Origin of the sequence: Streptomyces sp. NPDC053367, from assembly GCF_044545925.1 — a bacterium.
Taxonomy (GTDB): Bacteria; Actinomycetota; Actinomycetes; order Streptomycetales; family Streptomycetaceae; genus Streptomyces.
In genome coordinates this window covers 323784-380454 of record NZ_JBITYN010000005.1, presented here as the reverse complement: position 1 = coordinate 380454, position 56671 = coordinate 323784, and the positions used below count along the sequence as shown (strand labels likewise).

Annotated in this window: 55 protein-coding genes (2 of these 55 only partly in view); 42 read left to right on the top strand and 13 right to left on the bottom strand. The window is 72.4% G+C overall.

Features of this window, described 5'->3' with window-relative positions:
- A protein-coding gene (gene ychF / locus ACIGXJ_RS17130) for a redox-regulated ATPase YchF (RefSeq protein ID WP_399645580.1) crosses the window boundary here: on the top strand, positions 1-349 show its 3' portion. 740 nt of this gene lie to the left of the window's left edge; only the last 349 of its 1089 coding nucleotides appear in the window; the start codon falls outside the window, past its left edge; it ends in the stop codon at positions 347-349.
- A 108-nt stretch (positions 350-457) separates the two neighbouring features.
- Here ychF and ACIGXJ_RS17125 read toward each other — a convergent pair whose 3' ends face one another.
- The 5 genes from ACIGXJ_RS17125 to ACIGXJ_RS17105 form a co-directional block, all read right to left on the bottom strand.
- Positions 458-994, bottom strand: coding sequence for a hypothetical protein (locus tag ACIGXJ_RS17125; RefSeq protein ID WP_399645577.1), 537 nt, complete (start codon positions 992-994; stop codon positions 458-460).
- A gap of 70 nt (positions 995-1064) precedes the next feature.
- Positions 1065-1601, bottom strand: coding sequence for a hypothetical protein (locus tag ACIGXJ_RS17120; RefSeq protein ID WP_399645574.1), 537 nt, complete (start codon positions 1599-1601; stop codon positions 1065-1067).
- 180 nt (positions 1602-1781) lie between these two features.
- Positions 1782-1934, bottom strand: a complete 153-nt coding sequence (locus ACIGXJ_RS17115) for a hypothetical protein (protein WP_399645571.1) — start codon at positions 1932-1934, stop codon at positions 1782-1784.
- A 3-nt stretch (positions 1935-1937) separates the two neighbouring features.
- Positions 1938-2288 (bottom strand): hypothetical protein, encoded by a 351-nt coding sequence (locus tag ACIGXJ_RS17110; protein ID WP_399646010.1) that lies wholly within the window; start codon positions 2286-2288, stop codon positions 1938-1940.
- 505 nt (positions 2289-2793) lie between these two features.
- Positions 2794-3414 (bottom strand): TetR/AcrR family transcriptional regulator, encoded by a 621-nt coding sequence (locus ACIGXJ_RS17105; protein WP_399645568.1) that lies wholly within the window; start codon positions 3412-3414, stop codon positions 2794-2796.
- A 60-nt stretch (positions 3415-3474) separates the two neighbouring features.
- On the opposite strand from ACIGXJ_RS17105, the gene ACIGXJ_RS17100 reads away from it, so the two are divergent.
- The 5 genes from ACIGXJ_RS17100 to ACIGXJ_RS17080 all read left to right on the top strand — a co-directional run bounded on the left by ACIGXJ_RS17100 (position 3475) and on the right by ACIGXJ_RS17080 (position 9553).
- Positions 3475-4245 (top strand): SGNH/GDSL hydrolase family protein, encoded by a 771-nt coding sequence (locus ACIGXJ_RS17100; RefSeq protein ID WP_399645565.1) that lies wholly within the window; start codon positions 3475-3477, stop codon positions 4243-4245.
- A 106-nt stretch (positions 4246-4351) separates the two neighbouring features.
- Positions 4352-6178: an acyl-CoA dehydrogenase gene (locus tag ACIGXJ_RS17095; protein WP_399645563.1), complete on the top strand. Its 1827-nt coding sequence runs from the start codon at positions 4352-4354 to the stop codon at positions 6176-6178.
- Positions 6179-6438: 260 nt separating this feature from the next.
- A complete protein-coding gene (locus ACIGXJ_RS17090) occupies positions 6439-7317 on the top strand; it encodes a 4'-phosphopantetheinyl transferase family protein (protein ID WP_399645560.1) in 879 nt (292 codons plus the stop codon).
- 511 nt (positions 7318-7828) lie between these two features.
- Positions 7829-8557, top strand: coding sequence for a hypothetical protein (locus tag ACIGXJ_RS17085; RefSeq protein WP_399645558.1), 729 nt, complete (start codon positions 7829-7831; stop codon positions 8555-8557).
- A gap of 156 nt (positions 8558-8713) precedes the next feature.
- Positions 8714-9553 carry a transcriptional regulator gene (locus ACIGXJ_RS17080; RefSeq protein ID WP_399645556.1) on the top strand — a complete coding sequence of 280 codons (840 nt, stop codon included), beginning with the start codon at positions 8714-8716 and terminating at the stop codon, positions 9551-9553.
- On the opposite strand, the gene ACIGXJ_RS17075 is transcribed toward ACIGXJ_RS17080, so the two are convergent.
- Positions 9544-11025 (bottom strand): cytochrome P450, encoded by a 1482-nt coding sequence (locus ACIGXJ_RS17075; RefSeq protein WP_399645553.1) that lies wholly within the window; start codon positions 11023-11025, stop codon positions 9544-9546. The genes ACIGXJ_RS17080 and ACIGXJ_RS17075 overlap by 10 nt on opposite strands.
- Before the next feature lie 247 nt (positions 11026-11272).
- Between ACIGXJ_RS17075 and ACIGXJ_RS17070 the strand changes: the two genes are divergently transcribed.
- The 25 genes from ACIGXJ_RS17070 to ACIGXJ_RS16950 all read left to right on the top strand — a co-directional run bounded on the left by ACIGXJ_RS17070 (position 11273) and on the right by ACIGXJ_RS16950 (position 34767).
- Positions 11273-12844: an acyl-CoA carboxylase subunit beta gene (locus ACIGXJ_RS17070; RefSeq protein ID WP_399645551.1), complete on the top strand. Its 1572-nt coding sequence runs from the start codon at positions 11273-11275 to the stop codon at positions 12842-12844.
- Positions 12845-13206: 362 nt separating this feature from the next.
- Positions 13207-13464 (top strand): acyl carrier protein, encoded by a 258-nt coding sequence (locus tag ACIGXJ_RS17065; protein WP_399645548.1) that lies wholly within the window; start codon positions 13207-13209, stop codon positions 13462-13464.
- A gap of 69 nt (positions 13465-13533) precedes the next feature.
- Positions 13534-14775 (top strand): beta-ketoacyl-[acyl-carrier-protein] synthase family protein, encoded by a 1242-nt coding sequence (locus ACIGXJ_RS17060; RefSeq protein WP_399645546.1) that lies wholly within the window; start codon positions 13534-13536, stop codon positions 14773-14775.
- A complete protein-coding gene (locus ACIGXJ_RS17055) occupies positions 14772-15944 on the top strand; it encodes a beta-ketoacyl synthase N-terminal-like domain-containing protein (protein ID WP_399645543.1) in 1173 nt (390 codons plus the stop codon). The genes ACIGXJ_RS17060 and ACIGXJ_RS17055 overlap by 4 nt, the downstream gene beginning before the upstream one ends.
- 17 nt (positions 15945-15961) lie before the next feature.
- Entirely contained in the window at positions 15962-16984 is a 1023-nt protein-coding gene (locus tag ACIGXJ_RS17050; protein WP_399645540.1) for a beta-ketoacyl synthase N-terminal-like domain-containing protein, read from the top strand.
- Positions 16981-17847 carry an alpha/beta fold hydrolase gene (locus tag ACIGXJ_RS17045; protein WP_399645538.1) on the top strand — a complete coding sequence of 289 codons (867 nt, stop codon included), beginning with the start codon at positions 16981-16983 and terminating at the stop codon, positions 17845-17847. Before ACIGXJ_RS17050 ends, ACIGXJ_RS17045 begins: the two co-directional genes overlap by 4 nt.
- Positions 17847-18866, top strand: coding sequence for a thioesterase family protein (locus ACIGXJ_RS17040; protein ID WP_399645535.1), 1020 nt, complete (start codon positions 17847-17849; stop codon positions 18864-18866). Before ACIGXJ_RS17045 ends, ACIGXJ_RS17040 begins: the two co-directional genes overlap by 1 nt.
- 38 nt (positions 18867-18904) lie before the next feature.
- On the top strand, positions 18905-20089 hold the full coding sequence (locus tag ACIGXJ_RS17035) for a beta-ketoacyl-[acyl-carrier-protein] synthase family protein (RefSeq protein WP_399645533.1): 1185 nt from the start codon (positions 18905-18907) through the stop codon (positions 20087-20089).
- Entirely contained in the window at positions 20086-21132 is a 1047-nt protein-coding gene (locus ACIGXJ_RS17030; protein ID WP_399645530.1) for a beta-ketoacyl synthase N-terminal-like domain-containing protein, read from the top strand. Before ACIGXJ_RS17035 ends, ACIGXJ_RS17030 begins: the two co-directional genes overlap by 4 nt.
- Before the next feature lie 67 nt (positions 21133-21199).
- Positions 21200-21994 (top strand): SDR family oxidoreductase, encoded by a 795-nt coding sequence (locus ACIGXJ_RS17025; protein ID WP_399645528.1) that lies wholly within the window; start codon positions 21200-21202, stop codon positions 21992-21994.
- On the top strand, positions 21994-22923 hold the full coding sequence (locus tag ACIGXJ_RS17020; protein WP_399645525.1) for an alpha/beta hydrolase: 930 nt from the start codon (positions 21994-21996) through the stop codon (positions 22921-22923). Before ACIGXJ_RS17025 ends, ACIGXJ_RS17020 begins: the two co-directional genes overlap by 1 nt.
- Positions 22916-23263: a DsrE family protein gene (locus ACIGXJ_RS17015; protein WP_399645522.1), complete on the top strand. Its 348-nt coding sequence runs from the start codon at positions 22916-22918 to the stop codon at positions 23261-23263. Before ACIGXJ_RS17020 ends, ACIGXJ_RS17015 begins: the two co-directional genes overlap by 8 nt.
- Position 23264: 1 nt before the next feature.
- Positions 23265-23672, top strand: coding sequence for a hypothetical protein (locus ACIGXJ_RS17010; RefSeq protein WP_399645520.1), 408 nt, complete (start codon positions 23265-23267; stop codon positions 23670-23672).
- 2 nt (positions 23673-23674) lie between these two features.
- Positions 23675-24070, top strand: coding sequence for a hypothetical protein (locus ACIGXJ_RS17005; protein ID WP_399645518.1), 396 nt, complete (start codon positions 23675-23677; stop codon positions 24068-24070).
- A 65-nt stretch (positions 24071-24135) separates the two neighbouring features.
- A complete protein-coding gene (locus tag ACIGXJ_RS17000; protein ID WP_399645516.1) occupies positions 24136-25239 on the top strand; it encodes a beta-ketoacyl synthase N-terminal-like domain-containing protein in 1104 nt (367 codons plus the stop codon).
- A 43-nt stretch (positions 25240-25282) separates the two neighbouring features.
- Positions 25283-26272, top strand: coding sequence for an ACP S-malonyltransferase (locus tag ACIGXJ_RS16995; protein ID WP_399645513.1), 990 nt, complete (start codon positions 25283-25285; stop codon positions 26270-26272).
- A 226-nt stretch (positions 26273-26498) separates the two neighbouring features.
- Positions 26499-26759, top strand: a complete 261-nt coding sequence (locus ACIGXJ_RS16990; RefSeq protein ID WP_399645510.1) for an acyl carrier protein — start codon at positions 26499-26501, stop codon at positions 26757-26759.
- Positions 26760-26770: 11 nt separating this feature from the next.
- The gene (locus ACIGXJ_RS16985; protein ID WP_399645508.1) at positions 26771-27148 is read left to right on the top strand and encodes a 3-hydroxyacyl-ACP dehydratase FabZ family protein; all 378 of its coding nucleotides are present in this window, start codon (positions 26771-26773) and stop codon (positions 27146-27148) included.
- Positions 27145-27651: a 3-hydroxyacyl-ACP dehydratase FabZ family protein gene (locus tag ACIGXJ_RS16980; protein ID WP_399645505.1), complete on the top strand. Its 507-nt coding sequence runs from the start codon at positions 27145-27147 to the stop codon at positions 27649-27651. The genes ACIGXJ_RS16985 and ACIGXJ_RS16980 overlap by 4 nt, the downstream gene beginning before the upstream one ends.
- 11 nt (positions 27652-27662) lie before the next feature.
- Positions 27663-28403: a 3-oxoacyl-[acyl-carrier-protein] reductase gene (fabG, locus tag ACIGXJ_RS16975; protein WP_399645502.1), complete on the top strand. Its 741-nt coding sequence runs from the start codon at positions 27663-27665 to the stop codon at positions 28401-28403.
- Complete coding sequence (locus ACIGXJ_RS16970; protein ID WP_399645500.1) at positions 28396-29136, top strand: 2-hydroxychromene-2-carboxylate isomerase; 741 nt, start codon at positions 28396-28398, stop codon at positions 29134-29136. Before fabG ends, ACIGXJ_RS16970 begins: the two co-directional genes overlap by 8 nt.
- 73 nt (positions 29137-29209) lie before the next feature.
- Complete coding sequence (locus ACIGXJ_RS16965; RefSeq protein ID WP_399645498.1) at positions 29210-30196, top strand: alpha/beta hydrolase; 987 nt, start codon at positions 29210-29212, stop codon at positions 30194-30196.
- A 7-nt stretch (positions 30197-30203) separates the two neighbouring features.
- Positions 30204-30734 (top strand): hypothetical protein, encoded by a 531-nt coding sequence (locus ACIGXJ_RS16960; RefSeq protein WP_399645496.1) that lies wholly within the window; start codon positions 30204-30206, stop codon positions 30732-30734.
- Positions 30735-30886: 152 nt separating this feature from the next.
- On the top strand, positions 30887-32476 hold the full coding sequence (locus ACIGXJ_RS16955; RefSeq protein WP_399645494.1) for a DHA2 family efflux MFS transporter permease subunit: 1590 nt from the start codon (positions 30887-30889) through the stop codon (positions 32474-32476).
- A gap of 119 nt (positions 32477-32595) precedes the next feature.
- Positions 32596-34767: a DEAD/DEAH box helicase gene (locus ACIGXJ_RS16950; RefSeq protein ID WP_399645491.1), complete on the top strand. Its 2172-nt coding sequence runs from the start codon at positions 32596-32598 to the stop codon at positions 34765-34767.
- Between the two features lie 6 nt (positions 34768-34773).
- Here the strand turns inward: ACIGXJ_RS16950 and ACIGXJ_RS16945 are convergent, their stop codons facing one another.
- Positions 34774-35685 carry a LysR family transcriptional regulator gene (locus ACIGXJ_RS16945; RefSeq protein ID WP_399645488.1) on the bottom strand — a complete coding sequence of 304 codons (912 nt, stop codon included), beginning with the start codon at positions 35683-35685 and terminating at the stop codon, positions 34774-34776.
- 157 nt (positions 35686-35842) lie between these two features.
- Here ACIGXJ_RS16945 and ACIGXJ_RS16940 point away from each other — a divergent pair, with 157 nt between their 5' ends.
- The gene (locus tag ACIGXJ_RS16940; protein ID WP_399645485.1) at positions 35843-36673 is read left to right on the top strand and encodes an SDR family NAD(P)-dependent oxidoreductase; all 831 of its coding nucleotides are present in this window, start codon (positions 35843-35845) and stop codon (positions 36671-36673) included.
- A 7-nt stretch (positions 36674-36680) separates the two neighbouring features.
- Here the strand turns inward: ACIGXJ_RS16940 and ACIGXJ_RS16935 are convergent, their stop codons facing one another.
- The gene (locus ACIGXJ_RS16935) at positions 36681-37655 is read right to left on the bottom strand and encodes an SMP-30/gluconolactonase/LRE family protein (protein ID WP_399645482.1); all 975 of its coding nucleotides are present in this window, start codon (positions 37653-37655) and stop codon (positions 36681-36683) included.
- A 111-nt stretch (positions 37656-37766) separates the two neighbouring features.
- Here ACIGXJ_RS16935 and ACIGXJ_RS16930 point away from each other — a divergent pair, with 111 nt between their 5' ends.
- The 8 genes from ACIGXJ_RS16930 (at position 37767) to ACIGXJ_RS16895 (ending at position 46916) form a co-directional block, all read left to right on the top strand.
- Positions 37767-38207 carry a MarR family winged helix-turn-helix transcriptional regulator gene (locus tag ACIGXJ_RS16930; RefSeq protein ID WP_399645479.1) on the top strand — a complete coding sequence of 147 codons (441 nt, stop codon included), beginning with the start codon at positions 37767-37769 and terminating at the stop codon, positions 38205-38207.
- A gap of 204 nt (positions 38208-38411) precedes the next feature.
- Entirely contained in the window at positions 38412-39998 is a 1587-nt protein-coding gene (locus ACIGXJ_RS16925; protein ID WP_399645476.1) for a S8 family peptidase, read from the top strand.
- 229 nt (positions 39999-40227) lie between these two features.
- A complete protein-coding gene (locus tag ACIGXJ_RS16920; RefSeq protein ID WP_399645473.1) occupies positions 40228-41457 on the top strand; it encodes a DUF4190 domain-containing protein in 1230 nt (409 codons plus the stop codon).
- Positions 41458-41610: 153 nt separating this feature from the next.
- On the top strand, positions 41611-42363 hold the full coding sequence (locus tag ACIGXJ_RS16915; protein WP_399645470.1) for a GntR family transcriptional regulator: 753 nt from the start codon (positions 41611-41613) through the stop codon (positions 42361-42363).
- A 348-nt stretch (positions 42364-42711) separates the two neighbouring features.
- On the top strand, positions 42712-42906 hold the full coding sequence (locus ACIGXJ_RS16910) for an SPOR domain-containing protein (protein ID WP_399645468.1): 195 nt from the start codon (positions 42712-42714) through the stop codon (positions 42904-42906).
- A gap of 40 nt (positions 42907-42946) precedes the next feature.
- On the top strand, positions 42947-43363 hold the full coding sequence (locus ACIGXJ_RS16905; RefSeq protein ID WP_399645465.1) for a (deoxy)nucleoside triphosphate pyrophosphohydrolase: 417 nt from the start codon (positions 42947-42949) through the stop codon (positions 43361-43363).
- Between the two features lie 234 nt (positions 43364-43597).
- Positions 43598-44026, top strand: a complete 429-nt coding sequence (locus tag ACIGXJ_RS16900; RefSeq protein ID WP_399645463.1) for an ATP-binding protein — start codon at positions 43598-43600, stop codon at positions 44024-44026.
- 280 nt (positions 44027-44306) lie between these two features.
- On the top strand, positions 44307-46916 hold the full coding sequence (locus ACIGXJ_RS16895; protein ID WP_399645460.1) for a SpoIIE family protein phosphatase: 2610 nt from the start codon (positions 44307-44309) through the stop codon (positions 46914-46916).
- Positions 46917-46960: 44 nt separating this feature from the next.
- Here the strand turns inward: ACIGXJ_RS16895 and ACIGXJ_RS16890 are convergent, their stop codons facing one another.
- From ACIGXJ_RS16890 to ACIGXJ_RS16870, 5 genes are all read right to left on the bottom strand, one after another.
- On the bottom strand, positions 46961-48526 hold the full coding sequence (locus tag ACIGXJ_RS16890) for a hypothetical protein (RefSeq protein WP_399645458.1): 1566 nt from the start codon (positions 48524-48526) through the stop codon (positions 46961-46963).
- Between the two features lie 211 nt (positions 48527-48737).
- Positions 48738-49502 carry a succinate dehydrogenase/fumarate reductase iron-sulfur subunit gene (locus tag ACIGXJ_RS16885; protein ID WP_399645456.1) on the bottom strand — a complete coding sequence of 255 codons (765 nt, stop codon included), beginning with the start codon at positions 49500-49502 and terminating at the stop codon, positions 48738-48740.
- Entirely contained in the window at positions 49499-51430 is a 1932-nt protein-coding gene (locus ACIGXJ_RS16880) for a fumarate reductase/succinate dehydrogenase flavoprotein subunit (protein WP_399645453.1), read from the bottom strand. Before ACIGXJ_RS16880 ends, ACIGXJ_RS16885 begins: the two co-directional genes overlap by 4 nt.
- Positions 51430-52266 (bottom strand): hypothetical protein, encoded by an 837-nt coding sequence (locus ACIGXJ_RS16875; RefSeq protein ID WP_399645451.1) that lies wholly within the window; start codon positions 52264-52266, stop codon positions 51430-51432. The genes ACIGXJ_RS16880 and ACIGXJ_RS16875 overlap by 1 nt, the downstream gene beginning before the upstream one ends.
- Positions 52267-52296: 30 nt before the next feature.
- The gene (locus tag ACIGXJ_RS16870) at positions 52297-52587 is read right to left on the bottom strand and encodes a hypothetical protein (RefSeq protein WP_399645449.1); all 291 of its coding nucleotides are present in this window, start codon (positions 52585-52587) and stop codon (positions 52297-52299) included.
- A gap of 307 nt (positions 52588-52894) precedes the next feature.
- Here ACIGXJ_RS16870 and ACIGXJ_RS16865 point away from each other — a divergent pair, with 307 nt between their 5' ends.
- Positions 52895-55159 (top strand): ABC transporter substrate-binding protein, encoded by a 2265-nt coding sequence (locus ACIGXJ_RS16865; RefSeq protein WP_399645446.1) that lies wholly within the window; start codon positions 52895-52897, stop codon positions 55157-55159.
- 141 nt (positions 55160-55300) lie between these two features.
- A protein-coding gene (gene typA / locus ACIGXJ_RS16860) for a translational GTPase TypA (RefSeq protein ID WP_399645443.1) crosses the window boundary here: on the top strand, positions 55301-56671 show its 5' portion. The gene runs 537 nt beyond the window's last position; 1371 of the gene's 1908 nt are visible here — the first part of the coding sequence; it begins with the start codon at positions 55301-55303; its stop codon lies beyond the right edge, outside the window.

Genomic DNA, 56671 nt, shown 5'->3' with positions numbered 1-56671 from the left:
CGAGGAGGAGGCCATGGAGCTCCTGGAGTCCGTCGGCCAGCACGAGCCCGGCCTCGCCACCCTCGCCCGCGTCGGCTTCGACACCCTGGGCCTGCAGACCTACCTGACGGCCGGCCCCAAGGAATCCCGCGCCTGGACCATCAAGAAGGGCGCCACCGCCCCCGAGGCCGCCGGTGTCATCCACACCGACTTCCAGAAGGGCTTCATCAAGGCCGAGGTCATCTCCTTCACCGACCTCGTCGAAACCGGCTCGGTCGCCGAGGCCCGCGCCAAGGGCAAGGCGCGCATGGAGGGCAAGGACTACGTCATGCAGGACGGGGACGTGGTGGAGTTCCGCTTCAACGTCTAATACGTTCGGCGAAAGGCCGTCTGACCTGCGACGGGGCGGGTTGGGCGGCCTTTGCGGTCCGCACAGAGTCCGCAGCGTGCTGACTTCGGTCAGCGCGCTGAGGAGCGGCTACGCCGCTTCGTCGACCGGTGGCTGGGCATCGGCGGACTGGTCCGCGTACGCCTTGTCGACGGCGGCCCGGGTCCGCTCCTCGGAGTCGGGCCACAGGTGGGTGTAGATGTTCAGCGTCATGGAGGCAAGCCCGAGGGCGTGCAGAAGGCGGTCGCGCTCGGCGTCGAAGTCCGGGTGGTCGGCCCGAAGGTCCGAGCCGAGCTCGCTGATCGCGAAGCCCTTCGCCAGATCGCGCCAGAAGGGCAGCACCACGATGAGTGTGATGGCCTCGACGAGGTCGGCGCCGATCAATGTGGCCTGGTCCTCTGAGTCGGCGTACAGGACGGGCCTCTCCTCGGCCCCAGCCTCCCCGCACAGGTAGTACGTGCCGCCAGCGCTGCAACCGGCTATTGGGTGCAGGGGGATCCTGGTAGGAAGGGCAAGTTCCTCGATGCAATCCCGGCGCTCGACGTCGAAATCGCCAGGCCAGGCGAGCGCGGTGGCAAAGGAAGACTCCTGCTCGATCCGGCGGAGTAGATCGTCTGATGCGGTCATGGGACGGAACGTAAGGGCCTGCGCTGGCACTGCACAAGAATGGAGGTCGCGGCGACCTGCACCTGAGCGCTCAGGCTGCTGCTTCGCCCGGGTCCTCGTCCTCCGGGGAATCATCCGCACCCGGGGCCTCGCCTTCCGGGGAATCGTCCGCATCGGACTTTGGAGAGACCCAGGTGGTGCCGGGGGGCAAATCTTCCCCTGTCTCCTCCTTGTACTGCGCCTTCTTCTCCTCGCTGGCGTTCCAGCCGGGGTGGAGATTCCGCAGGTGGTTCTTGGCGGAGTCGCGAGGACTGCTCGTCCTGTCGGAGGCGGAGGGCTGCTCCTGGTCAGCGACACCCTCGACTTCCGCGGCACCCTCAGCATCCTCAACCTCCTCGGCGCTTGCGGAACCCTCGGCATAGCTGGGGAACTCGTCTGCGTCCTCATCCATGCTGCGCGGCGCGAGGACCACAACAGCGACCATGCCCGCAGCCACGCCCGCGACTTTGACGAAGCGGATCGTCCTCGGGTGCTTCTCGGCCCAGCCCCTGCCCTTCTCGACCCAGTCCTTGGCCTTCTCGCGGAGGGAAGTGTGCTCGCCGTCATCGGGGGGCATGGAGTCAGTCACGGGCACAGATCTACCGGACCCATCCGTCGCCTGTCAGGCAATCGCCTGACATCGCCCGATGCGTTACGGCGGCGCTCGCCAGACTGAAGTACGTCTTCGCGTCTTCACGAAGGGGCGGCCTCCGTGCTGGTGGTGCCGGGCACGATGACCCTCATCGAGCTCGGCCGCTTCAGACGCGGTTTACAGCTCCAGGGCGGAGGCGATCGTGGCGGCGCAGAGAGAACCGCGCCCGCCGTTCAATACGAGGTAGCGCGGGAGGCCCGCGTACATCCTCGTCACGTAGCTCTCGACCACATGGCCGTAGCCGATCCCCTGGGGGTGCTGGGACGGCATCGGTCACCTTTCCGGGTACAGGTCGGTACGGTCGATCCAGGTGGGGGCGACGAAGATGTTGTCGCCGGCGGGGGCTTCGGAGGCTTCCAGTAGGGACCAGGTGCGGGATTCTTCGACCAGGTGCTCCCAGGGCGCGGTCCAGTCGAGTTCCCAGTCCAGGTCGGGGCCGGAGACGCCGTACGTGCGGCCGGCGTCCACCCGCCAGAACTGGGAGTAGAGGATCACTTGGGCGTGGTCGGCCAGGTCATTGATGATCTCGGCGAAGTGGGCCGAGGGCCAGCCCGGGACGTCGTCCTCAGCGGTGGCTCGTAGGCGCGCGGTGAGCGGTCGGCCATCGGAACTGGACCCCGTCATCCTCCCAGAAGCGGATGGGGCAGATCTCGTCCGAGCCGGGCATCGCGTCCAGCAGGCGGTGCCCGCAGCACGGGCAGGGGTAGGAGTCGCTCACCTGCGCAGTTTCGTTGCAGGTCCCGCCCGTGTGCCATGGATTTCTCTGCCTCGGGACCCCCGGCCAGTCCGCAGACAGTCCGCAGGACACCCGTAAACGGCCGTCGGGAGCCAACGCGCGCCAACCGGGAAACCCCAGGTCAGAGCCCTGGGTGGGGCTCCGCCGCAGGTCAGGATCTGGCCTCAGACATCCGCTTCAACGTCTGACCGACGTTCGTCACAGCGGCTCACGCCGACGTTCTGCGTCCAGCGTGGGCGTCAGGGGTCGGGCCTCTTTCGGTGGTCCGGCCCCTTCGTCATGTCCTTCGTCGTGTTCCGGGAGCCGGTTTGCGCCGGTCCGGGGGTGCGTGCAGGCGCAAGGGGCGGTGACCGTGCGGGCGCAAGGGTCGGTGACCGGGGCCCTCGGGCCCGCTCAGCCTGCCGTGGCCACCGAGCGTTCCGCGGCCTGGGGCCGGTCGCCCGCTGCGACGGCGAAGTCCCTGAGGAGTCCGCGCAGGGTCTCGTCCGCGCTGTGCCGGCCCACGAAGTAGCCCGCCGCCTCCAGCTGGGCGAGCCCGTGCATCTGGCACCACAGCTGCCAGGCCAGCAGCGAGGAGTTGCCCTCGCGGAACCGGCCGGCCGTCATGCAGCGCTTGATCGCGGCGTGCGGAATCCGCAGGACGTGCAGGCCCATGACCCGGTCGTCCTCGGTGAACTCGAAGCCGGCGAGGCGTGACCCGCCCAGCATCACCGCGTACACGTCGGGCTCGGCGCGGGCGAACTCCTGGTAGGTGGTGCACAGCCGCACGAGCCCGGCCACCGGGTCGTCGCCCTCGGCGGCCTCCGCCACCATCAGGCGTTCCCGGAACCGCTCGAAGCCCTCCCGCATCGCCTCCCGCACCAGCGCCGGCATGGAGCCGAAGTGGGTGTAGACCGCCATGGTGGAGGCCCCGGCCGCCTGGACCACGCGGCGCACGGTGAGTGCGGCGGGACCCTCTTCGGCCAGGATCCGGGCGGCCTCGTCGAGGAGTTTGCGACGGATCTCGGTTGACACACAGAGAGCATAACGCTGTTATTGGGGGGACGGCCATAACAGCGTTATGGGGGAGTGGACATGCTGACCGCGATGCTCAAGGACCGGGTGCGGGCGCAACGGCCCAGACTGCCCGACGCCGCCGGCGACACCGGCGAGACCACCGGCGACGGGCCGCCCCTGCGGCTGTTGCTGCTCGGGGACTCCACCGCCGCCGGCGTGGGCGCCGAGCAGCACCAGGACGCCCTGGCCGGCCAGGTCGCCGTCGCGCTGACCGCGCTGACCGGCCGGAGTGTCAGCTGGCGGGTGGCCGCCAGGTCGGGGGCGACCGTGCGCGACATGAGGGGTGTGCTGCTGGGACAGCTGACGGACCCGACCCGGCGCTGGCAGCCGGACCTGATCCTGCTGTCGGCGGGCACCAACGACGCCATGCGCCTGCGGCGGCCCGGCGTCTTCCGGCAGGACGTCGAGCGACTGATCGGCGACATCCGGCTGCGCCTCGGCCACGACGTGCCGATCGCCCTCGCCGGACTGCCCGACCTGGACGTCCACGAGGGCCTGCCGACCCACGTCCGCCGGCCTCTCAGCTCGTACGCGAGGCTCCTGGACCGGCAGTTCAGGGTGCTCGCCGCGCGTGGCGAGGTGCTGTTCTACATCCCCGCCGGCGGACCGCCCCGCTTCGCGGGGGGCTGGCTGGCCGCCGACCGCTTCCACCCGTCGGTGCCCGGGTACCGAGGGTGGGCGCGCAACCTCGCCGCCGGGATCGCGACCCTGATGGAGACCGGTGTGTGCTCCCGGCTCGACCTGCCGTGCGCCGTCGGACCGGACGAGGCGGCGCGCGTCGGCCGCTGACCGGTCCGGTCCCGCCGGACCACCTCGCGAGAAGACGAGATGAGCAGTCACCGCGAAACACCGGCCGAGCCGGTCACGGCTGTCCACAGAGACGGAGCTCCCACCCATGAGCCACTACAGATCGAACCTCCGTGACCTCGAGTTCAACCTCTTCGAGGTCCTGGGCCGCGATTCCGTGTACGGGACCGGTCCTTTCACCGACCTCGACAGGCCGGCGGCGAGGGACATCCTGGCCGAGATCAACCGGCTCGCCACCGACGACCTCGCCGACTCGGCGACGGAAGCCGACCGGAACCCCCCGGTCTTCGACCCCGTGTCCGGAACCGCGCCGCTTCCCCCGGCGTTCAGGAAGGCGTACGACACCTTCATGGACGCCGAGTGGTGGCGCCTGGGCCTGCCTCCGGAGCTGGGTGGAACCGCCGCCCCGCCTTCTCTGTACTGGTCCTTCGCGGAACTGGTCCTGGGCGCCAACCCGGCGCTCTGGCTCTATGCCGCGGGCCCGAGTTTCGCTCGGGTGGTCCACGAGCTGGGCACCGAGGAGCAGCGCGCCGTCGCCCGGCTGATGGTGGACAAGCGGTGGGGCGCGACCATGGTGCTCACCGAGCCGGACGCGGGGTCCGACGTCGGCGCGGGCCGCACGAAGGCGGTGCGGGAGGCGGACGGCTCCTGGCGCATCGAGGGCGTGAAGCGGTTCATCACCAACGGCGAGCACGATCTGACCGAGAACATCGTGCACTTCGTGCTCGCCCGCCCCGAGGGCGCGGGACCCGGCACCAAGGGCCTGTCCCTGTTCCTCGTACCGAAGTACGAATTCGACTGGACCTCCGGAGAGTTGGGCCGGCGCAACGGCGTCCATGTCACCGGGGTCGAGCACAAGATGGGCCTCAAGGCGTCCAACACCTGCGAGATGACCTTCGGCGACCGGGGCGTGGCCAAGGGCTGGCTCCTCGGGGAGACGCACGACGGCATCCGGCAGATGTTCAGGATCATCGAATTCGCCCGGATGATGGTCGGCACGAAGGCGATCTCGACGCTGTCGACCGGGTACCTGAACGCCCTGGAGTACGCCAAGGAGCGAGTCCAGGGCGCGGACCTGACCCGGGCCGCCGACAGGACGGCCCCCCGTGTCACCATCACCCACCACCCCGATGTCCGGCGCTCGCTGATGACGCAGAAGGCGTACGCCGAAGGGCTGCGGACGCTGGTCCTCTACACGGCGTGCGTGCAGGACGACATCGCGCTCAAGGAACACGCGGGCACCGACGCCTCCGCCGCTCGCGCGCTGAACGACCTCCTCCTGCCGGTCGTGAAGGGCTACGGCTCGGAGCGGGCCTACGAGCAGCTCAACCAGTCGCTCCAGATCCTCGGCGGCTCCGGTTACCTGCAGGACTTTCCGATCGAGCAGTACCTCCGGGACGCCCGGATCGACACCCTCTACGAGGGCACCACCGCCATCCAGGGGCAGGACTTCTTCTTCCGGAAGGTCGTCCGCGACCAGGGGCAGGCGCTCACCGTCCTCGCCGGGGAGATCAGGGGGTTCCTCGCGGGCGCCGACGGCGGCGGGCAACTCGCCGAGGCGCGCGACGCGTTGGCGGACGCCCTTGCCGAACTCGAGGCGATGGCCGCGGCGATGATGCGGCAACTGGCCGACTCCGTGCAGGACGCCACCTCCCTGTACAAGGTGGGCCAGAACACCACCCGGTTCCTCATGGCGAGCGGAGACGTCATCGTGGCCTATCTGCTCCTGCGGGCGGCAGCCGTGGCGGTGGGCAGACTGCCCGACGCGCGGGGCGAGGCCAGGGAGTTCTACACCGGGAAGGTGGCTGCCGCGACGTTCTTCGCCGCGGAGGTGCTCCCGGGCGTGGCCGTCCGGCGCAGACAGGCGGAGAGGACGGACAACGCCCTCATGCGGCTGCCGGAGGGCTCCTTCTGAAGGCCGGCCCACGCCGGTCCGGGGCGCTCAAGCCGTCCGTGCCGGTCCGTGCATGCCGGCCCAGGACGGTCCAGGACGGTCCGGGACGGTCCAGGGTCGGCCATGACGGACCACCACGTCCCGCCCGCCCGGCCGGACATCGGCCCCGGGCCGCGTACGACGGCGTTGTGGCAGCAAGTGGAAACGGCCTGCCCGGCCACCGGCAGGTCCGGCTAGGTTGGCCGAGCCCACCACGACATCGGGAGAGACGGAGGCCGGGGATGCCGAGCGGCACGAACACAGGGGCGGCCGCCGCCGTGGCGGTGGTGGCCGGCACGGACGAGGTGCTCGCCCACCCCGAGGCGGACGAGCGGCTGCTCGAACCGGCGGAGCGGGTGCGGGCCGCGCGGTTCCGGCACGAGTCCGCACGCCGTGACTTCGTGGCCGCCCATCTGCTGGCCCGGATCTGCGCCGGGCTGCTGCTCGACGTGGGCCCGGCCGCGGTGGCCCTCGCCCAGCACTGCGACGACTGCGCCGAGGACGGCCACGGCAAGCCGTACCTGCCGGACCACCCCACCGCTCAGGTCAGCATGGCGCACACCCCCGGCGTCGTGGCGGCCGCGGCCGGGGCGGCGACGGTGGGCATCGACGTGGAGCTCACGGCCCGGCGGCCCGCCACCCCGGCGCTCCTCGAACGGGCCCTGAGCGGGAACGAGCTGCGGTTGCTCGGACGGCACGGCGATCCGCAGGCCACGTTCCTGAGGCAGTGGGTGCGCAAGGAGGCCCTGGTGAAGGCCGGCCGCGCGGACCTGGGCGCACTGTACGAACTCGACCTCTCCGGGATGCGCCTGGGGCCGCGCAGGCACTTCGGCGGCGACGCCGCGTGGGTGCAGGACGGGCGGTTCGAGCAGTTCCACGTGCTCGACCTGGCCGACGAGCGGCGCGGTGTGCTGGCCAGCGTGGTCAGCGGCACTCCGGTCCGCCTGACCGCGCTGTCCGTGACGGCGGAGACCGGTGCCGTTCCGCCGTCGTCCGCCGAGCCGTCGTCCGCCGAGCTGTCCTCCTTCGAGCCGACCTCCTTCGAGCCGTCGTCCGCCAAGCCGTCGTCCGCCGAGCCGCCGTCCGCCGAGCCGACCTCCTTCGAGCCGTCGTCCGCCTAGCTGTCCTGCGCCGCGCCCGCCTCGTCCGGCCGGCCCCGTACCGGCCCCGCGGGCCTTTCCCGCTGAGCCCGTTGTACGGGCCTGGATACACCCTGGCAAGAACCTGCAACTTCGTTGCTGGACAAGGGTTCCGGAACGGATAGTGCAACGGGTCGGGTTCCGGAAGGAATATTGACTCACCAGTAACTGACTTGCGGGTACGCCCTGGAGATCCTGACTGGTGGCCGACCGCCGGAAGGAGTGCCCGTTGAGTTAGTCTCGACGCACTTCCGGATTACTCCGCGGAGGTGTGCTGGACCACAAATGGGGGTTCGTTCGGCACAGCGAGGTGCTGAATCGCGGCCCCGGCAGAAAGCGATTTACTTCGGGGGAGTTGCGGATTGTGACCGGGACAGAAGCGGAATCGCGACGACGGAGGGGCGGCCCTGCTGAATCCGTTGACCAGGAGGATCGGCCCGACCACCGCCGACCGACCGACCTCTTAGCAGCCGGGGCCGACGGAGCCGGCGGAGTGGACGGCGCCCTCCACCGGGCACGCGCTCTCATCGAGTCCGTGGAGGCCGACCGCCGGTACCACGCCCGCCCGGAGCGGTTTCTGTCGACGCAGGACGAGGCGGGGCTGCGGCGGGCACTGGCGCATCTGGCCGGTGCCGACGTCCGCAGCGTCGGCGTCGTCGTGCCGGACCAGGGCTCGGAGGACGAGGTCCTGCGCGTGGCCTCGGCCTGCCGCGCGGCCGCCTCCGGCGACGCGGCGGTGCGGCTGCTCTGCGCCCCGGCCGTGAGCCATGCGGAGCCCGTACGGGCCGCGGTGAGGGCCTTCGCGCCGTGTGAGATACGCACGTCGGAGGGCGCTCTGCAGGAGGCGGTCCTGCTGCCCGGCAGGCTCGCGGTCGTCTGGCCGGACCTCGGCACAAGGGCCCGGCAGGTTCTGATCATCAGGGACGCGGCCGTGGTCGGCGCGTTGTCCTCGCTGTTCGCGGTGGCCTGGGCGAACGGTTCCGGCCCGGCCGACCGGCCGAACCAGGGCGGCAGGGCGCGCAGCGAGCTGGGCCGCCGGATCCTCGCCTCCCTGATGGCCGGGCAGATCGACGAGGTGGCGGCCCGGGACCTCGGGATGCCGCTGCGCAGCTATCGGCGGCACGTCGCCGAGATCATGCGCGAGATCGGGGCGTGCTCACGGTTCCAGGCCGGCGCCCGGGCCTTCGAATTGGGACTGCTTCCGGCCGAGGCAATGCGCTGAGCAACCATATTCGAGAAGTCCGCGTCATCCCGAGCGGGTGGTGAAGGGCCGACTCGGTACGCCTGTTGAATACGAGTTCACGGGGGATACATGGGCAAGGAGTACATACCTGTCGATCCGCTCACGGGTGGAGACAGTTCAATTCTGGATGATTCAATGCTGGACGATTCGGTGCTGGACGATTCGGCGTATGTCCCGGACGAGTTCGGCGAGGCCCTGGCGGACATTCGCCGGCTGATCGACGCAGCCGTCGACCGATATCGCGTCATGTCCTTTCGCAATCAACTGATCGAGCCCCTCGAGTCCGGTCACGGACCGCTGCGGGAGGCCATCGTCGGGGTCATCGCCGCCGCGGAACGCTCCGTCGAGGTGGTGATCGCGGCGGAGGCGGTCCGCACCGAGCAGCTCTGCGCGGACCTTCAGTCGCTGCTCCTGGCCATGGACAAGAGCGTCCGGGTCCGGGTCCTGTGCAACCAGGCCATGCTCGACCAGGGCCTGGGCGAGGTGCAGCAGGGCGAGTGCTACCCGCTGGAGATCAGGGTGGCCCGGATGCCCTTCCTGGAGGCGGTCATCGCCGACGGCCGGATCGCGGTGGTGCGCACCCACCGGGGCGGGCAGGCCTCGCTGGTGCGGACGAAGGTCGTCACCGACGCGCTCCTGGCCCTGTTCGGCAGCGCGTGGCGCACCGCCGAGCCGCTCGGCTCCGGGATCGACCTCGGCCGCTCGGAGCGCAGTTCGTTCGCGGGGCAGATCCTCAGGCGGCTCTACGCCGGGGTCACCGACGAGGTGGCCGCACGGGAACTGCGCATCTCCGTCCGCACCTACCGCCGGTACGTGGCGGAGATCCTGGACGCGCTGGGGACCAAGTCGCGGTTCCAGGCGGGTGTCCTCGCGGCCGAGGCGGGGCTGCTCTCGGAGCGGCCGCCGGCCGGCCGGGGCCCGGCGGGCCAGGAGCTCTCCCGCTGGGCCCCGGCCTGCGGCCGGTCTCAGCCCTGAGCGCCGCTGTAGGGGCAGCCCGCGGTGCCGGTGCCGGTGCCGGTGCCGGTCCTGCCGGCCGGGCGGTCGAGGCGGTTCGCCGTCTCGGCCCCGCCCGCGGCGGAGGACTCGGGGCGCTCGCGCCGCTCGACCCGCATGCGCAGTCCGCCCTTGGGGCGCAGGGTGACCATCGGCTCCTTGACCGGCGCCGGCCCGGGCACGGTGTGCAGGCGTACCTGCTGGGCGAGCGTGGCGAGCACCACCTGGCCGTTGAGCAGCGCGTGGTGGTTGCCGATGCAGACCCGGTGGCCGGCCCCGAACGGCAGGTAGGCGTGCCGGGGCAGCAGGGCCTCGCGCTCGGGCGAGAACCGGTCCGGGTCGAAGCGCTCGGGGTCGGGGAAGTAGTCCGGGCGCCGGTGCAGCACGTAGGGGCTGAACACCACGGCGGCGCCGGCCGGGAGACGGTGGCCGAGCACCTCGACGTCCTCGGTGGGCTGCCGGGTGAACATGTAGACCGGCGGGTAGAGGCGCAGCGCCTCCTTGAACACCTGCAGGGCGTAGGGGAGTCGGGGCAGGTCGTCCAGGGTCGGCAGCCGGCCGCCGAGCACCTCGTCCACCTCGTCGGTCAGCCGCTGGTAGGCCTCGGGGTGCCGGGCGAGCAGGTGCAGGCTCCAGGTGAGGCCGGTGGCGGTGGTCTCGTGGCCAGGCATGAACATGTTCAACGCCTCGTCACGGATCTGCTTGTCGCTGATCGGGGTGCCGTCCTCGTACCGGGACTCCATCAGCAGGTTGAGCCAGTCGTCCGGTTTGCTCGTCATGGCCCGGCGCTCGGCGAGGATGGTGTAGAAGGCGTGCTCCATGCGCCGGATCGCCCGCCGGTAGCGGAGGTTGGCCGGGGTGGGCCACTCGATGGTCAGCGGGATCAGGGCGCTGGCCTGGGAGTCGAAGCCGTGGATGGCGTCGGTGAGCGCGTTGCCCAGCGCGTCGGCGTCGTCGAGGATGTCACGGCTGAACAGGTTGTGGCCGACGACGCCGAGGATCAGCCGCACCATCTCGCGGCGCACGTCGACCACGCCGCCGTCGGACCAGCCCCGTGACACCGTCTCGGCGACGCGCGCGGCCAGGTCCGCCGAAGGCTTCACCGCCGCGTTGTGGAACCGCGGCTGGATGATGCGGCGGTTGCGCTTGTGGTCCTCGTTGGTCGCCGTCAGCAGGCCGTCACCGAGCAGGGGCCGGGCGAAGGAACGGAAACGGTCGGTCTTCTCGAAGAGCGAGCCCTTCTTGATGAGAATCTCGTGGACCAGCTCGACCGAGTTCACGAGGTAGAAGTCGTCGCCCGCGATCCTGTAGATGCCGAGGTCCCCGCAGGTCTCGAACGCGCGGGAGAAAAGGGAGAGCCGGTCCTGCTTGAACTCCAGGGTGTTTCCGATGACGGGGCGCCCCTTCAGCCTGGGCACCGTCAGGTTCGTCTGGGAGAGGTCGGCTTGGGACATTCTCACGCCTTCCGTGATCGGCCGGGACTGCACACGGCGTCCGGGTTCGCCAACATTTGACGTGATCGGGAACGCGCGCGCCAACCTCCCGGGCAGGTAACTGCCAGCCGGACATCTTGTTGACACCCCGGTGAATATCCAGGGCGCTGCGCAATGGCCCGGCCATAAGGTCGGTCCGATAGTCAGGGTGTGCTGTGCCTGCGTCCGCCGGCCACCCCAATTCGGCCCGACGTCGGGGAAAGTCGCTATGAATTCACCGCACACCGGCGGGTCCATGGACACCCGCCTGGCAGAGCTGCGCGACCTGCGTGGCAAGATCCTGAGGGGGCCGAGCGAGAAGGCCACCGAGGCGCAGCACGCGAAGGGCAAGCTGACCGCCCGGGAGCGGATCGACCTGCTCCTCGACGAGGGCTCCTTCCACGAGGTGGAGCCGCTGCGCCGGCACCGGGCCACGGGGTTCGGGCTCGAGGAGAAGAAGCCGCACACCGACGGGGTGATCGTCGGGTGGGGCACGGTCCACGGCCGCAGGGTGTTCACCTACGCGCACGACTTCCGGATCTTCGGCGGTGCCCTCGGCGAGGCGCACGCGCAGAAGATCCACAAGATCATGGACATGGCGCTCGCGGCCGGAGCGCCGCTGGTGTCGCTCAACGACGGCGCGGGCGCGCGCATCCAGGAAGGGGTCACGGCGCTCGCCGGGTACGGCGGCATCTTCCAGCGCAACACCCGTGCCTCGGGGGTGATCCCGCAGATCAGCGTGATGCTCGGCCCGTGCGCGGGCGGCGCCGCCTACTCGCCGGCCCTGACGGACTTCGTGTTCATGGTCCGGGAGACCTCGCAGATGTTCATCACCGGGCCCGATGTGGTCCAGGCGGTGACCGGTGAGCAGATCTCCCAGAACGGGCTCGGGGGCGCCGATGTGCACTCGGCGGTGTCGGGGGTCTCCCACTTCGTCCACGACGACGAGGAGACCTGCCTCGAGGAGGTCCGCTACCTGCTGTCGCTGCTGCCCCTGAACAACCGCGAGCTGCCGCCGAGCCACCCGGGCGACGACCCGCCGGACCGGCGCTGCGAGGCGCTGCGGGACCTGGTGCCGGCCGACGGGAACCGCCCGTACGACATGCGCGGGGTGATCGAGGAGCTCGTCGACGACGGCGAGTTCCTGGAGGTCCACGAGCACTGGGCCACCAATGTGATCTGCGCGCTCGCCCGGATCGACGGCCATGTGACCGGCCTCGTCGCCAACCAGCCGCAGTCCCTCGCCGGGGTCCTGGACATCCACGCGTCGGAGAAGGCCGCACGCTTCGTGCAGCTGTGCGACGCCTTCAGCATTCCGCTGGTCACCCTGCTCGACGTGCCGGGCTTCCTGCCGGGCGTCGACCAGGAGCACGGCGGGATCATCCGGCACGGCGCCAAGCTGCTCTACGCCTACTGCAACGCGACCGTGCCGCGCATCCAGCTGATCCTGCGCAAGGCGTACGGCGGCGCGTACATCGTCATGGACTCCCGCTCCATCGGCGCGGACCTGTCCTTCGCCTGGCCGACCAACGAGATCGCGGTGATGGGCGCCGAGGGCGCCGCCAACGTCATCTTCCGCCGCGAGATCGCCGCCGCGGACGACCCCGGGGCCGTGCGCGCGCAGAAGATCAAGGAGTACAGGAGCGAGCTGATGCACCCCTACTACGCGGCCGAACGGGGCCTGGTCGACGACGTCATCGACCCGGCCGAGACCCGCGAGGTGCTCGCCGCCTCTCTCGCCATGCTCCGCGCGAAGCACGCCGAACTCCCCGCCCGCAAGCACGGCAACCCGCCCATGTGAGCCGCGGCGCGGCACCCCACCCGCGGCGCGGCACCCCACCCGCGGCGCGGCACCCCACCCGCGGCCGGCTCCCACCGGCGGGCGGCCTCCCGCACTCGCGGCCGCCGGCCGCGCCCGCGCCGGGCCGCGCCCGCCGCGCCCGCCGCGCCCGCCCGGGAGGCCATCAGCAAAATGCCACTCGAAATGGCCGGACAGGGAACCGCATGGCGATTGGCAGCTAGTTGCAGGACCGCTTGTCGGGGCCTCAGGGCGCCGAATAGCGTGATCAATACCGCGGGAGATTCCACGGATTCCCTCTCCGTCGCTCTCCGCGGACCCTCATCTCCGCAAACTCCGCTGAATCACAGAAAGTGAGGCTCGCCGTGGCAGCCACCACCGCTGAACGCCAGGAGATCATCAAGGAAATCGTCTGCGACATCCTCGAGATCGACCCGGAGGAGATGACGCAGACGAGCCGCTTCAAGGAGGACCACGACGCGGACTCCCTGCGTGCGATCGAAATCCTGGCCTCTCTGGAAAAGGAGTTCGGAGCGGTGATCAACCAGTCCGAACTCGGCCGGATGGTCAATCTCGAAGGTGTCTACGAGGTCGTGGCCGAGGCCGCCGGCTGGAAGAACTGACGAGCGACACCGCGCCTGCGGACGAGTGACCTGGAATGCGGCCGGGTGCCGCCAGATCTCGGGGTGAGTATGTCTGATAAACCGGCGAACAGAGTGGTCATCACCGGGCTCGGTGCGGTGTCCAGCATCGGCCAGGGCGCGGACGAGTTCCTGGCCGGGCTGCGCTCGGGTCGCAGCGCCGCGAAGCCGATCACCGCTTTCGACACGACAGGCTTCGAGCACGCCAACGGCTGCGAGATCGCCGACTTCGAACCGACCGACTGGATCCGGAACTTCGACGTCGACGAGCTGGGCAGGGCCAGTCAGTTCTCGGTGGCGGCGTCCAGGATGGCGGTCGCCGACGCCGCCCTGGAGGAGGCCGACCTCAGGGCCCACCGGTGCCTGATATCGATCGGCACCACCGACGGCGAGTCACGCGACCTCGACCAGCTGGTCGAGACGGAGGTCCGCTCCGGGCCCGAGCGGATGGACCCGACGGTCGCCGCCCGCATCCCGGCGGGCCGGCTGTCCGCCGCGGTGGCCCGTGAGTTCGGGCTCACCCGGGTCGAGGCGGTGACCCTGCCCACCGCGTGCGCCGCCGGCAACTACGCGATCGGCTACGGCTACGACGCCATCCGGACCGGAGAGGTCGAGTTCGCCCTGTGCGGCGGAGCCGACGCCCTGTGCCGGAAGACCTTCACGGGCTTCTACCGCCTCGGCACCATCGCACCGGAGCGGTGCCAGCCCTTCGACATCGACCGCAAGGGCATCCTCACCGGCGAGGGCGCCGGAGTGCTGCTCCTGGAGAGCCTGGAGTCCGCCCTCGCCCGCGGCGCGCACATCTACGCCGAGGTCCTCGGCTACGGGCTCAACTGCGACGCGTACCACCCGGTCGCCCCGAACCAGGACAGCGTCGCGCGGTGCATGCAACGCGCCCTGGACAACGCGGGTGTGAAGCCCGCGGAGGTGGACTTCATCTCCGCGCACGGCACCGGCACCAAGGCCAACGACGTCACCGAGGCGGGAGCCATCCGCCAGGTGTTCGGCGAGCAGACGCCGCGGACCATCTCCATCAAGTCGATGATCGGGCACAGCATGGGGGCCGCCAGCGCCCTCGCGTCCATCGCCTGCGCCCTGGCGATCCAGGAGGGGTTCATCCCCCCGACCATCAACCACGTCACGACGGACCCCGAGTGCAACGTCGACTGCGTGCCCAACGAGGCCATCGACGCCGACCTGCGGGTCGTGCAGAACAACGGACTCGCGTTCGGCGGCAACAACTCCGTCGTGATCTTCGGCAAGTACGAGGCGAGCGAGGCGGTACCGCTGTGACCGACCAGGACCCGGTGGCACCGGGCACACCGCACCCCGACGTGGTCGGCCTCGGTGCCGTCAACAGCGTGGGCGACAGCGTCGACGAGGTCTTCGAGGCACTGTGCGCGGGCCGCGACGGCCGCGCTGAGCTGCGGGGCTTCGACCGCGGCCGGTTCCGGGCGCAGCACGCGTACGAGATCGACGACCGGCCGGACGGCCGGGACGTCCCCGGCCGCGCCACCCGCTGGCTGGTCAGGGCCGTCGAGGAGGCGGCGCGGGACGCAGGACTGGGCACGGACCTCACCGAGGTGCCGATCCTGGTCGGCACCGGCCTGCGCGAACTGCGGTCGGCCGAGCTCGGCTGGCGCGACGGGGCCGCCTTCGACGTGGCGGACCTGCACTTCGGCCGGGCGCTGCGGGAGCACTTCGGCGCCGTACGCACGTACACCGTCTCCAACGCCTGCTCCGCCTCGCTGTACGCCCTGGCGATGGGATGCGACCTGCTGGCCTCCGGGGACGCGGAGCACGTCGTCGTCGCGGGCGTCGACACGCTCACCGAGAGCATGTACGGCCTCCTGGACCGGGTGCACATGGAGCCCCCGGACCGGGTCAGGCCCTTCGACGAGGACCGCCGGGGCGTCCTCATGGGCGACGGCGCGGCCGCGATCGTGCTCCGCCGCGGCGGAGGCGCCCAGGGCGCACAGGTCCACGGCCGGGTCCGCTCGGTGCACGTCAACTGCGACGCGTACCACGTCACCGCGCCCGACCCCGGCGGTGTGGCCGAGGCGGTCCGCGGCGCCCACCGGCAGGCGGGCGTCAAACCCGCGGACATCGACCTGGTGCTGCTGCACGGCACCGGGACGCTGCTCAACGACGAGGCCGAGGCGGCCGCGATCGGCGAGGTCTTCGGGCCGCACACCGCCGGCCCGCTGATGACCGCGGTCAAGTCGATGACCGGGCACACCTCGGGCGGCTCGGGCCTGCTCAGCCTGATCGTCGCGCTGCGCTCCCTCACCTCGGGGCGGGTGCCGCCGACCGTGGGACTGCGCACACCGATCGACGAGGCGGGGGACTTCCGCTTCGTCCAGGGCGCCGAGACCACGGCGGAGCTGACGCTCGCCCAGGTGAACGCATTCGGATTCGGCGGCGTCAACGCCGTCGCCGTGGTGGAGAGGGCAGGTCGGTGAACCCGGTGGGAATCCTGGTGACCGGTGTCGGAACCGCGCTGCCCGGCGTGGCCGGGCCCGAGGACCTGCTGCGGTCCGCGCCCACCGAGCAGGAGCCGCAGGTCGATCCCGCGGCGCTGCTCGGCAAGCGCGGCCTGCGCTACAAGGACCGGGCCTCGCAGCTCGCCCTGTGCGCCGCGCGGGACGGTCTGCGCGCGGCCGGCCTGCTGTCCGAGGACGGCTCCGCACTCACCGTGCCCAGCGCGTCGGTGGGGGTGGTGGCCAGCTCCAACCTGGGAAACCTGGACACCGTCTGCTCGGTGGCGGACGGCATCAAGGAGCTCGGGGTCGACGGCATCAGCCCGATGGGACTGCCGAACGCGTCCAGCAACGTGATCGCCTCCACGGTGGCGATCCGGTACGGGCTGCGCGGGCCGAACCTCATGGTCTGCAACGGAGCGCCGTCCGGCCTGGACGCGGTGTTCTGGGGCGCGGCCACCGTCGCCGCCGGCCGGGCCGACCGGGTCCTGGTGATCGGCGTCGAGACCGACAACCGGTACGTCCGCGGCCTGCTGGGCGACCCGGAGGGACAACTCCTGGACGGTGCGGTGTCCTTGGTCCTGGAGCGGTCCGACGCCGCGGCCGAGCGCGGGGCCACGGCCGTCGCCGTCCTCGGCCGGTCCACCCGGCAGGCCCAGGTGGCCACCTGCCTGGACCGGCTCGTCGCCGGGGACGGCGCGGAGCCCGGGGTCTGGTTCGTCCCGGAGGGGTACGGCGCGCAAGGGCCGCACCCCTCGCGGCCGGACGGCGAGGCCACGGACGGCGGCCGGTCCGCCGGTGACGGCGACGGGCGGCTGCCCGCCGACGTGCCGCGGGTCGACCTCAGCACGGTCTTCGGCCGGGCCTCCGGCGCCCTCGGCGTGCTGCAGTGCGCGGCGGCCGTCGGCTGGTTCGCCGCGGCCGGGGCGGACACCCGCCGGCCCGCCCTGGTGACCACGGGCACCGACGGGGACGACGCGGTCGCCTCCTACGTGCTGATGCCGCCCGGCACCGCCGCATGAGCGCCGGCGACCCGCCCGTGTCGGTGTCCCTGCGCCGGCCGGGCCGCGGCCCCGCCCCGCTGCGGGTGCTGTTCCTGCACGGTCTGGCCGGCGGCGCCAACGTCTGGGACGACTACCTCGCCCAGGCCGCGGACCACGGCCACGAGCTGTGGACGGCCGAGCTGCCGTGGCGGTCGGAGGAGGTGCCCGACTGGGCCGTGCGCCCACCGGCCCACTGGACGGCCGAGGCCATGGGCCAGGTGCCCGGCGGACCCGATGTGGTGGTGGCGCACTCCTTCGGCGCCGGGGCGCTCCTCGCGCTGCTCGACGGGCAGGGCGTGGACCCCGGCGGGCTGGCGCCGGACGGCGTGGACGCGTTCGCCTGGCACCGCCTGCGCGGCGTCGTCCTGGTCTCGCCGTTCTACCGGGCCCGCCCCCGGGACTTCGACTGGGAGGCGCTGTCCTACTACGTCAACGGCTTCGACCGGATCCTGGCGGACGGGCTGCGCGTGCGCTCCGGCGGCCGGATCACCGGCGAACTCCGCCAGGACATGGCGCTGAAGGTGCGGGAGCGGGTCGGGCCGTACGGCTGGACCAGCTTCTTCGACACCTATCTGCGCACGCCCTACCTGCGGACCGAGCGCCTTTCCGGGCCCTGCCTGGTGATCGGCGGGGAGGCGGACTTCGCCGCCCACCCGTCCGACGGCGAGGCGCTGGGCGCGGCCCTGCCGGACGCCACCGTGAAGATCCTCGGCGACTGCGGCCACTTCGCGATGGTCGAGCAGGCCGCCGAGTTCGCCGCCCTGACCGACAGCTTTCTTGATTCCGCCGCAGCCCGGCCCCGGCCGGGCGCGACCGACGAACGCGTGAGGGAGAACGACTGATGACCGTGACCGCCGAGGCCGTCAAGGCACTCGTGGAGACCGAGAGCACCGTACGGCTGCGGCCGCGCTACGAGGGCTCCAACATCAACACCTGGATCGGGTTCAAGCACGTCAACTACCTGGTCGAGGAAGCGGTCCTGGAGCACTTCCGGGCCGCGGGCCTGGGCTCGCGGTACCTGTTCGAGCAGCACGGCCTGGGCCTCGACGTGGCCGACCTCGACACCCGCATCCTGCACGCCTTCCACCAGGACGACGAAGCCCGGGCGGTGGTCGTCCCGAAGACCGAGGACGGGGACGAGAAGGGGCACCTGGCCTTCGCCGTCACGCTGTACGTCGAGCGCGACGGCAAGGAGCTCAAGGCCGTCACCTCCAAGGTCAAGGTGGCGCTGCGCATCGACAGCTACCTCGCGCAGGCCGAGGTGCCGCAGGAGCTGGCCCGCTTCGCCGTCGCCGAGCTCGGCGGGTTCGCCGAGCTGGGCGAGCACCACGGCGCCGAGGTCACCGAGGCGGCCGGCACCGCGCTGTCCGCGGGCCGGGGCACGACCGGCGACGAGGACCCGGTCCTCGCCCAGCTCCTCGCCGGGCGGAACGCCTTCGGCTGGAAGTGGCGGATCCCCTACCCGTACTGCCACTTCAACGAGCGTCTCGCCATGTCGGGCTACCTCCGCCAGGTGGAGGAGGTCGTGGACCTCTTCCTCGCCGACCGGGGCATCTCGATCAAGACGCTCCTGGACGACCGCAAGTGGATCCCGGTGGTGCCGCACTCGCGCGTGCAGTTCCTCGGCGAGGCGCTGATGGAGGAGGACCTCTACACCGTGTTCACGGTCGAGGAGGTCTTCAAGGACCTCACCTACACCGCCCGTACCGACTTCTACGTGGTCCGCGAAGGCCGCCTGGTGCAGACCGCCACGGGCCGGATCACGCACGGCTACGCGGTGTTCGGCGACCGCAGCGACTGGAGCCTCGTCAACTTCGACGACCGCGTCCTGCAGGCGTTCGCCGGCCGGCCCGGCGCCTGACGCAGTCCCGCCGAACCCGCATCCCTGAGAGGGACCCGATGAATGATGTGCTGATCACCGGACTGGGCGTGATCTCCCACCTGGGCAACGGTGTCGATGCCTTCTGGGCTGGCCTGAACGCGGCGAAGAGCGCCCCTTCGCGGGTCCCCGACCCGAACGCGCGGATGGACCTGCCGCTGATGTACGCGGTGCCGGAGGCCGAACTGCCCTCGATGCCCGAGCGGTTCAACGGGCTGCCGCTCGGCGGTGGTTCCCGCCTGGCCATCGAGGCCGCCCGGCAGGCGGTGACCGACGCCGGCCTCGGCGGGATCTCCCCGGACCGGATCGCGGTGGTGATCGGCACCGGCATGGGTGACTCGGGGCTGCACGAGGAGTGGCGGGTGAGCGGCCGGCCCCAGGGCGGCCACTGGGCGCCGGTCTTCTCGGTGGCGTCGGCGGTCGGCGCCTGGTTCGGCGCCGAGGGCGCCAACATGAGCGTCAGCAACGCGTGCGCGGCCAGCGGGTTCGGGCTGTCCCTGGCCGCGGACCTGATCCGCTCGGGCGAGGCGGACGTGGTCATCGCCGGCGGCGCGGAGTCGTACTCACGGGTCGCCCTGGCCTGCTTCAACCGGCTCGGGGCGATCGACCCGGAGCGGTGCCGCCCCTTCGACCTGCACCGCAAGGGCACCCTCTTCGGCGAGGGCGCCGGGGTCATGGTCCTGGAGTCGGCCGCCCACGCCCGTGCCCGCAACGCGGCCCGCGCGTACGCCAGGATCGCGGGAGCCGGCTGGAGCTGCGACGCCCACCACGCGACGGCGCCCGAACCGAACGGCACGCAGATCGCCCGGGCGATGCGGCAGGCGCTGGCCGAGGCCGGGGCCGACCGCGACGACGTCGGCTGCGTCGTCCCGCACGGCACCGGCACCGAACTGAACGACGCCGTGGAGAGCCGGGTCCTCGGCGAGGTGCTCGGCGCCGGACCGGACCGGGTCCCGCTCTACAGCCTGAAGGCGCTCCTCGGCCACACCGGCGGCGCCGCGGCGGCCCTCGCCACCGTCGCCGCCGCGCAGATCCTCTACCGCAACAGCGTGCCCCCGAACGCCGCGCTCACCGAGCAGGACCCGGAGTGCAAGGTGTTCCTGCCGACCCGGTCCATGCCGCCGACCGGGAAGTACGCGCTGGTCAACGCCTACGCCTTCGGCGGCAACAACGTATCCCTCGTACTGCAGGAGGCCGGGGTATGACCACGTCACAGCAGCTGACGGACACCGGGCAGGACCTGGTCGTCACGGGGATCGGCGTGGTCACCCCGTGGGCGGACACCCCGGCGGCGGCCGTGCGGACCGCCCGGCAGGACGCCCCCGAGGACTGGTTCGACCACCGGGAGCGGCTCGGCCGGCGCGGCTACAAGTACCTGCCGTCCGCGACCCAGTACTTCCTGGCCGCGACCAAGCAGGCCATCGCGGACGCCGGTGCCCCCCTCGACGGCGGCGAGGGCGCCGGCCCCGCGGGCCTCGCCGAGGAGGAGCGGCGCGGCGCCGCGGTCGGCACGAACAGCGCCGCCGAGGCCCTGCACGAGGAGATGGACCGCACCGTGCTGACGGCGGGCGCGAACGCGCTCAGCCCGGCCACGGCCCCGTACTTCTCGATCAACCTGTTCGGCAGCCGCCTGGCCACCGAGCACGCGCTCAAGGGGTTCAACCTCACCCTCACCTCACCGCGCGTGGCCGGGCTGGAGGCGCTGGAGAACGGGGCCCGGTCGGTGCGGCTGGGCCGGGCCTCCTGGCTGGTGGCCGGCGCCACCGAGGAAGCGCTGCCGGACACCGACCCCGACGCGGGCCTGTCCGAGCGCGGAGCGGTGGCCCTGGTCCTGGAGCCCACCGACCAGGTCCGGGCGCGCAAGGGGCGCGGGCGCGGCTACGGGCACTGCCGGGTCCGCAGCCTCTTCCTCCCGCCCCAGACCGCCGCCGCACCCGAGGGCGCGCAACGGGCCCGGGCCCGTCTCGACGCCGCCCTGGCCGCGCTGGGCACGGGCCCCGTCGCGGAGCACCAGGTGATCGCGGTGCTCGACGACTCACCGGTGGCCGCCGCGGTGGCCGGCGCGGTGGGGCCGACGGCACGCCTGGTCAGGGCCGGCGCCGGCTCCCTCGAGCCGCTCCTGCAGGTCGCCGGGGCACTGGCCGAACTGTCCGGCCCCGTCGTGGTGGTCACGGCGGCCCGCGAGGGCAACCTCGCCGTCGCACTGCTCACCCCGCCCGACCGCCCCCGCCGCGGCCGGCGCGACTGAGCCGCGGACCCGCCCGAAGCACCGGTCCGAGGCCGGCCGCACCGTCCGAGAACGAGGAATGAGACCGATGACGACGTCACTTGAGGGCACCTGGAACCTGATCCTGGGCGCCTCCAGCGGGATCGGCCTGGCCAACGCCAAGGCGCTGGCGGCCGAGGGCGCCAACATCCTGGGTGTGCACTTCGACACCGCCGAGGGCCAGGAGAAGACCCAGGCCCTCGTCGAGGAACTGCGCTCGACCGGCGTGGCGGCACACTTCTACAACGCCAACGCCGCCAGCCCCCGCACCCGGGCCGAACTCGTGCCGGCCTTCGCGGAGCTGACCGGCGGGCGCCCCCTGAAGGTGCTGCTGCACTCGCTCGCCTTCGGCAGCCTGCTCCCCTACCTGCCCACCGACGGCGGGCCGGCCATGACCCAGCGCCAGATGGACATGACGCTCAACGTGATGGCGCACTCCCTCGTCTACTGGACCCAGGACCTGCACGGCGCCGGACTCCTCGGCGAGGGCTCCAAGATCTACGCCATGACCAGCGCCGGGGACCAGAAGGTCACCGCCAACTACGGGGCCGTCTCCGCCGCCAAGTGCGCCCTGGAGTCGCATGTGCGGCAGCTGGCCCTGGAACTGGCCCCGAGCGGGGTGGCGGTCAACGCGCTGCGGGCGGGGGTCACCCTCACGCCCTCCCTGGAGCGGATCCCGGAGCACGACTCCCTCATCGAACTCGCGGCCCGCAACAACCCGCACGGCCGCCTGACCCGGGCCGAGGACGTCGCCGACGCGCTCGTCACCCTGTCGCGCAGCAGCTCCTCGTGGCTCACCGGGAACGTCATCGGCGTCGACGGCGGAGAGGCGCTGACCACCTGATGCGCGCCACGCTCCAGGCCCTGAAGGCCGTGGCCGCCGCCGTGCCCCTGGCGGCCCGGCACGCGTACGAGCTCTACCACCCGCCGCGCGCGAAACCCGGCCGCACCCCGCAGAGCAAGGGCCTGCCGCTGCGCGAACTCCGGCTCACCACGAGCCGGGACGGTATCGAGCTGCGCGGCTGGGTGGTGCCCGGCGCCGGACCGCACACGGTGGTGGTCTGCCACGGCATGGGCCGCACCATGTCCAGCACGCTCGGGCACATCGAGCTGCTGCACCGGGCGGGCTGGCACGTCGTCGCCTACGATCTGCGCAACCACGGCGACAGCGGGCGGGACCGGCGCCTCGGAAGCATGGCGGAGCGCTACACCAGCGACCTGGCGGACGTCCTGGGCCGGGTCGAGGCGGACCCCGAACTCGGCGGCGGACAGATCGCGTTGTACGGGTTCTCGTTCTCCACCTGGGTGGCCCTCAGCGTCCTCACCCGGCTCGACCGGCCCCCGGCGGCGCTGGTGTGCGACAGCGGGCCGATGTTCGACATCGCGTCGGGGCTGCACCACTTCGCGCAGGTGCGCAGATCGTCGCTGCCGGAGGAGCTGCGCGGCGGCGCGGCCCACGCCGTCTACCGGTTCTTCTTCAGCGCGCTGTGCCGGCGCATGCTCGCCGTACGGAAGTGGCCGCCGGACCTGTCCGGGACACCGACGCGGCTGATGTTCATCGCGGGCGGCCAGGACCCGCTCGTACCCGAGTCGCAGATCACCCCGGTCGCGGACCGCTACCCGCACGCGGAGCGCTGGACCGCGCCGAACGCCCTGCACATGAACGCCCTGCGGTTCGACCGCGAGGAGTACCAGGAGCGCGTCCTCACCTTCTTGACCAGGGCGTTCTCCCAGTCGGACGGACGGCGAAGCGAGGCTGCCAGGAATGGATGACTACCTGCTGATCGAGTCCCAGGGGCCCTGGGGCGGCCCCGGGGCCGAGCGGTTCGTCGGCGACGCCAACCGGCTGCGCACGGCCGGCCACGAGGTCGCGCTCCTGCTGATCGAGAACGGCGTCACGACCGCGCTCACCGGCCCCGCGGACACGACCGGAACGCCCCAGCGCGCCCTGCGCGAGTTCCTCGGCAACGGCGGGCGCGTCTGGGTGGACACCTTCTCCCTGACCCACCGCGCGCTGGTGCCGGAGCAACTCGTGCCCGGGGCACGCCCGGTGGAGATGGACGAGGTCGCCGCCCTGCTGCTCGAACCCGGCGTACGGGGGGTGTGGCACTGACATGGCCAAGCCCCTGCCCCGCGCCGACGTACTGCTCGCCCTGATGGGCACCCCGCACATCAGCGACATGGTCACCAGCGCCGTCCGCCTCGCCCAGGCCCTCCTGGAGCGCGGCGCGACCGTGCACATCTGGACCTGCGGCCACGCCACCGGTCTGACCAGGCAGTCCCTCGGCGAGACCAAGCCGCGCAACCTCGTGGACTGGTCCCGCGACTACCCGACCAGCGCGACCCTCGCCAAGGAACTCCTCGACACCTTTCCCGACCGCCTCACCTGGTACTCCTGCCGCTTCTGCACCCAGGAGCGGGGATCCGAACCGCACATCCCGCAGATCGAGGTCCGCCCGCCGTTCAAGTTCGACGAGCACCTGGAAGCGGCCGACAAGACCTTGTTCCTGGGGGTGTTCTGACGATGAGCGACAACCGAAGGCGCCTGCTGATCATCGAACGCGCCTACCGCGGGGCCGTGGAGACCCAGTTCGCCGACGTGCTGTACCTCGCCCGGGAGCTGAACCGGCAGCAGAACGGCACCGACATCCTGCTGCGCGGACTCGCCGTCACCTGCGCGGCCGCCGACCCCCGTCCGGCGCCGGCCGTCGTCGTGGGCCGGCGCAAGCTCGACACGCTGCCCGACCCCAGGGACTCCGTGCGGAGCCTGCTCGAGAACGGGGCCACGGTCTGGGCGGAGGAAGCGGACCTGGCCCTCTTCGAGACGGGTCCGGCGTGGCTGCAGCCCCGGGTGCGCCGGGCCGGCCCCGCCGATCCGCTGCCGGACTGGTCCACGTACCGGAGCGTCTACTTCCTGTGATCCGCGGCCGCGCCCAGGTCGTGCCACGCCAACCGAACCCCGAAGTGAGTGAAGGAACTCGACCCATGGACACCTCCACCGCCGTGCGCGGCCCACTCATATCCGCCTGGTCGGTCGTCTCCCCGTTCGGCCTGCACGCCTCGGACTTCACCGCCGGTCTCGGCGCGGGACGGGCGGCCGCCGAGTCGCTCGACGGCGACGACTGGCGGGTGCCGGTCGACAGCGCCTGCCTGGTGCCGGGCTTCAGCAACCGCGAGGTCCTCGGCCGCAAGGGCACCCGCTCCATGGACCGGGTGACCGGACTGGCGGTGGCCGCCGTCGGCCGGCTGCTCCAGGACGGCGAGGGCGAACGCATCCCGGGGGTGGCCGACGACGCCGCCCTGGTGCTCGGCACCAACACCGGCAGCGCCCAGAGCATCATGGACTTCACCCGGGACTCGCTGGTCCAGGAGAAGCCCTTCTTCGTCGACCCGATGCGCTTCCCCAACACCGTGATGAACTGCGCGGCCGGCCAGTCCGCGATCTGGCACCAGCTCAAGGGCCCCAACACGACCATCGCGGGCGGCCGCGCCAGCGGACTGCTCGCCCTCAACTACGCGCTGCGCCTGAAGAAGTCGGGCCACGCCGACACCGTGCTGTTCGGCGCGGTCGAGGAGTTCTCCGCGGCGCGCGCCTGGCTGGAGTGGCACACCTGGGGCGGCCGGGAGGAGGCCGTCCTCGGCGAGGGCGCCGCCGTCCTGCTGCTGGAGTCGGAGGAGGACTCGGCGGCACACGGACGCGGCGGGCTCGCCGAGGTGCTCGGCCTGGAGTTCGGCGTCTACCACGAGCCGGGCTCCGAGCCGGCGGTGCTCGTCGACTGCGTCCGCCGGCTCCTGGAGCGGGTCGGCGTCCAGCCCGGCCAGGTCCGGTTCCACGCCGACTCGCACGCCGGCGGGGAGCGCGCGGCCACCGAACGGGTGGCGCTGGCAGCGGTGTTCGGCACCGACGGTCCGGAGCGGGTGCCCTGCGCCGAGCTGATCGGTGACACCAACGCCGCGGCCGCCGCGTTCCAGATCGCGGCCGTGCTCGCGGTGGCCGAGGGCCGGGAGGACGTCCGGGACCAGGTCGCCCTGATCACCTCCGTGGACCGCGACGGCGTGGTCGGCTGCGCCCTGCTGCGCCTGTGCTGACCGGCGCTCCCGCGGACGCGCGCAAGGAGACGGAGACCGAGGGATGTCGCAGGACGCGAGGGACGAGGACGGGAGGGAGGCAGACGTGATGGAGGACGACGCGATGACCACCGAGGCGGGCGCGACCGCACTGCTCTTCCCCGGGCAGGGCACCCAACGGCAGGGCATGGGCGAGCCGTGGCGCGCCACCGAGTCCTGGGAGCTGGTGCCCGAGCTGTCCGAGCTGACCGGCACGGACGTCGAGGAACTGCTGCTGAAGGCCGACGACGACACACTGCGCCGCACCGACCTCGCGCAGATCGCCGTCTTCGCCGTCTCGCTCATGGCGTACGAGGAGGCCGTGCGGCTCGGCCTGGCCGGCCGGGACGCCGTGTGCGCCGGGCACAGCCTCGGCGAGTACACCGCCCTGGTCGCCGCGGGCGCGCTGTCCTACCGGGACGCCGCCCGGCTCGTCGCCGCCCGCGGGAGCGCGATGCGCGACGCGGCGGCCGAGCGGCAGGGCACCATGGCCGTCCTGTTCGGGGTCGAGGAGGAGGCCGCCGCGCACGCCACCGAGGCGGCCCGGGAGGCGGGTGACCCGGTGTGGGTCGCCAACCTCAACTCCCCGGGCCAGGTGGTGCTCTCGGGCACCGAGGCGGGCCTCGACCACGCGGCCCGGCTGCTCCAGGCGCCCGGGGTGAAGAGGATCTCCATCCCGGTGGGCGGGGCCTTCCACAGCCCGCTGATGGCCCCGGCCGCCGAACGGCTCGAACAGGCCCTCGCGGGGGCGGAGTTCATCTCCACCGGGGGCTGCGTGGTGGCGAACGTGGACGCCGCCGCGCACTCCGAGGCCGCCGACTGGCCGCGGCTCCTCGTCCGGCAGCTGGTGAGCCCGGTCCGCTGGGAGGACGGCGTGCGGACGCTGCTCGGCCCGCTGGGCCGCCGTCGCCTGGTCGAGATCGGGCCCGGCAAGACCCTGACCGGACTTGTGCGCCGGATCAGCAGAGAACCCGAGGTGGTCACGTTCAACGCGCCCGACGCCGTGCGCGGCTGACCACCCCACGACCCGGCGTACGGGCCCTCCGTACGCCTCGGAAAGACCGGAACAGACGAACACCGGAAGACCGGAACACCGGAACACCGGAAGACCGGAAGACCGGAAGACCGGAAGACCGGAAGACCGGAAGACCGGAAGACCGGAAGACCGGAAGACCGGAAGACCGGAAGACCGGAACACCGGCACACCGGAACACCGCAAGACACGAAGACAGGAGACTGACATGTCCAACACCGCAGCCACCGCCCTCGACAAGGAGGACCTGCGCCGGACGGTCGCGGACGTCCTCGACGTGGACGAGGCCGAACTGACCGACGAGGCGCACTTCGTCGACGACCTCGGCGTCGACTCGCTGATGGCCCTCGAGGTCATGGTGGTCCTGGAGAAGAAGTACGCGGTCAAGCTCGACGAGTCGGAGCTCAAGGAGGTCATCAGCCTGCAGAAGGCCCACGACCTGCTGGCCGACAAGCTCCGGGCCGCCTGATGCCGGCACCGATGGCGACGCCCGTCCAGAGCGTGCCCGAGGTCGTGTCGGCCGGGCCCGCCGCGGCGAGCACACGGGTGCCGGTGGGACCGGGGGAGCGCGTCTTCCCCGGCCACTACCCCGGCTTCCCGATCTTCCCGGGCGTCTGCGTGGTGGAGCACGTCCACCTCAGCGCGCTGGCCGCGCCCCCGGAGCCGGGCCTGCGGCTGCGCCTGGAGGCCATCGAGTCGACGCGCTTCCTCAGCCCCGTGTTCCCCGGCGACGAGCTCACGGTCGAGCTCACCTGGGAGCACAAGAACGGCCGCTGGCGCTGCAAGGGCGTCGCCGGCACCGCCCGTGGCCGGGCCGCGGCGGTCCGGCTGCGCTTCGACGACGGGAGTGGCCGGTGATCGGCATCAGTGAGATCAAGCGGATCCTGCCGCACCGCTACCCGATGCTGCTCGTCGACCGGGTCGACGAGCTCGTCCCCGGCGAGCGGCTCGTGGCCCGCAAGGCCGTCACCGCCAACGAGCCCTGGTACCAGGACATCTCGGCCGGAGCCGACGACGAGCAGCACGCCTACCCCTCCGTGCTGCTCGTCGAGTCCTGGTGCCAGTCGGCCGGTGTGCTCGCCGCCTGGGACGAACCGAACCCGGACGTGCTCGCGGGCCAGGTGATGCTCTTCGGCGGCATCGCGGACGTGGTGTTCCGGCGGCCGGTGCTGCCCGGCGAGGTGGTCGAGCACCGGGTCCGCCTGGTCCGGGCCCTCAGCGACACGGTGATCTTCGAGGGCGAGGCGCTGGTGGACGGCGAGCCGGTGATGGAGGTCGGCCGGGTGGTCATGGCCCTGCGCCCGGCCGAGGAACTCACCGGCGCCGCACCCGAGGCGCCCGCCGCCAACGCGACGACGTAAGGACTGAGCAGATGTCAGCGACAACACGCAAGGTGGCCCTGGTCACCGGTGGTACCCGGGGGATCGGCCGGGCCACGGTGCTGCGCCTGGCGCGGGACGGCCACGACGTGGCGTTCTGCTACCGGTCGCGGCCGGACGCCGCGCAGGAGCTGGAGAAGGAGGTGTCCGAGCTCGGCGTGCGCGTGTACAGCGCCCAGGCCGACGTCGCGACGGCGGACTCGGTGCGCGACCTCGTGGCCACCGTGCAGGACCGGCTCGGCGAGATCGACATCCTGGTGACCTCGGCCGGCATCGTCCGCGACCAGCCCCTGATGCTCATGGCGGACGAGGACTGGCACCAGGTCCTCGACACCAACCTGGACGGCACCTACCACGCCTGCCGCGCGGTGATCTTCGAGATGATGAAGCGCAAGTCCGGCTGCATCGTGAACATCTCCTCCATCGCCGGTGTCTACGGCAACCCGACGCAGAGCAACTACTCCGCGTCCAAGGCCGGGATCATCGGCTTCACCAAGGCCCTGGCCAAGGAGGTGGGCCGGTACGGGATCCGCGCCAACGTCGTGGCCCCCGGCTTCATCGAGACCGACATGACGGCGACGCTCGCGGACAAGGTCAAGGAGCAGGCCGTGCGGAGCGTCCCGCTGCGCCGGCTCGGCCGGCCCGAGGAGGTCGCGGACATGGTGTCGTTCCTGGTCGGCGCGGAGTACGTGACCGGGTCCGTGTTCCAGGTGGACGGGGGCCTCGTTGTCTGAGGCGCGTACCGCGGCGGCCGGGCGCGGACGGGCCTCCGCGCCGCCGCGGTTCTACTTCTCCCTGCGCAGCCCCTACTCCTGGCTCGCCTACCGCGATCTCCTCGACCGGTACGACGGGCTCGCCGACCGGCTCGAGTGGCGGCCGTTCTTCGAACCGGACGAGCTCAGCGCGAAGGCCCTCGCCGAGGCCGGCGGCAGCTTCAGCTATGTGGCCATGTCACGGGCCAAGCACCTGTACATCCTCCAGGACGTCCGCCGCCTGACGCGCGAGCGGGGCCTTCGGATGACGTGGCCCGTGGACCGCGACCCCGTCTGGGAAGTGCCGCACCTGGCCTATCTGGCGGCAGCGGACGAGGGGCGGGGCAGGGACTTCGTCGACGCCGCCTACCGGGCCCGCTGGCAGGAGGGGCGGGACATCTGCGACCGGGCGGTCGTCGGGGAACTGGCACGCGAACTGGGCCTGGACGCCGACCGGCTGGCCTCGGCGGCGGACGACCCCGGCTTCCGCGCCCGCGGTGTCCAGGCGCTGCTCGCGGTGGACCGGGACGGCGTCTTCGGAGTGCCGTTCTTCGTCGACCGCTACGACAAGTACTGGGGGACCGACCGGCTGGCCGCCTTCGCCGAGGCGGTGACCGCCCGGACCGCACCGCCGGCCGAACCGCCCCGGGCGGCACCCGAGGAGCACGTCCCGGCGCCGGCAGGTGACGCGGGGCACGCCGGGGGCTGCGGGTAACTCCCGCGTCCCGCAAGGCGCGTAGGCATAATGAGGCCCGCCGGGAGCGAGGCTTGAACGGGGAGGAAGTCACGTGGACCGTACTCTGCACGACTCCGCATCGGCCGACGGCGGGGCGACACCGCCCTCTGCGCCGGCTCGGCGCCGTCCGAGCCTGCTGACCAGGGCGCTCGCCACCCTGGCCGTGCCGGTGGTGCCGCTGTACGCCACGGCTCTGTCGTACCTCGTCTACCACCCGCCGCGGCGGCCGCACCACCGCACGCCCGAGCAGTTCGGGCTCCCCAGCCAGGAGTTGTCGGTGCCGCTGGACGGCAGGCCCGCCGGCAAGGGGCGGAGCCTGCACGTCTGGCTCTGCCCCGGCAGCGCGGACCGGGTCGTGGTGATCGGGCACGGCATCGGCCTGAGCAAGTCGGCGAGCCTGGCCCAGGCGCGGTTCCTGCATGAGGCCGGTTACACGGTGGCGCTGTTCGACCACCGCAACCACGGCCGCAGCGCCACGGACCGGGCCTTCTGGGGGCTCAGTGCCCGGCACACCGACGACGTGGCGGCGGTGGTCGGCCATCTGCGCGGCGAGGCCGGGTACGCCGACGCCAGGTTCGCGGTCTTCGGGTTCTCCTTCTCCACCTTCCCGTCGCTGTACCTGCTGCGCAGGCCCGACTGCGGGGTGGACGCGATCGTGTGCGACAGCGGCCCCGCCCTCGAACTGCCGCCGCTGTTCCGCAACTTCATCATGGTGAAGGGCGTGCCCGTACCGGCACCGCTGCGCACCGAGCCCTCCCTCGGCCTGCTCAGCCGCGTGTTCGGGTCGGTCGGCACGGCCATGCTGCAGGCCCAGTGGCCGCCCCCGGCCGAGGGCGCGTATCTGCGCACCCCCGTGCTGATGCTGGCCGGCGACAGCGACAGCGTCATCCCGCTGGAAGGGGTGCGGTCCCTCGCCGCGCTCTATCCCAAGGCGGAGGTACGGGTGCTGCCGGACACCGAGCACCTGCAGGGCATGAAGACCGCCCCGGACGAGTACGCCTCCGCCGTACTGGACTTCCTCAAGCGGGCGCTGGGGTGACGGCGCGGTGATCGAGCCCAGGGTCTGGGGCGCCCGCCCCGACGAGCTCAGCGCCGGCTACCCCTGCGACGTGCTGCTGCCGGGGCCGGCCGAGGAGTGGTTCCGGGCGGTGTCGGTACGGGCGGACCGGAGCACCGTCTTCCGCTGGCTGTGCCAGCTGAAGGTGGCCCCGTACAGCTACGACAGCCTCGACAACTTCGGCCGGCGCAGCCCCCGGACCCTGACCCCCGGCGCGGAGGTGCTGGAGCGCGGCCAGCGGGTCATGACGATCTTCAGGCTGACGGACTTCGAGGCGGACCGCCATCTCACGATGCTCCTGGACACCCCGTGGGCCCGGCGCGCCTTCGGCGACTTCGCGATCAGCTACACCGTGCACGACGACGGGCCCGGCACCACCCGCCTGGTGGTCAAGATGCGGGTGCGCCACCGTGGCCCGCTCGGCTGGGTGCACGGCCGGGTGATGGTCTGGGGCGACCTGCTGATGATGCGGCGCCAGCTGCTCACCCTGGGCCGGCTCGCGGAGCGGACTGGCAGCTAACTGCCAGCCGTTCATGATCCGTTGACTCCCGCTCGGCGGCCCGAGAACGATGGCCGTACGCGGTGACGGCCGCGGCGGGCCGCGCACCGGGGGAGTGAGGGAACCTCCGCCCGGGACGGGCCGTGAAGGCCAAGCGGAGAGGTCGAAGTCACGTGGCCCAGCAGCTCGCCGGACACCGGTCGGAACGGGAGGCGGCATCCCCCGCCGGGAGCGTCGGCCTGCGCAGATGGCTGGCGCTGGGGGTGCTCGTCCTCGCCCAGCTCGCCGTCTGGCTCGACAACACCATCCTGAACGTCGCCCTCAACACCCTGGCCTCACCCGACGAGGGGCTCGCGGCGACCACCAACCAGCTCCAGTGGAGCATCAGTTCCTACACCCTGATCTTCGCCGTGATGCTGTTCACCGGCGGTGTGCTCGGCGACCGCTACGGCCACCGCAGGGTGCTGAACACCGGCCTGCTGGTCTTCGGCGCCGCCTCCTTCTGGGCGGCCATGTCGACCAGTGCACCGGAGCTGATCGTCGCCCGCGGCGCGATGGGCGTCGGCAGCGCGCTGATCATGCCGGCCACCCTGTCGCTGATCTCGGCGGTCTTCGACGCGCGCGAGCGCGCGATGGCCATCGCGATCTGGTCCGGGTGCAGCGGCCTCGCCATCGCGGCCGGTCCGCTCGTCGGCGGGGCCCTCCTGGAGCGCTTCTGGTGGGGCTCGGTCTTCCTGGTGAACGTGCCGATCGTGGCCGTGGCGCTGATCGGCGCGGTGATCCTGCTGCCGGCGGCGCGCACCAAGGTCCGCACGGCGCTCGATCCGCTCGGGGTGCTCCTGTCGACGGCCGGCCTCGGAGCCGTGGTCTACGGCATCATCGAGGGCGGCCACCGCAGCGACTGGACCGGCGCGGCGGTGCTCGGTTCGCTGATCGGCGGACTGCTCGTCCTCGTCGCCTTCGTCTGGACCGAACTGCGGGTCGCCGGCCCCAGCTTCGACCTGCGGCTGTTCCGCAGCAACGAGTTCACGGGCGCGAGCGTCTCGGTGATGCTCACCTTCTTCAGCCTCAGCGGATCGATGTTCTACACCTCCTTCTATCTGCAGGGAGTGCGGGGCCAGACGCCGTTCGAGGCGGGCCTGAACCTCGTCCCCGTGGCCGTCGGCGTGCTGCTCGGCGCCCCGGTCTCGGCCCGTCTGGTCCGCGGCCTCGGGGTAGGGCGGGTCGTCTCGCTCGCCATGGTGACCGCCGCGGTCACCTTCCTGGCGTACGTCCGGCTGGACCTGGACACCGCCATGGTGTGGTTCTGGCTGCTCATGCTGGTGCAGGGCCTCGCCATGGGCGCGGCCGTCGCACCCACCACCGAGGCGATCATGGCGGTGCTGCCGCAGGAGCGTACGGGCGCGGGCTCCGCGGTCAACAACTCCATGCGCCAGATCGGCGGTGTCCTCGGCGTCGCCGTCCTCGGCTCGCTGCTGACCAGCGCCTACGGCTCCGACGTGGAGCGGAGCCTGGCCGGCCTCCCCGCACCGGCGGCCGAGACGGCACGCCAGTCCGCCGAGGCGACGCGCCAGGTCGCCGCCGAGGCACATCTGCCGCGGCTGGTGGACGCGGCGAACGACAGCTTCCTGCACGCCATGCATCTGACCTCGGTGGTCGGTGCGGGGGTCGCCGCACTCGGCGCCCTCGTCGTCTTCCTCACCTTCCGCCGCAGCACCGCGGGCACCCGGCCCGCCGAGGCGCCGCGGCCCGCCGAGTCGTGAGTGCCGCCCCGCCGTGACCGGCCCGGCCACGGGCAAGGAGGTCATGTTCCCCGCGGGCCGTGAGAGGCGATGGCACGATGCCTCACAGCACAGTGCGTACAGCGGGGAGCGGGGCGGGGATGGGGCGCGGGGAGCGGGAGGCCGTCGGGCGGGCGCGGGAGCTGGCCGGTGCGGCCGCGCGGGTCGTCGAGGACCATGAGCGGGCCGTGGACGCGGTCCGGGACGCGCTGCGGCCGATCCAGGAGGAGCTGGTCGAGCGGGAGCTGGACACCATCCCCGTGGCCCGGCTCAAGGACGTCACCGAGGGACGGCTCAGGCTCGGAGAGCTGGAGAAGGGCGGGTTCCGGACGGTACGGGCCGTGCTGGACGCCGGGCCCTACCGGCTGCGGCAGACGCCCGGGGTGGGGCAGCGCACCGCGGACCAGGCGTTCGCGTCGGCGCGGCAGATCGCCGACGCCGTGCGCGAGACGGTCGCCGTACGCATCGACGTGGACCGGCCCGAGCCGCGGACGACCGCCCTGGTGCGGGCACTGCACGTGCTGGTGGAGGCCGGACCGCAGGCCCGGCGGGCGGCCGAGACCGGGGCGGGGCTCGCCGCGCGGCTCGAAGCCCTGCTGGAGGAGGCCCGGCCCGTGTCGGGCGCGCTGCGGATGCTGTTCGCCGGACGGGCGGGCCGGTTGCGGGCGCTCGCGGCCGTCGACGAACTGCGGCGGCTCGTCGAGGAGGCCGAACGGGACGGCGTACCGCAGCTGTTGGCGCAGACGTCCGTCGACCTGCTGCGCGGCCCCGACACCGACCTCGCCGCCTGGGTCGACTTCGAACTGCGCGCCTCGGACTACTACGGGCTGCTCGCGGACATCTCCGGCCGCGGCCCCGACAGCGCGGCGGCCGAGGGCTTCCTGCCCGACGACGTCGCCGCGCGGGTGCGGCAGCAGCGGCTGGACGACGGGCACCTGCGCGTGTCGCTGCGCGGTTACCAGGCGTTCGGGGCGCGGTTCGCGCTCGCCCAGCGGCGGGTCGTCCTGGGCGACGAGATGGGGCTCGGCAAGACCGTCCAGGCGATCGCGGCGCTCGCGCACCTGGCAGCCGAGGGGCAGAGCCACTTCATGGTGGTCTGCCCGGCGAGCGTACTGATCAACTGGACCCGCGAGATCGAGGCCCGCAGCACTCTGCGCCCCATGCCGCTGCACGGGCCCGACCGGCAGGAGGCGTTCGCCGACTGGAAGGGGCGCGGCGGGGTCGCGGTCACCACGTTCGACGCGCTGCGCGGCTTTCCCACGCCCGGCGGCGGGGAGCTCGCCCTGCTCGTCGTCGACGAGGCGCACTACGTCAAGAACCCGCAGACACGGCGTACGGCGACGGTGACCGCGTGGGCCGAGCGGTGCGAGCGCGTGCTGTTCCTGACCGGGACACCGATGGAGAACCGCGTCGCCGAGTTCCGCCATCTGGTGCGCATCCTCAGGCCCGACCTCACCGAGGTGGCCGACGGGCAGGACGCACAGGCCTCGGTGGCCGGCTCCAAGGCGTTCCGCAAGGCGGTCGCACCCGTGTATCTGCGCCGCAACCAGCAGGACGTCCTCACCGAACTGCCCTCCCTGCAGCACACCGACGAGTGGGAGGAGCTCAGCGCCCCGGACGAGGAGGCGTACCGGCAGGCGGTCCGGGACGGCAACTTCATGGCCATGCGGCGGGCGGCGTACGCGCGCCCGGAGCGGTCGGCGAAGCTGCAGCGGCTGCGCGAACTGGTCGGGGAGGCAGCCGACAGCGGTCTGAAGATGGTGGTCTTCTCCGCCTTCCGGGACGTGCTCGGCACGGTCCAGGACGCGCTCGGCGCCGCCGGGACACCGCTCTTCGGGCCGATCACCGGCAGTGTCCCGCCCGCGCGGCGGCAGCGGACCGTCGACGAGTTCTCCGCCGCGACGGGGCACGCGGTGCTGCTCGCGCAGATCGAGGCCGGCGGGGTGGGCCTGAACATGCAGGCCGCGTCCGTGGTCGTGCTGTGCGAGCCGCAGATCAAGCCGACCATCGAGCACCAGGCCGTGGCCCGCGCCCACCGTATGGGCCAGGTCCGCCCGGTCCAGGTGCACCGGCTGCTCGCCACCGGCGGGGTCGACGAGCGCATGGTCCGCATGCTGGAGACCAAGTCCCGCCTCTTCGACGCCTACGCCCGCCGCAGCGAGGTCGCCGAGTCGACGCCGGACGCGCTGGACGTCTCCGACGTGTCCCTGGCCCGCCGGATCGTGGAGGAGGAACAGGCCCGGCTCGGCATGGCCGCGGCCGAACCCGTCTGAGGCGCCTCACACCCTCCCGGTCACCTGCCGGCACGCCTCCGCGTACGCCCGCACCATCGGCCTGCGCCCCTCCTCGCGGCGCCACGCCAGGGCGTACCGGGTGGGGCCGAGGCCGGTGACGGGGCGGGTGGTGACACCGCCGAGGGTGATGAGCGGGGCGTTGCCCTCGGCGATGAGGCAGACGCCGAGCCCGCCGACCAGCGCCTCGTACGTCTCCTCCGTGCTGGCGACCTCGGCGCCGATGCGCGGGGCGCGGCCGTCGCGGGCGTCGGCGCCGAGCCAGAAGTCACGCAGCCGCCCGGCGCTGCGCGGCAGCGCGAGGAACGGCTCGTCGGCGAGTTCGGCGAAGTCGATCTCGGTGTGCCGGGCGAGGGGGTGGCCGTCGGGCAGGGCGATCAGCCGCCGCTCCTCCACGACCACCGTCCAGGCGTAGCGCTCCTGGTCGGGCAGCGGCAGCCAGACGAACGCCACGTCGCTGTCGCCGTCGGCCAGGCCCGCGGTCGGGTCGTCCCAGGTGATCTGCCGCAGCCGTACGTTCGCCTCGGGGTGGGCGGCGGTGAACCGGGAGCGGATCGCCGGCAGCAGCCCGCCGCGGCCGGGGCTGGTGCTCATGCCCACCCGCAGGGTGCTGCGCTCGGCCTCCCGGGCCTCGGCGACGGCGGCCGCGCCCGCCTCCCAGGCGTCCAGGACCCGCTGGGCGTGGGGGAGCAGCGCGCTGCCCGCGGGCGTCAGTTCCACGCCCTGGGTGTCGCGGCGGAACAGCTGCACGCCGAGCTGTTTCTCCAGGGCCCGGATCTGCTTGCTCAGCGCGGGCTGCGACACATACATCCGTTCGGCGGCACGCGTGAAGTGGAGTTCCTCGGCGACCGCGACGAAATACCGCAGGTCGCGTCCGTGTACGTCGGTCGTCATAGCCATCGGTTATCACGGTAGATCTTGGACGTCCCGCTGTCTGCGGAGCAGGGTGGTGCGTGACGGAGAAGGACAGTGTGGGTAACCGGAGCAACCGGGCGCGGATGACCGAGGCAACCGACAGGAACAGGACAGCCGGCCGACGGCCGGGGAGGAGATCCCCATGAACAAGGTGTGGTTCGTGACAGGTGCGAGCAGCGGGTTCGGCCGGGCGATCACCGAGGCGGCCCTCGCCGACGGCGACATCGTCGTGGGTGCCGCGCGCCGGCCCGAGGCGCTGGCCGACCTGGTGGCCGCCCACCCGGACCAGATGGAGACACTGGCCCTCGACGTGACCGACACGGTGGCCGCGGAGGAGGCGCTGCAGGACGTCGTGGTCCGGCACGGACGGATCGACGTGCTGGTGAACAACGCGGGCCGCACCCATGTGGGCGCCTTCGAGGAGACCACGGACGACGAACTGCGGGACCTGTTCGACCTGCACGTCTTCGGCCCGGCGGCGCTGGTGCGGGCGGTGCTGCCGTACATGCGGGAGCGGCGCTCGGGCGCGATCGTGCAGATGTCCAGCATGGGCGGGCAGATGTCGGTGGCGGGCTTCGCGGCGTACAGCGGCACGAAGTTCGCGCTGGAGGGCATGTCCGAGGCGCTCGCGGACGAGGTGCGGGAGTTCGGCATCAAGGTCCTCGTCGTCGAGCCGGGCGCGTTCCGCACCTCGCTGTTCGAGGGCGGCCGGGCCGGGCAGAGCGAGGACACCGGCGTCTACGGCAAGGTCAACCAGACCCGTGCCTTCGTCTCCGGCGGCCACGGCAGCCAGCCCGGCGACCCGGCCAAGCTGGCCTCCCTGCTGATCGCCGCGCTGGAGGCCCCCGAGACCCCGCTGCACCTGCCGGTCGGCGAGGACGCCGTCGCCGCCGTCCTCGGCCACCTCGACCAGGTCCGCGCCGACGTGCAGGCGTGGGAGAAGCGCGCCAAGGACACCGCCTTCGACGAGTGAGCCCCGGTCAGATCCCGCGCACGGCGGCCACGCTGAAGGGCGTCTCGGGCACGCCCGGCCCGAACGGACCGCCCTTGTCGAACTGCGAGCGCACCACCAGCAGCCGCCCCCGGTGCCGTACGAGGGTGGTCGGGATCTGCAGGGCCGGGTCGGTGAGGGTGCGCTCCAGCCGGGCCGTGCGGCCGTCGGGGGCCAGGCGCCAGCGGGTGAGGGTGTCGGTCGCGTTGTGGGCGGCCCACAGGGTGCCGTGGGCCAGTTCGAGGCCGTCGCCGTGGCGCAGGTCGCCGCCCAGCAGCTCGACCCGGCGTACGGCGCCACCGGCCGGGTCCACCCGGAACAGCTCACCGACGGGCATGTCGACGACGAACAGCCGGCGCCCGTCGGTGACGACGCCGTTGAGGCTGAAGGGCGAGCCGGCCGGGCGCGGGGCCAGGGCGCCGCTCAGGTCGTGGGCGACGCGCAGCACGCCGCGGCCCCCGCGGGACACCTCGGCCGGGGTCACGCGGTAGAGCACCGCGCGCACGCTGTCCGTCAGATAGGCCGTGCCGTCCGCCGTGATCGCGAGGTCGTTGACCAGGAACGGCGCCGGGCCGGGCACGTCGAAGCGGGCCAGCAGGTCCCGGGTGCGCGGGTCGTAGACGCAGACGCCGGCCGTGGAGTCGGTCACCCACAGCCGTCCGGCCGCGTCCACCCGCAGTCCGTTGGCGGTGTGCCGCCCGTCGGTCCCGGCGGGCAGCAGCACCTCGGCGGTGCGCCGGCCGGGGCGGGTCCGGTAGACGGTGCCCTCGCCGTACGAACCGACGTAGACGTCACCGGTGCGCGGGTCGAGGGCGATGCCCTCCGGGTAGACGCGGTCCCCGGGGAGCTCGAACGCCGTGGTGATCCCGGGCGCGTCGGCACGGGCGGGGCCCGACACGGCGACCGCGGCCACGGCTGCCGCGGCGGTGGTCAGGAACGTGCGGCGGTGGATCGTACGGGACACGTCGACACCTCTCGTCTTCGACTGCTCACTCAGCGATGTGCACGAATCTAAGTTAGAACTCTAATTATCGTCAATGTCTTAACCCCGATAACGCCCGGTTACCATGCCCGGATGACCTCGATGCCCGCCTCCGAGCGCCTCGGCTCCCACCTCAAGCGGGCCGAACAGGCTCTCAACGCGACCAAGAACGCGGTGCTGAAGCCGACGGGCCTCACCGTCGCGCAGTACGCGGCGCTGCTGCACCTGTCGGAGAACCCCGGCATCTCGGCCGCCGCGCTCGCCCGGCTGTGCGGGGTCACGCCGCCGACGATGAACACCGTGCTGAAGAACCTCCAGGACCGCGCCCTGATCGAGCGCACCCCGCACGAGTGGCACCGCAACGTGCTGGAGACCCGGCTGACCGACGAGGGCCGCGCGGTGATGCGGGACGCCGACGAGCGGGCGGTGCGGGTGGAGCGGGCGCTGGCGGCCGAGTTCACCGACGAGGAGCGGGAGGCGCTCGTCGGACTGCTCGGCCGGTGCGTGGAGCTGCTGGAGCGCGAACGCCCGTAACTGACGGCCGATCATGTCCCGTGGATGGCAGGGCTGTTACATCCGTGCAGGGCCCTTGTGCAATTCCTGCGGAACCCTCAATCTTTCGGCTGACGCACAGGAGCGCCACAGCGGATTGACATGTCCCTGTCGCGCCCGCGGGTGTCTGCTCGATGCACTGTCCCCCACCAGCAGCGCACCACCGATTTGAGGAGGACCCCTCAGATGGCAGCGATGCGTACTCCCGGCGGAACCCCCCGGCGAAGACTGGCCGCGATCGGCGTGGCGGCGAGCGCCGCGCTCACCGCGGGTCTCGTCTCCGCCCTGCCCGCAGGAGCGGCCCCCAGCGCTCCCGAGGGCCGCATCCAGTACGAGGGCGCGGCGAACGCCGTCGCCGACAGCTACATCGTGACCCTCAGGGCCGACCGGGCCCGCTCCGCCACCGCCGCGGGACGCGCCGTGGCCGCCAGGTACGGCGCCGAGATCGAGCGGACGTACACCAAGGCGCTCAACGGCTACGAGATCCAGGCGAGCGAGACCGAGGCCAGGCGCCTCGCCGCCGACCCGGCCGTCGCCTCCGTGGTGCAGAACCGCACCTTCCACATCGACGGCACCCAGCCCAGCCCGCCCTCCTGGGGCCTGGACCGCATCGACCAGCGCGCGCTCCCGCTGAACAGCTCCTACACCTACCCGGACTCCGCCGGCCAGGGCGTCACCGCGTACATCATCGACACCGGTGTCCGCATCACCCACAGCGACTTCGGCGGCCGTGCCTCCTACGGCTACGACGCCGTCGACAACGACAACACCGCCCAGGACGGCAACGGCCACGGCACCCATGTCGCCGGCACGGTCGCGGGCACCTCCTACGGCGTCGCCAAGAAGGCGAGGGTCGTCGGCGTCCGGGTCCTCAACAACTCGGGCTCCGGCACGACCGCCCAGGTCGTCGCCGGCATCGACTGGGTGGCGCGCAACGCCGTCAAGCCGGCCGTCGCCAACATGTCCCTGGGTGGCGGCGCCGACTCCGCGCTCGACACCGCCGTGCGCAACGCCATCGCCGCAGGCGTCACCTTCGCCGTCGCGGCCGGCAACGAGACCACCGACGCCTCCACCCGCTCGCCCGCACGCGTCACCGAGGCGATCACGGTCGGCGCCACCACCAGCTCGGACGCCAAGGCCAGTTACTCCAACTACGGCTCCGTACTGGACCTGTTCGCGCCCGGCTCGTCCATCACCTCGTCCTGGAACAGCAGCGACACCGCCACCAACACCATCTCCGGTACGTCGATGGCGACCCCGCACGTCGCCGGAGCGGCGGCGCTCTACCTCGCCGACAACCCGACGGCGACCCCGTCGCAGGTGAGCAGCGCGCTGGTGGCCGCGGCCACGCCGAACGTGGTCACCAGCCCCGGCAGCGGCTCGCCCAACCGCCTCCTCTACGTCGGCGGCGGCACCACCACCCCGCCCGGGCCGCGCTTCGAGAACACCGGCGACTACGCGATCAACGACAACGCCACCGTCGAGTCGCCGGTCACCGTCTCGGGCGTGTCCGGCAACGCGCCCGCCGCGCTGGCCGTGGAGGTGCACATCGTGCACACCTACATCGGTGACCTCCAGGTCCAGCTGATCGCCCCCGACGGCACCGCCTACACCCTCAAGGGCTACGGCACCGGCGGCAGTTCGGACAACATCGACACCACGTACTCCGTGAACGCCTCCTCCGAGGTCGCGGGCGGTACGTGGAAGCTGAGGGTCAGCGACAACGCCAACTACGACACCGGGCGCATCGACGCCTGGGCCCTGCAGTTCTGACGCCCACCCGGCACTGACCGCGTCCTCCTCGTCCTCGCGGAAGGACCCGGGGCTCTCCGCCCCGGCCCGCCGCGGGGACGAGGCATGTCGTGGCCGCCGGGGGCGGCGCCCCCCGGCGGCGCGAGGAACCGCGCGAGCGGCCACTCCCTCCTGCCCGGCGAGCACGGCGGCACCCGTACGATGCGCCCAGCCGTACACAAGTTCCGCCGCCGAACCAGGAGCACGGTCCGTGTCCATACCTCCGCCGCCCGGACCCCAGGGCCCCTACCAGCCGCCGCCCGGACCCCAGGGCCCGTACCAGCCGCCGCCCGGACCCCAGGGCCCGTACCAGCCGCAGGCCCAGGCCCCGTACCACGGGCAGCAGCCGTACCAGCCGTGGCCGCCGTACGGCCAGGGCGGCAGCCCCTCGGTCGACGGGCTCGCCGTCGCGGCCCTGGTGCTGGGCATCGTGTGCCTGCTGCCCGGGATCGGCCTGGTGTTCGGGCTCGTGGCGCTGCGGCAGATCAGGCGGAGCGGCCGGCGCGGGCGGGGCATGGCGATCGCGGGAAGCGTGCTGTCGGCCATCGGTCTGGTGCTGTGGGTGCTGTTCTTCACCACCGGCGCCGCCTCCGACTTCTGGGACGGCGCCAAGGAGGCCGCCCGGGACAACGCTGTCCTCTCGGTGAAGAAGGGCGAGTGCTTCGACACCCTCACCGGCTCCCTGGAGGGCATGGCCTACGACGTCGACGAGGTGCCCTGCTCCGGACGCCACGACGGCGAGGTGTTCGCGGTGGTCCGCCTGCCCGGCGGTGCCTACCCCGGCGAGAGCCGCGTCACCGACATCGCCGACGACAAGTGCTTCGCGCTGGAGAGCGACTACGTCCTGGACTCCTGGGCGCTGCCCGAGAACGTCGACGTGTACTACCTGACCCCGACCGAGGAGAGCTGGGCGCTCGGCGACCGCGAGATCACCTGCGTCTACGGCAACACCGACGCCGAGGGCTCGCTGACCGGCTCGCTGCGCGCCGACGAGACCACCCTCGACGCCGACCAGCTGGCCTACCTGGAGACGGTGCGCGCCCTGGACGCGGTCATCGAGAAGGAGCCCGAGGAGTACCCGGACGAGGACCTGGAGGCCAACACCGGCTGGGCGCGGGACATGGAGGGCGCCCTCGTCGAGCAGGCCGCGGCCCTGCGCGAGCACACCTGGCCGGCGAAGGCGAAAGAGCCCCTGGAGTCCCTCGCCGCCGAACTGGAGGCCGCCGGGGCCCACTTCGGCAGGGCGGCCGAGGCCACCGACCCGGATGTCTTCTTCGAGCACTACGACTCCGGCTACGAGGTCGTCGACGGCCCCGCCACCATCGACGCGCGCGAGGCACTGGGCCTGTCCACGACCCCGCCCGCGGACGACTACGACGACGGGAGCGGGGAAGGCGCCGGGGGCGCCGCGGACGCCGGGGACGGCTCCCTCGACGCGTAGGTGTGATCGCGGCCATAGCGGGGAGGAAGTGCCTGCGTAAAGCCCTCCGGCGGGTCATGTCATCACATCGAGTGATTCTCTGGCCTTTGCTTGCACGGCTCAACCCACGGTTGCCAGGCTGTTGCTGTCTGTACAACCTGATGGGAGCGGCCAGTGACATTCGGTGAGCAGCCGGCCTACCTGCGCGTCGCGGGGGATCTCCGCAAGAAGATCGTCGACGGTTCGCTGCCACCCCACACCCGTCTGCCCTCGCAGGCCCGCATCCGCGAGGAGTACGGCGTCTCGGACACCGTCGCCCTGGAGGCGCGCAAGGTGCTCATGGCCGAGGGCCTGGTCGAGGGCAGGTCCGGCTCCGGCACCTACGTCCGCGAGCGCCCCGTGCCCCGCCGCATCGCCCGCTCCGGCTACCGCCCGGCCGGCGGGGCCACCCCCTTCCGGCAGGAGCAGGCCGACCCGGGCGCGCGCGGCACCTGGGAGTCCAGCAGCCGGCAGGCCGAGGCCGGCCGCGGCATCGCCGAGCGGCTCGCCATCCAGCCCGGCGACCGCGTGATGTGCACCCGCTACGTCTTCCGGGAGGCCGGTGAGCCGATGATGCTCTCCACCTCCTGGGAGCCCCTCGCCGTCACCGGCCGCACTCCCGTGATGCTGCCCGAGGAGGGCCCGCTCGGCGGCATGGGCGTCGTCGAGCGCATGCGCGCCATCGACGTCATCGTGGACAACGTCACCGAGGAGGTCGGCGCCCGCCCCGGCCTCGCCGAGGAACTGCTCGCCCTCGGCGGCGTCCCCGGCCATGTCGTCCTCGTCGTGCAGCGCACCTTCTACGCCTCGGGCCGCCCGGTGGAGACCGCCGACGTCGTCATCCCGGCCGACCGCTACCGGGTCGCGTACCACCTCCCCGTGAAGTAGCGCACACCAGTCCGCACACCCGGTGAAAGGGTGCGCACCGGGGCGGAGTTCGCGGCCGGGTGCGCCCGACGCGCCCCGGTGTGCGCCCCGTTGGGTTTCGGTCGTTCTCGCAGGTCGTCCTGGGTGTGTGCGGTGTGCCGCCGAGCGGGTGCGCCGCAGCGCGCGGGCGGCCCGGTCGCCGTTGTGCGCCCTGCGGTTACTGGCCGGTTGCCCACCGTTCCCCTGCCTCTTTGTGAAAAGCCGTATTCGCTCCGTGAAGGTTGGGCGTAGGCTCGGGCATATGCGGAGTGCGGTTTCCTCAGCGGGCGGGCCGCGGTGTGAACCGCGGACGGGATGTGGAGGGGTGCGATGACCGAAGGCGGCACCATCGCGCTGCCCTGGCTCGTCATACGCCAGGACGACAACGGCAACCGCTACCGCGTGGGGCGTTATGCCACCCGGGCCGAGGCCCAGAAGATCGCCGACAGCCTCGACAGCCGCGGGCACAAGCAGCTCTACTCCGTCGAGCGCATCGGTCAGAACGGCAACGGGTCGCGCAACTGAGCGGGACCGCCCCGGCGTACGCTCCCGTAGGCTCCGGCGCATGAGGGAACAGACCGTGGTCGTCGGAGCGGCCCTGATCGAGGGCGGGCGCCTCCTCGCCGCGCGCCGCAGTGCGCCCCCCGAACTGGCGGGTCGCTGGGAGCTGCCGGGCGGCAAGGTCGAGCCGGGGGAGCCGGCCGAGGCCGCGCTGGCGCGGGAGCTGCGGGAGGAGCTCGGCGTCGAGGCGGAGGTGCTCTCGCGGGTGCCGGGGGAGTTCCCGCTGAGACCGCCGTATGTGCTGCGGGTGTGGACGGCTCGGCTGCTGCCGGGTTCCGGCGAGCCCGAGCCGCTCGAGGATCATGACGCGCTGCGGTGGCTGTCGCCCCGGGAGCTGTGGGACGTCGAGTGGCTTCCGCAGGATGTTCCGGCCGTGCGGGCCGTCGTGGAGACCGGTGTCCTCTCGGAGTCCCGCCGTTAGGGCCTGTCGTCAGGGCCCGCCGTCAGGGCCCGCCGTCAGGACGTGCCGTTCGGGTCATGCCGGCGTCGCGGCGATGTGTGCTCCAGGTTGAGGGTCGTACGAGGTTGCTCGCACAGTTCGCCGCGCCCCTGTGGGGCGCCCCCGTGCGCCGTTTGTGTCACCGTGCGCCTCCTCGGGCGGTAGCGAGGTCGCGATATCGGGTATGTGCCCATTAACCCCCTGAAAACGGACAGGGTGGGCTCGCTCGGCTGGGAAGTGATCGGCGTGATCGACACCGAAGGCGACCGCGCCGAGTGGACCTTCCCGGCGGACCCCGGAGCCGTGCGCACCGCGCGGGCCTGTGTGCGCCGCCAGCTGCACGGCTGGGACCTCGACAGCGTCGGCGACCTCACCGCCCTGCTGGTCAGCGAGCTGGTCACCAACGCGCTGCGGCACGCCACCGGGCCCATCGGGGTCCGCCTGGTGCGCCCCGCCGGGCTCCCCGAGACCCTGCTCGTCGAGGTGTCCGACCCGCTCCCCGACATGCCGCGCGAGCGGGCCGCCCGGCCCGACGACGAGAGCGGCCGTGGCCTGCAGCTGGTGGCCTCCACCTCGCGCCGCTGGGGTACCCGCCCGGGAGAGTCCGGCAAGACGGTGTGGTTCGAACTCGCCGTGCCGCGCTGAGGCGGCCGCGGGACACGGATCCACGGGGGTGGCACGGGTGTACAGCCGGAGCACTTTCCCCGGGCGGCGAACCGGCCGCCGAGAGGTGCTCTTCGATGGGGTTCGACGGCGTGTGCGCTGGTTAGAAGTCTGGAAGTGTTCTCGCAGCAGGGTCCGAAAACCACCTGGACCATGCTGTGATCGTGAACACCGTGTTGTGCGGCCCCGTTGTACTGGATACTGTGGGCAGCCGCCGCCGGTGACCGGTGCCGGGCGCGGTGAGCTGGAGGGGACGGTTCGCGTGAGCGAGATACCAGCGAAGGCCACGGAGTTCGAGGACCCGTCGGACGGCGCCAGGACGGCGCCCGAGGGCGGCCTCGGCGCGGGTGTGCCGGCCGGTGATCCGATGTGGCAGTCCAGTCCGCCCGGCTCGATGTACGACTACATCAAGGTCGCCTCCTTCTCCATCGGTCCCGACGGGCTCGTCGACCAGTGGAGCCTGCGCGCCGAGCAGATCTTCGGCATCCCCGCCGAGCGGGCCGTCGGCATGGACCCCATCGAGACGTTCATCCACCCCGACCGGCGCGAGCGCGGCCAGCGCAAGATGGCCGAGATCCTCGACGGCCGGGAGTGGACCGGGGTGGTCCCCTTCCGGCTGCCGGACGCGCCGGTCGGCACCCGCGGGACCGACGGGCTCGCCGAGGTCTATGTGATGCCGACCCGCACCGAGGAAGGCGCCAAGGCCGCCGTCTGCATCGTCGTGGACGTCCGCGTACTGCGCACCATCGAGACCGACCTCGCCGCCTCGCAGGCGATTTTCGGCCAGTCACCCTTCGGTTTCCTGCTCATCGACACCGACCTCCGGGTCCGCCGCGCCAACCAGCGGTTCGCCTCCATCTTCGGCGGCACCCCCGACGACCACCGCGGCAAGGGCGTCCACGACTATCTGCCGCGCGCCGAGGCCGACCGGGTCTCCGCGACCCTGCGCCGGGTGCTGGAGACCGGCGACTCCATCACCGACATGCACGTCACCGGGTTCGTGCCCGGCTCCGAGGAACGCCGGCACTGGTCGATCAACCTCTACCGGGTGCACAGCGGCAGCGGCCGGCCCATCGGGGTCGCCTGGCTCGGCACCGACATCACCGCCCGGCGCGCCGCCGCCCGCGAGGCCGCCGCCGCCCGCCGCAACCTCGCCCTGCTCAACGAGGCGGGCGCGCGGATCGGCAACTCCCTCGACCTGGAGACCACGGCCCGCGAACTCCTCGACGTCGTCGTCCCCGGCTTCTGCGACCTCGCCACCGTCGACCTCTACCAGGGACTCCTGGCCGGCGACGAGACCCCGCCCGGCTTCGCCGACGGCAGCGCCGAACTGCGCCGCGTCGCCTACGCCAGCGCCGTCTCCGACGCCCCCTTCGACGGGGCCGACAGCCCCGTCGGCGTCGGCGCGGTCCACCACTACTCCTTCAACTCGCCCTGCGCGGACGCCCTGCGCACCGCCCGCCCGCGCGCCGTCCCCGCCGAGGACGGCGGCCTCGTGCAGTCCACGCTGGCCGTGCCGATGGTCGCCCACGACACCGTCGTGGGGCTCGTGCAGTTCTCCCGGACCAAGGGCAGCGAGCCGTTCGGCGACCGGGACCGGGACCTCGCGGTGGAGCTCGCGGCGCGCGCGGCGGTCTGTATCGACAACGCCCGGCTCTACCGGCGTGAGCACGAGCGGGCGCTGATACTGCAACGGTCCCTGCTGCCGCCCGGCGACCCCGTCGCCTCGGGACTGGACATCGCCTGCCGCTACCTGCCCGGCAACGCCTCCACCGGGCGGCCCAGCGAGGTCGGCGGCGACTGGTTCGACGTCATCGAACTGCCCGGCCACCGCACGGCCTTGGTCGTCGGCGACGTGATGGGCCGCGGCCTGCGCGCCGCCGTGGCCATGGGGGAACTGCGCACCGCGGTACGCACCCTGGCCCTGCTGGACCTGGAACCCGCCGAGGTGCTCTCCCAGTTGGACGAGATCGCCCGCGGCCTCGGCGCGCCCGGCGGCGTCCAGCAGGCCACCCGGGCCGCGCGCCGGCCCCGCGAGGCGGACCTGTCCGAGGTGTACCTCGCGACCTGCGTGTACGCCGTCTACGACTCGGTGACCCGGCGCTGCACCTTCGCCAACGCCGGCCATCTGCCACCGGTGCTGGTCGAGCCCGGCGAGGCGGCGCTGATGCTGGACGTGCCGCCGGGCATGCCGCTCGGCGTCGGCGGCGAGCCGTTCGAGGAGGTGGAGGTCGAACTGCCGGAGGGCGCGCTGCTCGCCCTCTACACCGACGGCCTGGTGGAATCCCGCGACCACCCCCTGGACGAGGGACTCCAGGCGTTCGTGGGCGCGCTGACGGACCCCTCCAGCCCCCTGGAGGACGTCTGCGACCACGTCCTCGCCACCCTCGACACCCATCACGGCGAGGACGACATCGCCCTGCTGATGGCCCGTGTCCAGGGCCTGCCCGCCGAGTCCGTGGGCGACTGGACCCTGCCGCGCGAGCCGCGCAGTGTGGGCCGCGCCCGCGAGTACGCCCGCGGACAGCTGCTGTCCTGGGACATGGAGCCGCTCGTCGACACGGCCGAGCTGCTGGTCAGCGAGCTGGTCACCAACGCCCTGCGCTACGGCGAGGGCGAGATCAGGCTCCGTCTGCTCCTCGACCGCACGCTCGTGTGCGAGGTGTGGGACTCCGGCCTCGTCCAGCCACGCCGCCGCCGCGCCCGCGACACCGACGAGGGCGGCCGCGGCCTGCAACTGGTCGGCCTGCTCAGCGCGGCCTGGGGCTCCCGCCGCACACCGCGCGGCAAGACGGTGTGGTTCGAACTGCCGCTTCCCGACGGGGAGAACGGCCCGGTGGACCCGGCGGAGGCCCTGCTCAGCCTGTTCTGAGGGCACTCAGGGCACTCAGGGCCATCAGGGCGCCGCTGGGGTGCTCAGGGCGCGGCCGTGCGGCGGCCCCTGGTGTCCGGGCCGCCGAAGCTCGCGGGTGTGTCGCGTTCGGCCTCCTCGAGCAGGACGCCCCCGAGGAGGGCGCCGCGCCGGCCGCTGCCCGGTGCGTCCGGGCCGGTGTGCGGATGGCCGTGCGTCCGGACGTCCTGCTCGGCGAGCTGCCGCGCCTCGCGGGCCAGTTCGTCGGCGCCGGGCAGGTCGTCGGGGCCGGTGCCCAGCCGCCGCCGGGCCTCCGCGAGCCGGGTGCGGGCCCGCGCGCCCACCGCGCCCCGGTGCGTCGCCACGAACGCGTCCGCGTCCGCGACGGACTCCTGCGCGACCAGCCGCGCCGCCGCCTCCAGCGCCCCGTCCTGCCCGCCCCCGACCGGCATCGCCGCCCGCACGATCCTGCGCAGCGCGTCGAGCGGGTCGTACGCCCCGCCGGCCGTCTCCTCCCGTACGGCGGTCAGCACCAGCTCCAGCCGCAGCAGCCGGGCCCGCACCTCGCCGACCGGCACGTCCACGGCGTCCTCGGCGGAAGCCGTGTCACCGCCGACCTCCTCCGCCTCCGCCAGCGCGGCCGGCACCAGGGCGGCCGCCTCGGTCAGGGCCGTGTCGAGACGGTGCACCGCGTCGAGGAACAGGGCCGCCTGCGCGATCGCGGCCTCGGCGGCGCGCAGATGGGCCGCGGCGCGGGCGGGAGCCTCCAGGTCGGCCGACTGGCGGGCCTGGTTGAGCCGGGTGGTGGCGAACACCAGCCGGTCCTTGGCCTGTTCGGTGTACCCGGTGACCGGGGTCCGGGTGCCCGGCGGGAAGCGGGAGGCCAGCCCGGCGAGCACAGCCTCCGCCGCGGCCGTACGCCCCGCCAGCTCCCGGAACCGGCTCTCCGCCACCTCAAGCGCCCCCGGCAGCCCGTCCCCCTCCAGGTCCCGCAGCGCGTCGAATCCGGCCGCCGCCGCGTCCAGCCGCCGCCCGGCCTCCGCACACCGCCCGGCGATCCCCGCCGGCGCATGCCGTCGCGCCGCCGGATCCTGCGGCACCCCCTCGTCGTACCGCTGCCGGATCCGGAAGGCCGCCGCCAGCTCCTCCCGCGCCTCGGCGACGGCCCGTGCGGCGGGCTCGACGGCCTCCTCGCCCGCCCGCTCCCTCGCCCACCCCAGCTCCTCCTCGCTCGTCCGCACACCGTCGTCCGCGGCGACCAGCGCGCGTCGGCAGCGTTCCTCCAGCTCGGCGGGCGGGGCGGCGGAGGGGCCGGGGGCGGGGCGGGCGGGGACGACGGGCGTGCGGGCGCGGCGGGTCCGGCGTACGTAGGCGTAGGCCGCGAAGGCGCCTGCCGCTCCCACGGCGACCAGCGGCAGGACCAGGTCGGCCGTCGCCGTCTCGTCCTGGCCGGGCTCCTGCGCCACCGCACGAGGGCCGGCCCCGGTGAGCGCGGGCCCGGCGCCGGCCGGCATCGTGGGCAGCACCAGCCAGACCAGTCCCGCCGCGCCACCGAGCACGGTGTGGGCCACGCGCACGGATATGTGGCTCCGGCCCCGCCCGGGCCGCCCGCGGAAGGTGGAAGGCGTCACATTCGGGAGCGTATGGCCGGATTCAGGCCCTCGCTACCGGGGTGCGCCCACCCGTCGCGGGCCGGCACACGCCGGTGAGCACCGCCGGCAGGTCCCGTGCCTGGCACTCGGGCCCTTCGGTGCCCTGCTGTTCATGGGCATGGCGGTGGTCCCGGCGGGCCTGTACCTCCAGGGGCTCGCGCAGCGCGCCCCCTGAGCCCCCTCGCCCGGGTCACCGCCTGCGGATCTTCGAACCCAGCCACACCAGCGGGTCGTACTTGCGGTCCACGGCCCGCTCCTTCAGCGGGATCAGGGCGTTGTCGGTGATCTTGATGCCTTCGGGGCAGACCTCGGTGCAGCACTTGGTGATGTTGCAGTAGCCGAGGCCGTGCTCGTCCTGGGCGGTGCGCTTGCGGTCCACGCCGGCCTCCTCGGCGGCGTCCAGCGGATGCATGTCGAGCTCCGCGATGCGCATGAGGTAGCGCGGCCCCGCGAACGCGGTCTTGTTCTCCTCGTGGTCACGGACCACATGGCAGGTGTCCTGGCACAGGAAGCACTCGATGCACTTGCGGAACTCCTGCGAGCGGTCCACGTCCTCCTGCATCATCCGGTACTCGCCCGGCGCCAGCCCGGCCGGCGGCACGAAGGCCGGGACCTCGCGCGCCTTGGCGTAGTTGAAGCCGACGTCCGTGACCAGGTCCCGGATCACGGGGAACGTCCGCAGCGGCGTGATCGTGATCGTCTCCGCGCGGTCGAACACCGACATCCGGGTCATGCACATCAGCCGCGGCCGCCCGTTGATCTCCGCGGAGCACGAACCGCACTTGCCCGCCTTGCAGTTCCAGCGCACCGCGAGGTCGGGCGCCCGGGTGGCCTGGATGCGGTGGACGATGTCGAGGACGACCTCGCCCTCGTTCACCTCGACCTCGAAGTCCTCGAGGCCGCCGCCGCCCTGGTCGCCCCGCCACACCTTGAACCGGGCCTGGTAGCCGCTCACTCGTACAGCTCCTCTTCGGCGAGGTACTTGACCAGCTCGTCCTTCTCGAAGAGGGCGAGCAGGTCCGGGCGGATGGGCGGGGTCGTCTCACGCTCCAGGGTGATCTGCCCGCGCACCGGATCGGTCGCGGCGAGCCCGCCCGTCGGGTCGGTGAGCCGGCACAGCAGATTGACGTTGCGCCACCGGCGGTCCATGCCGGGGTGGTCCTCGCGGGTGTGCCCGCCGCGGGACTCGGTGCGCTCCAGCGCCGCCCGCGCCACGCACTCGCTGACCAGCAGCATGTTGCGCAGGTCCAGGGCGAGGTGCCAGCCCGGGTTGAACTGCCGGTGCCCCTCGACACCGGCCCGCCGGGCGCGCAGCCTGAGCTCGGCGAGTTTGTCCAGGGCCTGCTCCATCTCGGCCTCGCGGCGGATGATGCCGACCAGGTCGTTCATGGCCTGCTGGAGCTCCTGGTGCAGGGCGTACGGGTTCTCCGGCGGGCCGGTCTCGCCCTCGGTCTCCGCGGAGAACGGCCGCAGCGCCTCCGCCGACGCCGCGTTCACCTCGTCCTCCGAGACCGAGGGGCGCACGGCCTGCCCGGCCGCGTACTCGGCGGCGTGCCAGCCCGCCCGGCGCCCGAACACCAGCAGGTCGGACAGGGAGTTGCCGCCCAGCCGGTTGGAGCCGTGCATCCCGCCGGCCACCTCACCGGCCGCGAACAGCCCCGGCACCCCGCGCGCGGCCGCGGTGTCGGAGTCGACCGCGACACCGCCCATCACGTAGTGGCAGGTGGGCCCGACCTCCATCGCCTCGGCCGTGATGTCGACGTCCGCCAGCTCCTTGAACTGGTGGTACATCGACGGCAGCCGCCGCTTGATCACCTCGGCCGGCATCCGTGTCGACACGTCCAGGAAGACCCCGCCGTGCGGGGAGCCCCGGCCCTCCTTCACCTCGGAGTTGATCGCGCGCGCCACCTCGTCACGGGGGAGCAGCTCGGGCGGACGCCGGTTGTTGTCCGGGTCGTCGTACCAGCGGTCGGCCTCCTCCTCGCTCTGCGCGTACTTCTCCTTGAACACGTCCGGGATGTAGTCGAACATGAACCGCTTGCCGTCGGAGTTGCGCAGCACTCCGCCGTCGCCGCGCACCGACTCGGTGACGAGGATGCCCTTCACCGACGGCGGCCAGACCATCCCGGTCGGGTGGAACTGCACGAACTCCATGTTCAGCAGCGGGGCTCCGGCCAGCAGCGCCAGCGCGTGGCCGTCGCCGGTGTACTCCCAGGAGTTCGACGTCACCTTGAAGGACTTGCCGATGCCGCCGGTGGCGATCACCACCGCGGGCGCCTCGAGGACGAAGAAGCGGCCCGACTCGCGCTCGTAGGCGAAGACCCCCGAGACCCGGCCGCCCTCGTCCTTGAGCACCCGGGTGACCGTGCACTCCTGGAACACCTTCAGCCGCGACTCGTAGTCGCCGGTCTCCCGGTGGTCCTCCTGCTGGAGCGAGACGATCTTCTGCTGGAGCGTGCGGATCAGCTCCAGGCCCGTACGGTCGCCGACGTGCGCGAGGCGCGGGTACTCGTGGCCGCCGAAGTTGCGCTGGGAGATGCGGCCGTCCTTCGTACGGTCGAACAGCGCGCCCCAGGTCTCCAGCTCCCACACCCGGTCCGGGGCCTCCTGCGCGTGCAGCTCGGCCATCCGCCACTGGTTGAGGAACTTGCCCCCGCGCAGGGTGTCGCGGAAGTGGACCTGCCAGGTGTCGTGCTCGTTCGCGTTGGCCATGGCCGCCGCGATGCCGCCCTCGGCCATCACCGTGTGCGCCTTGCCGAACAGCGACTTGCAGATCACCGCCGTACGCGCACCGCGCTCGCGGGCCTCGATCGCGGCCCGCAGTCCGGCGCCGCCCGCACCGACCACGACGACGTCCCACTCCTGGCGGTCCACCACGGGCATCAGAACAACCTCGGATCGTCGAAGGCACCGGACGCGACGAGATACACGTAGAAGTCGGCGAGCGCCACGCTCACCAGGGAGGCCCAGGCCAGCTGCATGTGCCGGGCGTTGAGCCTGCCGACCAGCTGCCACATGCGGTAGCGCACGGGGTGCCGGGAGAAGTGCTTGAGCTTGCCGCCGACGATGTGCCGGCAGGAGTGGCAGGACAGCGTGTACGCCCAGATCAGCACGATGTTGACGACGAACACGAGGGTGCCGAGGCCCATGTGGCCCCACGCGTACGACTCGTCGCGGAAGGCGAGGACGGTGTCGTAGGTGAGGATCCCGGCGACGGGTACGGCCGCGTAGAAGAAGTACCGGTGGACGTTCTGCAGGATCAGCGGGAAGCGGGTCTCACCGGTGTACTTCGCGTGCGGCTCGGCGACCGCGCAGGCGGGCGGGGACGCCCAGAAGCCGCGGTAGTACGCCTTGCGGTAGTAGTAGCAGGTCAGCCGGAAGCCCAGCGGGAAGATCAGGATGATGATCGCGGGGGAGATGCCCCACCAGCTGCCGAACAGCTCCCAGTTGGGGCCGCCGCGCATCGGCGCGCAGTTCTCCGCCAGGCAGGGCGAGTAGAACGGCGAGACGTAGGGCGCGGCGTAGTAGTCGGCGTTGGCGAAGGCCCGCCACGTCGAGTACACGATGAAGGCGAGCAGACCGGCGGCGGTGACGGCGGGCGCCAGCCACCACCGGTCGGTCCGCAGATGCCGGGCGCCGATCGCGGCACGCGTCGCGGACCGCACACCGCCGCCCGGCGGACGGGGTGCTGTACCTGGCGGTTCCGTACCTGTGGCCAAGGCGGGACTCCGTGTCTGACGGTGAGGGGCTCAGGGGGCGCGCCGGTCGCGGGCGCCGAGGCCCTCGTCGTCGATGTCGACCCACAGGCTGTCGTCGTACGGGGTGTCGGGGATGGTGACCAGCTCCGGCTTGCGGGCCTGCCCCTGCGCCGAGGTCGCCTCCCGCAGCAGGGCGACGCTCTCGCGCAGATGCTCGGCGTCGGCGCGGACCCGGCGCATGTCCAGGCCCTTGCTGCCGAGCTGCTGTTCCAGTCGGCCCACCGACCGGGACAGATCGTCGAGACAGCGCTGGACCGACGTCAGTTCGTCGTGCACGGACATGACGTGACCTCTTTTCCATCGGCTGTGCGGCCGGGGGCCTTGCTCTCGATGGTGACGTTCATGCGCCTGCGAGTGTTGCGCGTCACACCGGCGGGTGGGAAGGGATGTGCACCGATTGGCCGAGGCGTACTGGTGCATTCCCCGGTGCGTTGCGCCGCACGGGTGGGCTTGCCGGTCGTCGCCGCCGTGTCGCCCCCTGCCGCTGAACCCTTTCCTCTTCAGTGGCAGCGGATATCCGAAAACATGTGATCAGCTCCAAATACCGCCAAACGTGATCATAACCCGCGGCTTCCGGAGGTAACCAGAGATGTCTCACGTCGGTGTCAGACCACGGGCGGTCATGCGATCGGTCGCCTTCCTCGCCGGGGGTTCCCTCGCGGTCACCCTGCTCGCCGGCTGCGGCTCGTCCGACAAGGCCGGCAAGCCCCTGGCCGGGCAGGACATCGGCCGCGCCGCGCGGGCGCAGATCGCCGACGGCGGCACGCTGCGCTGGGCCGTGGACGCCGTCCCCGAGACGCTCAACACCTTCCAGTCCGACGCCGACGCCACCACCACCCGTATCGCCCAGGCGGTCCTGCCGTCGATGTACCGGCTCGACGCGAGCGGCCGCCCCGAGCGCAACGCCGACTTCCTGGAGTCCGCCCAGGTCGTCGACACCGAGCCCCGTCAGGTCGTGCTGTACAAGCTGAACCAGCAGGCCGTCTGGAGCGACGGCCGGGAGATCGGGGCCGCCGACTTCGCCGCCCAGTGGCGCGCCCTGTCCGGCAAGGACAGCGCCTACTGGACCGCCCGCAACGCCGGCTACGAGCGCATCGAGCGCATCGAGCGCGGGGCCAACGACCTGGAGGTCAAGGTCACCTTCGCCCGGCCCTACGCCGACTGGAAGTCGCTGTTCTCGCCGCTGTACCCCAAGGAGGTCATGGGCACCCCGGACTCCTTCAACGACGGCGCCCGGCGCAAGCTGAAGGTCACCGCGGGACCCTTCTCCCTGAAGAAGGTCGACCGCGTGGACGACGAGGTCACCCTGACCCGCAATCCGCGCTGGTGGGGCGCGCCCCCCAAGCTCGACAAGATCGTCCTTGCGGCCGTGCCGCGCGACGAGCGGGCCGCCGTGCTCGCCGCCGGGAAGATCGACCTGGCCGAGCTCGACCCGGCCGCGGCCGCCCGGGTCGAGGGCGCCGCCAAGGGTTCGGCCGGCCCCCTCGCAGGACCGGGCTCCGGGCGTACGGCGGCCAGGGCGCTGCGCTCCTGGGCCCTCGCCAACGGCTCCGACGAGGAGGCCGCCGAGGACGAGGTGCTCGCCCGCGAGAAGCTGCGCGCGGCCCTCGCCGCAGGGGAGAAGCAGCAGCAGGCCCTGCGCGGCATCGAGGTCCGCAAGTCCCTGGAGCCCGCCTACACCCAGCTCGCCCTCAACGGCTCCGACGGCCCCCTCGCCGACGAGCGGGTCCGCCGGGCGGTGGCCCGGGCCCTGGACCGCGAGGAACTGGCCCGCGTGGTGCTCGGCCCGCTGGGCCTGCCCGCCGTGCCGGTCGGCAGCCACCTCGCGCTGTCCGGGCAGGCCGCCTACGCCGACAACAGCGGCGCCCTCGGCGGCCAGGACACCGAGGAGGCCCAGGCCCTGCTCGCCGACGCCGGCTGGGAGCGGGGCGGCCCGCTGAAGGAGCCGGAGAAGGGCGAGGAGGCGGCCGGGGCGAAGGGCAGGAAGGCCGAGGAGGACAAGGCCGGGGACGAGAAGGCCGAGGGGAAGGCCGAGCACGACAAGGCCGAGCACGACAAGGCCGAGCACGACAAGGCCGAGGACTCCGCGGGCGGCGACGAGGGCACGTACATCGTCGGCGAGGACAACAAGGCCGGGCGGGAGGACCGGGAGCACGGGCGGGACGGGTCGCGCAACCTCGCCCAGGACGGCAAGCAGTACGCCGACGGGCGCCTGAAGCGAGGCGGCGCGCCGGGGGCGTACGCCCCGAAGGGCACGGCGGCTCCCGCGGGCGCCAAGACCGGGCCGCTGGCGAAGGACGGCGAGCCGCTGACCCTGCGGTTCGTGGTGCCGTCCGGGGAGGGTTCGCAGTCGCTGCGGACGGTGGCCGAGCGGATCCGGCGCATGCTCGACCGGGTCGGCATCCGCACGGAGGTCACCAAGGTGTCCGACGAGAGCTACTTCGAGGACCACATCGCGTCCGGGCAGTACGACCTGGCGCTGTACTCCTGGCCGGCGTCCGCCTTCCCGGCGACCGACGGACGGCCGATCTACGCCAAGCCGGTGCCGGCCGCGGACGGCTCGCTGAGCGTGGAGCAGAACTACACGCGCGTCGGCACGGACCAGGTCGACCAGCTCTTCGACCAGGCCGTCGCGACCCTGGACGAGGAGGAGAGCCGGGGGCTGATCCGCAAGGCGGACTCGCGGATCTGGGCCGCTGCCGGATCGATTCCTCTCTACCAGCGGCCCCAGCTGGTGGCGGTCAGGAAGAGCCTCGCCAACGCCGGGGCGTTCGGGTTCCGGACGCCTGTGTACGAGGACATGGGCTTCCTGAAGAAGGGCGTGAAGGTCGCCCCCTCGCCCTCCGGCAGCTGATCATGGAAATGCCCCTGCGGAGGCCGTCCCCCGCAGGGGCACGTACCATGGGGTGAGGCCGTGGCGTGTCCAGCCCGGCAGGGCCCGCGTCACACGGACGTACGCGCGCGCCACCCACACACTCCGGGAGAACGCCTCACTATGGCCACGCGCCACGACATCCGCAACGTCGCCATCGTCGCCCACGTCGACCACGGCAAGACGACCATCGTCGACGGAATGCTGAAGCAGGCCGGTGCCTTCGCCGCCCACCAGCTCGACTCGGTCGACGACCGCATGATGGACTCGAACGACCTGGAGCGTGAGAAGGGCATCACGATCCTCGCCAAGAACACGGCGGTCAAGTACCACCCGAAGGACGGCGGGGACCCGATCACGATCAACATCATCGACACCCCCGGCCACGCCGACTTCGGCGGCGAGGTCGAGCGCGGTCTGTCGATGGTCGACGGTGTCGTGCTGCTGGTGGACGCCTCCGAGGGCCCGCTGCCGCAGACCCGCTTCGTGCTGCGCAAGGCGCTGCAGCAGCGGCTGCCGATCATCCTGTGCATCAACAAGACGGACCGTCCGGACTCCCGGATCGACGAGGTCGTCAACGAGACCTACGACCTGTTCCTCGACCTGGACGCCGACGAGGACCAGATCGAGTTTCCGATCGTCTACGCGTGCGGCCGTGACGGCGTCGCCTCGCTGACCAAGCCGCAGGACGGCACGGTCCCGGCGGACTCCGACAGCCTGGAGCCGTTCTTCTCCACGATCCTGGACACCATCCCCGCCCCGTCCTACGACGAGGACGCCCCGCTCCAGGCCCACGTCACCAACCTCGACGCGGACAACTTCCTCGGCCGTATCGCGCTGCTGCGCGTGCACCAGGGCGAGCTGAAGAAGGGCCAGACCGTCGCGTGGATGAAGCGCGACGGCTCGGTGTCCAACGTCCGCATCTCCGAGCTGATGATGACCGAGGCGCTCACCCGCAAGCCCGCCGAGAAGGCCGGCCCGGGTGACATCTGCGCCGTCGCCGGTATCCCGGACATCATGATCGGCGAGACGCTGGCCGACCCGGAGAACCCGATCGCGCTGCCGCTGATCACGGTCGACGAGCCCGCGATCTCGATGACCATCGGCACCAACACCTCCCCGCTGGTCGGCCGCGGCGGCACCGGCAAGGGCGCCGACGCGAAGGCGGCCGTGAAGGACCGCAAGGTCACCGCCCGCCAGGTCAAGGACCGCCTGGACCGCGAGCTCATCGGCAACGTCTCGCTGCGCGTCCTGGAGACCGACCGCCCCGACGCCTGGGAGGTCCAGGGCCGCGGTGAGCTGGCGCTGGCGATCCTGGTCGAGCAGATGCGCCGCGAGGGCTACGAGCTGACCGTCGGCAAGCCCCAGGTGGTCACCAAGGACGTCGACGGCAAGGTCTACGAGCCGGTCGAGCGCATGACCATCGACGTGCCCGAGGAGCACATGGGCGCCGTCACGCAGCTCATGGGCGTCCGCAAGGGCCGCATGGACAAC

Bases quoted from the DNA above. Each gene is read 5' to 3' on its own strand.
- ACIGXJ_RS17025 (WP_399645528.1), top strand. From the start codon at position 21,200: ATGACGACGTCACTTGAGGGCACCTGGAACCTGATCCTGGGCGCCTCC.
- ACIGXJ_RS17070 (WP_399645551.1), top strand. From the start codon at position 11,273: ATGAATTCACCGCACACCGGCGGGTCCATGGACACCCGCCTGGCAGAG.
- ACIGXJ_RS17110 (WP_399646010.1), bottom strand. From the start codon at position 2,288: ATGACGGGGTCCAGTTCCGATGGCCGACCGCTCACCGCGCGCCTACGA.
- ACIGXJ_RS17075 (WP_399645553.1), bottom strand. From the start codon at position 11,025: ATGTCCCAAGCCGACCTCTCCCAGACGAACCTGACGGTGCCCAGGCTG.
- ACIGXJ_RS17000 (WP_399645516.1), top strand. From the start codon at position 24,136: ATGGACACCTCCACCGCCGTGCGCGGCCCACTCATATCCGCCTGGTCG.
- ACIGXJ_RS17125 (WP_399645577.1), bottom strand. From the start codon at position 994: ATGACCGCATCAGACGATCTACTCCGCCGGATCGAGCAGGAGTCTTCC.
- ACIGXJ_RS17080 (WP_399645556.1), top strand. From the start codon at position 8,714: ATGCTGGACGATTCGGTGCTGGACGATTCGGCGTATGTCCCGGACGAG.
- ACIGXJ_RS17100 (WP_399645565.1), top strand. From the start codon at position 3,475: ATGCTGACCGCGATGCTCAAGGACCGGGTGCGGGCGCAACGGCCCAGA.
- ACIGXJ_RS17010 (WP_399645520.1), top strand. From the start codon at position 23,265: ATGGCCAAGCCCCTGCCCCGCGCCGACGTACTGCTCGCCCTGATGGGC.
- ACIGXJ_RS16870 (WP_399645449.1), bottom strand. From the start codon at position 52,587: ATGTCCGTGCACGACGAACTGACGTCGGTCCAGCGCTGTCTCGACGAT.
- ACIGXJ_RS17045 (WP_399645538.1), top strand. From the start codon at position 16,981: ATGAGCGCCGGCGACCCGCCCGTGTCGGTGTCCCTGCGCCGGCCGGGC.
- ACIGXJ_RS17030 (WP_399645530.1), top strand. From the start codon at position 20,086: ATGACCACGTCACAGCAGCTGACGGACACCGGGCAGGACCTGGTCGTC.
- ACIGXJ_RS17115 (WP_399645571.1), bottom strand. From the start codon at position 1,934: ATGCCGTCCCAGCACCCCCAGGGGATCGGCTACGGCCATGTGGTCGAG.
- ACIGXJ_RS16950 (WP_399645491.1), top strand. From the start codon at position 32,596: ATGGGGCGCGGGGAGCGGGAGGCCGTCGGGCGGGCGCGGGAGCTGGCC.
- ACIGXJ_RS16990 (WP_399645510.1), top strand. From the start codon at position 26,499: ATGTCCAACACCGCAGCCACCGCCCTCGACAAGGAGGACCTGCGCCGG.
- ACIGXJ_RS16905 (WP_399645465.1), top strand. From the start codon at position 42,947: ATGAGGGAACAGACCGTGGTCGTCGGAGCGGCCCTGATCGAGGGCGGG.
- ACIGXJ_RS16995 (WP_399645513.1), top strand. From the start codon at position 25,283: ATGTCGCAGGACGCGAGGGACGAGGACGGGAGGGAGGCAGACGTGATG.
- ACIGXJ_RS17005 (WP_399645518.1), top strand. From the start codon at position 23,675: ATGAGCGACAACCGAAGGCGCCTGCTGATCATCGAACGCGCCTACCGC.
- ACIGXJ_RS17095 (WP_399645563.1), top strand. From the start codon at position 4,352: ATGAGCCACTACAGATCGAACCTCCGTGACCTCGAGTTCAACCTCTTC.
- ACIGXJ_RS17035 (WP_399645533.1), top strand. From the start codon at position 18,905: ATGAATGATGTGCTGATCACCGGACTGGGCGTGATCTCCCACCTGGGC.
- ACIGXJ_RS16865 (WP_399645446.1), top strand. From the start codon at position 52,895: ATGTCTCACGTCGGTGTCAGACCACGGGCGGTCATGCGATCGGTCGCC.
- ACIGXJ_RS16985 (WP_399645508.1), top strand. From the start codon at position 26,771: ATGGCGACGCCCGTCCAGAGCGTGCCCGAGGTCGTGTCGGCCGGGCCC.
- ACIGXJ_RS16940 (WP_399645485.1), top strand. From the start codon at position 35,843: ATGAACAAGGTGTGGTTCGTGACAGGTGCGAGCAGCGGGTTCGGCCGG.
- ACIGXJ_RS16910 (WP_399645468.1), top strand. From the start codon at position 42,712: ATGACCGAAGGCGGCACCATCGCGCTGCCCTGGCTCGTCATACGCCAG.
- ACIGXJ_RS16925 (WP_399645476.1), top strand. From the start codon at position 38,412: ATGGCAGCGATGCGTACTCCCGGCGGAACCCCCCGGCGAAGACTGGCC.
- ACIGXJ_RS17040 (WP_399645535.1), top strand. From the start codon at position 17,847: ATGACCGTGACCGCCGAGGCCGTCAAGGCACTCGTGGAGACCGAGAGC.
- ACIGXJ_RS16880 (WP_399645453.1), bottom strand. From the start codon at position 51,430: ATGCCCGTGGTGGACCGCCAGGAGTGGGACGTCGTCGTGGTCGGTGCG.
- fabG (WP_399645502.1), top strand. From the start codon at position 27,663: ATGTCAGCGACAACACGCAAGGTGGCCCTGGTCACCGGTGGTACCCGG.
- ACIGXJ_RS16930 (WP_399645479.1), top strand. From the start codon at position 37,767: ATGACCTCGATGCCCGCCTCCGAGCGCCTCGGCTCCCACCTCAAGCGG.
- ACIGXJ_RS17020 (WP_399645525.1), top strand. From the start codon at position 21,994: ATGCGCGCCACGCTCCAGGCCCTGAAGGCCGTGGCCGCCGCCGTGCCC.
- ACIGXJ_RS17060 (WP_399645546.1), top strand. From the start codon at position 13,534: ATGTCTGATAAACCGGCGAACAGAGTGGTCATCACCGGGCTCGGTGCG.
- ACIGXJ_RS17090 (WP_399645560.1), top strand. From the start codon at position 6,439: ATGCCGAGCGGCACGAACACAGGGGCGGCCGCCGCCGTGGCGGTGGTG.
- ACIGXJ_RS16945 (WP_399645488.1), bottom strand. From the start codon at position 35,685: ATGGCTATGACGACCGACGTACACGGACGCGACCTGCGGTATTTCGTC.
- ACIGXJ_RS17015 (WP_399645522.1), top strand. From the start codon at position 22,916: ATGGATGACTACCTGCTGATCGAGTCCCAGGGGCCCTGGGGCGGCCCC.